This window comes from Tangfeifania diversioriginum, from assembly GCF_900141875.1.
GTDB lineage: Bacteria > Bacteroidota > Bacteroidia > Bacteroidales > Prolixibacteraceae > Tangfeifania > Tangfeifania diversioriginum.
Genome location: NZ_FQZE01000032.1, coordinates 1 through 46432, shown reverse-complemented (window position 1 = coordinate 46432; position 46432 = coordinate 1). Strand labels below are relative to the sequence as shown.

Below are 46432 nucleotides of genomic sequence, written 5' to 3'. Positions count from 1 at the left end.
GACAATGGAATTATTAGTGAATTTTCAACCTGCTAATAACGGAGTTGAACAATGCCTATTAAAAATAAATCGTTAGTTTTTCAGCAAACCCTAATGAGAAGTAAATAGGAAGTACCTGTAAGCCAGTAAGAAAATTATCAAGTACTTTTTTGTTTTTCCTGGGAAATTCGCTGTTTTTAACTCCAAATTTCAGTTCGGCCAGTGTTATTTCTGAAATGTACCTGTCTTCTTCTTTTACAGCGTTGAATTTTGTATTAAGATCGTAAAATCCCCGGATATAGTAAATACAAATATTGGTATCGAAAAGGTATTTTTTCAAAACATTTCGATTTTGCGATCAAATGTTCGGCTATTTCTAATTTCTGTAATTATTTCTTCTGTTTCCTTTGAATCCTCCCAGGCTCCAAAGGCTATTTCCATTTTGTCATTTTTGCTTGAAATTTCACTTTTCAATGATTTTGAAAGTTTTTCAATTAGAGCTAATTTGATTTCCGGGGTTAGATCTTTTAATAACCCATAATAATTGTTTAGTATTTGCGATTCTGCTTTCATTCAACTTTTTGTTTTATCAAAGGTACAAAATTTTGTCCTTAAAAGGCGCTTAGCGGTTTTTTTTGAAAAAATGAAGATTGTATTTTATTGACAGTTAATAAGATGAATAATCTGCCTGGTGCCTTACCCATTAAAAAAGCCGGAAGTAAACTCCCGGCTTTTTATGTCGATTTTTGAAACGTTTTTGGCAGAATGGTAAATCCTGAATGGCAGCCTTAGTTGCTGTACACCTTAAATGGATTCTGTTTCCACAACTTTCGATAACACGTCAGCATAGGGTACCAAAAGGTACTTATTGCCGTCGAAATCGATTTCAGTTCCTGAGAACTTTTTGTAGAGCACTTCGTCACCAGGTGCAATTTCTGCATTTTCGATGTTGCTGATGGCAACAACTGTTGCAACTTCTTGCTTTTCTTGTGCAGAATCAGGAATAATAATTCCTGCAGCAGTCTTCTGTTCTGCGGTTTCTTCTTTCAGTTCCAGCAGAACATTTTGGTTAATTGGCTGTAATTCTTTCATTTTTTCCATTCTTTAATTTAACGTTTAACACTAATTTGAAGTTAACAAATATTTGTTGATGTTGTCTTTAAACATCTTTTTAGTGTCTTCTTTGGTGCGTGCAATTCCTGACATCATTACCGGTTTTCCGTTCTCAGGAATGTATAAAAATGCAGGAATGCTGCTTACTCCAAATACTCCGGCCAGTTCGCGTTCAACTTCTGTATCAACTTTGTAAACGGTGATTTGGTCGGCATATTCAACCGAAATTTCTTCGAGTATGGGCGAGGCAATTTTACACGGCCCGCACCAGTCGGCATAAAAGTCGATAATTGCCGGTTGGTCGCCTTTAAAATTCCATTCCTGTGGTGAGTTTTCGTAATCCCACACTTTTTTCAGAAAAACATCTTTGGTGAGTTTTACAGAACCACCTTCGCTGTCACCCGACTGGGAAACAGTTTTTACCGGAGCTGTTTGCTTTTCCGCTTTTTCGTCGCTGTTGTTATTTGCCTGGCCTGCGCTACAGCTTTGCAACGAAAAAACTGCAATAGCCAGAATGAATCCTAACTTTTTCATAAAATATTGAAATTTAATTTATTCCTAATAATCTGTCAATTCTCGGTTTGTCAAATCCTACAATTATCTCTCCGTTTATATCGGTTTGCGGAACGCCCTGTTGTCCGCTTTTTCGTACCATTTCTTCTGCTGCCTGCTGGTTGGCCGCAACATTTATTTCGCGGAACTGAATCCTGTTTTCCTGCAGGTGGCGTTTTATCGTGTTACACCAGGTGCAGGTGGGAGTGGTGTAAACGGTTACATTTTTACGGGGTTTTTCATCGCCGTTAGTCGAAACAACAAATGCCGCTTTTTCTAAAACAGCATTAAACTGTTCTGGCTGGTGGCAACCTTTTACTGTGTTTTTCAGTTTCCCTTTTTCAAAATGCAGCAAAGTGGGTACACTTGTAATTTTATATTCAGGATGAATATCTCTTACTTTATTTACATCAGCACTGCAAAGAACGTCGTTTTTCCCTTTTTCAAGAACTTTTGCTTCTGCTTTTATAAAGTTCTCCAGCGCACAATCGCTCTGGGACGACCCGTTTTTATATAACAGCAGCCAAACATTTTCGTTCGACTCAATTTCGCTTTTTAATCCGCTAAAGTTAGATATTGTCTTCATTTTTTCAAAATATATAATTATTTATATATGTAAACATGTGTAACAATTGTTGTGCCAATCTGGTTTTCGTTCATTTTGTCACTTTTTCAAAAAAAATAAAATTTTTTGCGATTTCCACGCAACTTCTGAAACTGCTGTTGAATCTTGTAATTGTATTGAAAATAAAAGTTATTGAAAACAAAAAAAGTGAATGTGATGAAGAAGCGAATTTTTGCAATTTTAATTGGATTGACAGTCCTGGTGTCAGGATGCCTCGATGATGACGGGTATTCCCTGAATGATATGTATGCTGGATTTGGAATGGTTGAACAGGTGAGTACAGATCCGGTTGATTACAAAATTAATATGGACAATGGAGATGTGCTCGTTCCTGTAGCATCCGGTTATTCCCGGCCATGGTATTACCAGGGGACAGACGATCCGGAATCGCGATTGAAAACAGGCGACAGGATTTTGCTCAACTACACCATACTCGATGAAGATACAGACGCTGATGGAAATGTGGAGCAATATCTTGTAAAAGTAAATGCCGTGGATAAAGTTTTGCTGAAAGGAATTCTCGATATTACCGAAGAAAACCAGGACAGCATTGGAAACGATCCGCTTATAGTAAAAGAATGCTGGATGACCGACAGCCTTCTGAATTTTGAAATCAGGTACTGGGGCCGTTACGAGGTGCATTACATCAACCTGGTTAAGCAACGGGGTGAGCTTTTAATCGGAACGGGACAACCCATTGAACTTGAGCTGCGCCATAATGACAATGGCGATATTGAAGATATTCCTTACACGGCTTATGTTTCTTTTAACCTTGATTCACTGAAAATCAACGGACTCGATTCAGTGCAGTTCAGGGTAACCAGCACAGATTACGACGGAGAACTGTTTGAATACGATGGCGTTTTCCGTTACGATGAAAACAATTGAATAAGAAGAGTGAGTCCGTAATGCTTAACCTGATTTAATCAGGGGTTAAAAAAGGTGCCGGTAACAGGCACCTTTTTTTAATTACAGCCGCCCAACTTTTGTTAAAATGAATTATCTTGTGTTGATAATACCAATCAAAAGTATGGAGCTTACAATTTTACGGGATATTGTTATCATTTTTGCCCTTTCAACTTTTGTAAACCTCTTGTTTACACGGTTAAAAATTCCCACCGTTGTAGGATACTTGCTTACCGGAATTATTGCGGGGCCTCATCTTTTGGCACTTGTTCATGAACAGCACAATATTGAAATTCTCGCTGAAATTGGTGTTGTTTTTCTGTTGTTTACCATAGGGCTGGAGTTTTCGCTGAAGCACCTTTTGCGTATCCGAAAGATTGTATTTTTTGGCGGATTGATGCAGGTCACACTAACAGCGCTGGTGTTTTATTCATTGTCGTCATTTTTGGATATTGAATGGAAAAGCAGCCTTTTTATCGGTTTTTTGGTTGCACTGAGCAGTTCGGCGCTGGTTCTCAAATTATTGCAGGAACGCTCAGAGCTCACATCTAATTACGGGCGAACAGTTTTGGGAATTTTAATTTTCCAGGATCTACTACTGGTGCCCCTTTTGCTTTTTACCAACCTGATGGGCGATCCAACGGTGGATATTGGCAACGAACTTGGGTTGTTGCTGATAAAAACTACCGGAATAATTTTGTTGGTTTATGTGGGTAACCGCTGGTTATTACCCAAAATTCTTCATTTTATTGCCCTTGCCAAAAACCAGGAGCTGTTCATGATGAGCATTTTTCTCATCTGTTTTGCCATTGCTTTGTTAACTTACCGGCTGGGTATGTCACTTGCATTTGGTGCCTTTTTGGCAGGATTAATGATTTCAGAATCGGAATACAGTCACAATGCTTTTGGAAACCTGTTACCGTTTAAAGATACGTTTACAAGTTTCTTTTTTGTTTCCATTGGCATGCTGCTCAACCTGTCGTTTGTAACCGACAATATTCTACTGGTAGCCGGAAGTGTTTTGCTTGTTATCTTCCTGAAATCAATAATTGCATCAATTACGGGGTTTGTGCTGGGGCACACTTTTCGGGGGATTGTTCTTATTGGGCTCGCACTCAGTCAGGTGGGTGAATTCTCTTTTATTCTGGCCAAGGTGGGGTTTAGCTACAATATTCTTTCAGAATTTTCTTACCAGTTGTTTCTGGCGGTTACTGTGATAACAATGGCGATAACACCTTTTTTAATGGGCGTTTCGCTGCCGGTAGCCAATATGTTTTTAAAGCTGCCACTCCCCGGATTTCTGGTCAACGGGTTGTTTCCGCTAAAAGAAGTTTATATTCCCGATTTTAAAAACCATTTGGTAATAATCGGCAAAGACCCCAGTGCGCTGAAACTTTCCATAATGGCAAAACATTACAATATTAAACATGTTTCGGTGGTTTTCGACCCCACTGTGGCAAAAGAGAAAATGAATGCCGGCGACAATGTGGTTTACGGCGATGCGGTGAATGAACCTATTTTACTGAAAGCGCATGTTGACAAGGCCGAAGAGGTGGTAATTTCTATTGGGGATATTATTCCTTCGATGGCCATTATTGAAAAAGTAAAAAAGCTGAACAGTAATGCTTTTGTTATTGTCCGTGCCAGTCACATCGAAAATGTACAACAGCTTTACGAGCTTGGCGCCGACCAGGTTTTTCCTGAAAAATTTGAGATTGCCATCGACTTTTTCAACCGCGTGTTGATGAAGAAACTTTACCCTCAGAAAGAGATAAACCGGATGCTGGCCCATATTCGAAATATGAACCTGGGGGCATTCAGCGAAAAAGATATGGTGAAGCGGACTTCCATTCTCGACGAACTTCCCAATGTAAATATTTCAGCAATAAAAGTAGAAGAGGGTTCTGTTGCCGAAGGGAAAACATTGGGCGAAAGTGATTTGAGAAGGAAAACAGGAGTAACTTTGCTGGCTGTTAAGAGAGGAGCAGAAGTTATTGAACACCCCACACTGAAAACCAGGTTTTTGAAAGATGATGTTATTTATGTGATGGGAAACCCCGAGCAGGCAAACCTGGCTGGCGAACTGTTTTCATCCTGATTTTTTCAGGGAGTGGTTTTTACCAGCTTGTTCCCAATTTGGCAGTTCAAACATTTTTTTGGTTCACAATAATGGGTTTTTAATTCTATTAAAGCCTGTGTTTCAAAGGCCGAGCGTGGCTGAATACCCAGTACTTCCCAATTTTTTACGATGGAATTTTTTTCGGCAGGCAATTGTTCAAGGAAATCGAGCGCCCGGTTTTTAAGGTGTTCCTGGTTTTGTTTTTCGCCATAAACAAACAGAAAAGGCGCAACAACATTTATTATTAGCGTGTTTATTGACGTTTCGCCCAGTTCCTTAGGCTGGCTGCGAGTGGTGTTTTTGTTGAACCGGTAGTGCGAATCCCAGTAATCTGATGCTTTTACTTCAAATAAATTTTTCAGCCCGGGCAGATTATCCGTTTCAATAATTTTTGAAAAAAGTCCCTGCGATTTTTGTATCAGGTGCGCAAGCTGTGCAATCCGGATAGTGGGGAAGTTTACCGGCCGCAATCGCATGAATTTCCAGAGGTGCGGCTCAACGGTTTTCAGGTTGTATTTTTTGTAGAGAAATGAATATTCATCACGCAGTTTTATGAAATATTCATCGCCAATGAGTTCTTCGTGCAGCAGACCGGATGTGCCGAAAAGCAACGCCTCCAGTTGAAAAAGATTGCTTTTGTGTTTAGCCAGAATTTGCATCGGCACTGCTTTTGCCAGCAATTCAAACGGAACGGCATTCACTTTAAACCCGAACATGCGGGCCAGCATCTGGTAAAAAGTTTCGTTCCAGTTGTTTTTGTTTTCAATAAGGCGTTTTTCAATTTCGCCGGTTTTATTTTCCAGCCGCTCAATCATCAGCCGGTTGAATCCGAGCCTCAGCAAAACCGGATCCACCTGGTGAAATTGCTCCTGGCAGGCAATCCACGATTTGGAGTCGAGCAGTTTCCGGTAATTTCGGGTGAATTGTTCGGGCCAGGTAATTACGAGGGTTGGAATCTGGGTGCCGTTCATCCGGAATGTAGATTTGTCGGCTTCTTCAACCACATGTAAAATTACATTCTCGTAGGCTTTGTTGCTGGAGTGGTTGTGTTTTTCCCAGTCGGAGGCTTTTTTATGGATTTCAATATTTCCAGCCCAAAGTGTGTCATCAATTTTTACCTGGGCATTGAAAAAATCGGGGCCGGCATTGGTGTTTCGGCGGCCGGTTTGTATAATTTCAACTTTTTCACCCGACTGGGTTTTCAACGATTTGTTATGAAAAAGCCGGTTTTCCCAAATGAAATGAATGAATTCTTCCGGAACAGTTTTCGGGGAAATCATGCTATTCAGTTTTTCAATTCAGGAATAAATTTACACATTTTTTGAAAAATATCCCACAAAACAATTCCGGCGCTTACTGAAATATTGAAAGAGTGTTTGGTTCCATGCTGCGGAATTTCAATGGCTCCGTTGCATAAATTCACCACTTTTTGCTGGACTCCTTTAACTTCGTTGCCAAATACCAGTGCCACTTTTTCATTCGGTGCCGGCTCGAAATCGGGTAGCGAAATACTGTTTTCAACCTGTTCTACTGCATAAATTTTATAGCCGTTTTCGTGCAGTTTTTTTAGGGCATCTTCGGTTTTTTCAAAATATTCCCATTCCACCGTTTTTTCGGCATCGAGTGCCGTTTTATGAATTTCTTTGTTGGGCGGGGTTGCGGTAATTCCGCAGAGGTAGATTTTTTCAACCAAAAGGGCGTCGGACGTGCGAAACACCGAACCGATGTTGTTGCAACTGCGAACATTGTCGAGCACAACTACCAGCGGCGTTTTTTGGGTTTGCTTGAATTCGTCGGCTGAAAGCCGGTTGAGTTCGTTTATTTTGAGTTTTCGCATTTTTATCTGGCTTGTTTTTTTAATTTTAAACTTAGCAGTTAAAAACCATACTTTCCTACCAGTTTACCGCAGCACGTTTAAACGGCATAGTCATACAGCGGGCCCCGCCACCACCACGCGCCAGCTCAGAACCGGCAATGGAAACCACGCATTTGTTGTAATCATCCACATTTACTTTTCCATCAATAAAATCAACAGCCTTAATAATTTCGTAACCGTTGTTGTTCAGTTCTTCCAGCGTGTTTACATTTCGTTCGTACCCGATAATTTTGCCAGGGGCAAATGCCAGAAAATTGGCGCCGCTGTGCCATTGCTCGCGTTCCTGCGTCCAGGGATCTTTTTTGCCCCCGCAGGTAATGGGTTTTAAATCAATTCCCAGTTGTTTCAGCGCTTCGGGAATATTGGGCTTTTCACTGATTTTAACCTTCCCGTTGTCAATTCGAATATAAATGGTTTTGTAGCGGCTCAACCCGTAAACCACTGGTTCGTAAACCATGCATTCGTCGGTGTTCAGGTTGGTGAAAACCATGTCGAGGTGAATGAATGATTCGGGTTGGGAGGGAAGCTCCTGAACAATCAGATGGTGGATCCCATTTTTGTGCTGTTTGATATTTTCAATCACAAAATCAATTCCCTGTGTAGTGGTGCGCATACCTGTTCCAATTACATATATGTCGTCGCGGATAACCTGAAAGTCGCCACCTTCAAGTGTGGCTTTGTTGTCGAAAGGAATTCCGTTTTGTGGTTTTAGCGGATTGAGTGTGGTGGTTTCAAAAAGTGGGTGGTAATTAAAAATGGCCTCCGAAATCATGGCTTCGCGCTCGCGAACAGGGTTGGCCATGCGGCCGATGAGCATGTTTCCGTTCATCCCCATGGCCGAGTCGCGGGTGAAAAAAAGATTGTGCAGCGGGCGCATCAGGAATTTTTCGTTGCTCAGGTAATTGGTTAAATTATTTCGCTCAAGCAAAACACCTTCAATTAACAGATTGGCAAGTGTTTCTGAGCTGTTCCGGGCAAGTTTTTCATCCATTCCGGTAACGCATTCATGGTTGCAAATTCTTTGGAGCAGCTCATCCTTTGCTGCGTTGTTATCAAGAATATCTGCCAGCAGTTCTTTTATGGTGAAGACTTTTGAAATTTTTTCCAGAACCTGTGCGAGCTGCGCATATTCCTGCGAGGCAATGGAAAGGTTCAGGATGTCGCTGTAAAGTGCCCGTTCGGCATTTTCCGGTGTCATGTTTTCCACTTCAGAGCCCGGCGGGTGAATAATAACTCCTTCCAGCTTGCCAATTTCTGAATTTATATTCGTTTGCATTCTGTAATTTTATAGTTGTAAAAACGGTTCAAAGATATAAACTTTGCACGTGTAATAATTGAAAACCGATATCTTCGTTAAGATTAAAAATGAAGAATATTTTTAAATATAAAGGTTTCTTAATTGTGGTTTCACTGTTTTTCGGGCTTGTTGTGCAGGCACAGGTCAAAGATACTTCTGATATTATGATGGGAATGATAAAAGACGGTGATACAATTATTCATAAAAATATACAGGAAATCTGGGTAATGCCTGAGCGTGAGTTTGAAAACCGGAGGGATAGGCGACGATACAACAGGCTGGTTAGTAAAGTTAAAAAGGTGCTTCCGTATGCAAAACTTGCCGGCGATATGCTTCAGCAATATGAACCTGTTTACATGGAACTGGAAAGTGAAAGGGAAAAGAAGAAATTAATGAAAGACCTGGAACAGCAGCTGCTCGATCAGTACAAAGACGAAATGAAACGCATGAGTATTTCTGAAGGCAGGATTTTGCTCAAACTAATTGACCGTGAAGCTGATCGCACTTCATATACGCTTATCAAAGAATTCAGGGGCGGGTTCAGTGCTTTTTTCTGGCAGGGAATTGCGCGGCTGTTTGGCAGCGATTTAAAATCGGAGTACGACCCGGAGGGCGAAGACCGCGTTTTGGAAGAGATTGTAACTCTTGTTGAAGTGGGGTATCTTTAAATTTAATATGATGACGGATTTTTTGCGAACATTTGTAGCCGTAAAAGTGGAGCCTTCACCTGTTTTGCAGGAAACAATGAAAGATTTGAAGCAAAAACTTGCCGGCGAACATGTGAAATGGGTTGCCCCAAACAACTTGCACCTGACTCTGAAATTTTTGGGCGATACACTCCCGTCGCAGGTGGATGAAATTGGCGAGGAACTGAATCAGGCAGCTAAAATGTTTTCTGCTTTCACTTTTCGGCTCAACGGGCTGGGGTTTTTCAAGAACCAAGGAATGCCGCGTGTTTTATTTGTACCTGTTAAAGAGGGGGAAATAGTACAACAGCTGGCGGCTGAAATAGATAGTCGGCTGGCAAAGCTTGGGTTTTATGCTGAAAAACGGCCTTTCAAACCTCACCTGACGCTGGCCCGGATAAAATACCTGAATAACAAAAAAGCTTTTTACGAGGCGGTGGAAAAATACCGGAGTGCATTCATGCAAACTGCCGATATTAATGAACTTGTTTTTTACCGAAGCATTTTGAAACCACATGGACCCGAATACAAATCTATTGCAAAAATTGATTTAAATTCATTTTAATGTTGTAACTTTATTGACCGGAGAGTTCGACCACTGGCCTGAGTACCAGAATAGAGGCTGTTAATCTGGGGCATCAAGGCTGGGAAAACATCAGAAACCCGTAATCCCGTTTACGGGAGTGCCTGCCTCCTTGTGGCGGCTCTCCTTTTTTATTTTCGTTAATTGCAGTACATCCGGATAAACGACCCCAAAAAACTGTGAGATTCATGCATTTCCGTATTCGTGAAACATTTTACTTCCCGTTCGCTTTAAAAGCTACCATAAGTGTGTAAATGAGTATTTTAAAGTCGATGTAAAGCGAAATGTTTTTCAGGTACAGCATATCGTAAGGCAGTCGTTCGAGCATTTCTTCCACGTTGGAAGCGTAGCCGTATTTTACCTGGCCCCACGAAGTAATACCCGGCCTGAGTTTATGCAGGTGAGTGTAATGTGGTGCCTGTTTTACAATTTGTTCAATATAGAACTTTCTTTCAGGACGGGGCCCAACCAGCGACATGTCGCCTTTTATCACATTGAAAAACTGCGGGATTTCATCGAGATGTGTTTTGCGCAAAAACCTGCCAATTTTTGTAATGCGTTCGTCATTTTCGCTCGAAAGCGCCGGCCTGCCGTTTTCTGCCCCATGAACCATACTGCGAAGCTTGAGGATTTTAAAAGGCTTGCCAAACCTCCCGACTCTTTCCTGCTTGTAGATTACCGGCCCATTTGAAGTTGTTTTTATAATGGTTGCAAGAGCCAGGAAGACAGGCAAAAAAACAACGATTGCAATCATTGACAGCACAATATCCAGCAAACGTTTGGTTTTTTCCTGCCAGGCAGGCATCAGCCCATTTGATATTTTTATGAGCGGACTACCATAAATTGCGTTTGATTTTACAGTGCCCGAAAGAAAATCGTACAAATCGGGGATCCCCCAGATGGTTACCTGCCGGTTTTCAAGTACGGTTAAAATTCCATTTAATTTTTCGTGTTCACGGGTTTCGGTGGCAATAATTACCTCTTCAATATTGTGCCTTTCAATTATTTCATTTAGCTGATTAATTTTTCCCAATTGAGGCAGGTATTTTCCGAGTATCCTGTCGTCGTTGTTTTTAACTCCCACAAAACCTGTAAAAAGATTCCCGGCCGGGCGTTTTTGGCTCGACATCTCTTTGTACACTTTTTCTGCTTTCTCGTTGCTGCCAATTAAAAGGGTATTGAATCCGATTTTTCGTTTATGAATCCGGTGGATGGTTTGGGTTGTTAAAATCAGCCTGAAAAAATAGGTGAGGGAAAAATGAAGTCCGAAAAGGGTGAAAAAAAGGTTGTAATAATTCTTATAGGAACCAATAAAGTCGTCAAGTATAAGAGCAAAAAAGATGACAATCACCCCGGTTAATGAGGTGAAAAAAGTTTGTCCGAGTTCCAGCAGCCGCGATCGCCTGTAAATGTTATCGTAAAATCCGGTTATGTAATAAAAAAGCAGCCAAAGTACAGGAATTACTGCCAGCCCCATGTAATAACGGTGGGTAAATTCAATGGGAACATCGATACCTAAAAGTTGAGGTTCGATAACTGCTTTTCGGTAAATAAAGAAGGCAGTCCAACTTATTGCTGCAGCAAAAAAATCAAAAATCAAATATTTGGCAACCTGCCACTTTCTGTTCATTACAAGCCGGTTAAGTTCAGTCTGGATTCGTTGCTATTTGCAACTTCGTACATGTAACGCCCCAGCCTGAAAAATATTGCGGCAAAAGTAACTTTTTAGCGGGTTTGAGAAATTGAAAACTGGTCTAATTTCAGGTTGATTTTTTCAACAGCCTGTAATACTGACAAGTAGTCTTCGATGCCGGTCAGGTTCCGGCTTGTGTTGCTAATTCCCTGAGAAAAATTTCCTGTTTCGCTGATGTTTTTAAAAGGGCTTGTATCAATACTGGAATTATTACAGGCGTAATGACGGGTTTTAAAATCAAAAGAAACAACCTGTCCGGCAGTCCATGCCTTAAGTTTAAATTCACTGGCAGCATTTGCACTTCCAAAATTAAGGTTCACTGCAGATGCATCTCCAAATTCGAGCCGTACATTTTTGAATTCTGTTTTATTTTCGGCTGAATGAAAAGAGACAGCCCCGATTTTTTTTGGCAATGTGCCTGTAATGTCTTTAAGCATTAGAAGAAGGGCGATCAGTGGTTGGGAAATTTCAGGTTCGTTATTAAAATAGGAAATATCAATAAAAGCAGGTTTCTTCAGATTGTGGTTTAACCATTGTACTGCTGGCAGGTAATAAAACGGGTTAATAATTTGTATTACTGTTTGGGCTTCCGTGGCAAGGTTGGCAATTTGCCGGCATTTTTCAACAGGTAATCCAGGGTACTCTGCCGCAAAAATGTGTTTCCTTTTTTTTACAATGGTGCTTAGTAAATCAAACGGAAGCAGCGAAAACCGGTTGATTAGCAAGGCATCAGCGCGCTCGATTAATTCTATCCGATTAAACTCCGGGATGGAAAAGTGAAAATTTCCGATGTCGGTATTTGTTCCTGCCGACGATTTGCCGGCAATGTGGATGTCCTTCTGTTTTTCTAGTTTTTTCGCGTAAGGCTCCAGTTGTTTGATGTCTCCTATTAAACCCAGTTTCAGCATTTAACAAATATAGAGTTCAGCGGGCTCCCTTTTTAATAAATATCCATTATTTTATCAACTTTAAATGTTAATATTGTAGAAGAGGGTAGGTGTTTAAATCGGTTTGAAACCCTTATTTTTACAGCATAATTTAGTTGAACATGACAGAGAAGGACGATTTGCGCCATAAAGGGATGCGTAAAAAACTGGCTGACGGGTTGAAAGTGAAAGGAATCCGAAACCCGGATGTGCTGGAGGCCATCCGGAAAGTGCCGCGCCATTTGTTTATGGAAAGTTCATTCATTCATTTTGCCTATAAAGATCAGGCATTCCCGATTGGGGCCGGCCAAACCATTTCACAACCCTACACGGTGGCGTTTCAAACCGAGCTGCTGGAGGTTGAAAAGAATGATAAAGTTCTGGAAGTTGGAACCGGCTCTGGTTACCAGGCAGCTGTATTGCTCGAAATGGGGGCGAAGGTTTTTACCATCGAGCGGCAAAAGGAACTTTTTCTGAAAGTGCAATCGTTTTTGCCGGAAATCGGCTATCACCCTGCCTGCTTTTTTGGCGATGGCTACAAAGGGCTCCCCGGTTTTGCACCTTTCGATAAAATTTTGGTTACTGCCGGGGCTTCGTCAATTCCGCCGGAACTGAAAGAACAGCTCAAAATTGGCGGGCGAATGGTTATTCCCGTTGGGCACGAAAATCATCAGGAAATGTTGGTAGTAGAACGAATTTCAGAAGAGGAATATAAAACAAAAAAACACGGAGGATTTGTATTTGTCCCGTTGTTAAAAGGAACGGTAAATTAATGGTGTATGATTAAAGTTAAAAAGTTTGTTGTAAACCCGTTGCAGGAGAATTCGTATGTAATTTCTGATGAAACCGGGCAATGTATTTTTGTAGATCCGGGTTTCTACTTTGATGTGGAGAAAGAGGAAATTAAAAATTATATATCGGAAAACCGGTTAACCCCGGTCATGATTGCCAACACCCATTGTCATTTCGATCATATAATGGGAGTGGAATTTTTAAGGGAAGAATATTCAATTCCTTTCTACGCCCACGAAGAGGATGCTTTTTGGGTTGAAAAATCCATTGAACAGGCAGAAATGTTCGGGTTTGAAATGAAGCCAGTCAATCCGATTGATTCCTTTTATGCTGATAACAAACCGCTGAAGTTTGGAGATTCTGAATTTAAAATCATCCATGTTCCGGGGCACTCACCAGGGCATGTGGTTTTTTATGCTGAAAACAGTGGCGAATTGATTGCAGGCGACGTACTATTTTATGGCAGCATTGGCCGTACCGACCTTCCGGGGGGCGACTACAACACATTGATTTCAGGAATCAAAAACAAACTTTTCAATCTGCCCGACGAAACCAAAGTGTATTGCGGGCACGGGCCCGAAACAACGCTCGGCTTTGAAAAATCGTCTAATCCGTTTCTAACCTGAGACTAAAAATAATCAGTGTGTTTGAAAAATGATTCATTCAATAGAAAGGAACTGGTTTAAAGTCATTTTTTCCATTCCTGGTAAATTTTATAATTGCAAAATATTCATCCAAAACAATAAAGGATTATGTTTCACGACCGATTTGTTAACCGTCATATAGGCCCGCGCGAGAACGAAATAAAAGAAATGCTCCAAACCGTTGGGGTTTCGTCAATCGATGAGTTGATTGATGAAACTATTCCGGCCGATATCAGGTTAAAAGAACCGCTGAAATTGCAGGAAGGACTGACCGAGCGGCGGTATTTCAGAAGAATTTTAAGCCTGGGAGAAAAAAATAAAGTCTTCAACACTTATATTGGTATGGGGTATTACGATACCATCACTCCTGCAGTAATACTACGTAACGTATTGGAAAATCCGGTGTGGTACACATCGTACACGCCCTATCAGGCTGAAATTTCGCAGGGGCGACTGGAAGCATTGCTGAATTTCCAGACAATGGTTTGTGAACTGACCGCACTGGAAATAGCCAATGCATCGTTGCTCGATGAATCCACCGCAGCTGCCGAGGCCATGATTATGATGTTTAACCAGCGTTCGCGAAAAATGGTAAAAGCCGGCGTGAATACCTTAATGGTTGATGAAAAAACCTGGCCTCAAACCCTCGATGTGTTGCAAACAAGGGCCAATCCGCTGGGCATCGAACTCAGGATTCAGCCCAAAGAATCGTTTGACTTTTCCGATGAGGTATTTGGAGTCATCCTTCAATATCCCAATGCTGACGGGGAGATTCTGGATTATTCAAGCCTAACAGAACAAGCCCACCAAAAAGATATTAAAGTGGCGGTGGCAACCGATTTGCTTTCACTGGCTCTCCTGACTCCTCCGGGCGAGTGGGGTGCCGACATTGTCTTTGGTAATAGTCAGCGTTTTGGTGTCCCAATGGGCTACGGTGGCCCGCATGCCGCATTCTTTGCTGCACGCGAAGTTTTCAAACGTCACATGCCCGGCCGCATTATCGGTGTTACCAAAGACAAACACGGGAATCGCGCCCTTCGTATGGCGCTGCAAACCCGCGAGCAACATATTAAACGCGAAAAAGCAACATCAAATATCTGCACGGCGCAGGCACTTTTGGCTACCATGGCCGGCTTTTTTGGCGTTTATCATGGTCCCGAGGGCATAAAAATGATTGCAGAGCGCATTCATAACATTGCGGCATTTCTGACCACCGAAATTGAAAAACTTGGCTACAAGCAACTCAATAAAAATTATTTCGATACCATCAGGTTTAAACTGCCCAAACATGTGAAACGCGAGGATATTGAGTGGCTATCGCTTGAGCTGGAAATGAATTTCAGGTATTTCGATAACGGCGAAGTGGGAATTAGTATTGATGAAACCACCAATCGGCAGGACATGACCTGGATACTGGAAGTTTTTGCAAAGGCCGCCAACAAAAAATGGCTAACTGTTCATGAATATCCAATAGGATTTACAGTTGAAAATACATTTGCCCGTAAATCGGAATTCATGACACAGGAAGTGTATAATAAATACCGGTCGGAAACCGAAATGGTGCGGTACATAAAAAGGCTCGAACACAAAGATATTTCGCTTACGCATTCAATGATTTCGTTGGGATCGTGTACCATGAAACTGAATGCTGCCACCGAAATGTTGCCGCTAAGCTGGATTGAATTTAACGGGCTGCACCCGTTTGTGCCCAAAAACCAGGCCCTCGGTTATCACGAAATGATGGAAGAGTTGCGACGCGATTTGGCCGAAATAACAGGAATGGCCGATGTGAGCCTGATGCCCAACTCCGGAGCTGCCGGAGAATATACCGGACTGATGGTTATCCGCGAATACCATAAAAACCGGGGAGAAGGTCAGCGGAATGTTGTGTTAATCCCGGCTTCTGCCCACGGCACCAACCCCGCCAGTGGGGTAATGGCCGGCATGAAAGTAGTGGTTGTTGGCTGCGATGAAAACGGGAATATTGATCTGGAACAGCTAAAAAGCAAAGCCTCGGAACACAAAGATTCACTGGCTGCAATAATGATTACTTACCCATCGACACACGGGGTTTTTGAGTCGTCAATAAAAGAGATGTGCCGAATTATTCATGAAAACGGCGGACAAGTTTACCTTGACGGAGCAAATATGAATGCCCAGGTAGGTTTGACAACACCCGGCATAATCGGGGCCGATGTTTGTCATTTAAACCTGCATAAAACTTTTGCAATTCCGCATGGCGGCGGAGGTCCTGGAGTTGGCCCAATCGCCGTGGCCGAACACCTTGTAGAGTTTTTACCTTCACATCCAATTATGAACAACGGGCACATTGGAATTAATGCCGTTGCCGGAGCACCCTGGGGGAGTGCATCGGTGTTGCCAATAACTTACGGGTATATAAAAATGATGGGTGCCGAAGGGCTCAAAAAAGCAACTGCCCTGGCCATTTTAAATGCCAATTACATCGCCAAAAGGCTTGAAAACAATTATGGGGTTTTGTACAAAGGCAAAAATGGCCGTGTAGCCCACGAGCTTATTTTGGAGTGCAGACATTTCAAGAACAGTGCGGGAATTACCGAAGAGGACATTGCCAAACGCCTGATGGATTTCGGTTTTCATGCGCCCACACTTTCGTTCCCGGTTCACGGAACACTTATGGTTGAACCAACCGAGAGCGAATCGAAAGAAGAGATTGACCGGTTTATTGATGCCCTGGATGCCATTTATAACGAAATTAAAGAAATTGAAAACGGAACGGCTGACAAGGAGGATAACGTGTTGAAAAACGCTCCGCACACTGCCGGAACAGTTAGCGCTGATGTCTGGGAGCACAGCTACTCCAGGGAAAAAGCTGCCTGGCCGCGGCCCTGGTTGAAAGAGCACAAATTCTGGGTGCCGGTTGGCCGGGTTGACAATGCCTGGGGCGACAGGAACCTGATTTGTACCTGCGGCTCTCCAAAAGAATATGAGCTTTTTGACGGAGAGTAAATTTTATTGCCAATTTTTTGGTTATGATAGTTTTTCCGAATGCAAAAATTAATATTGGCCTGCATGTGGTAGCCAAACGCCCCGATGGTTACCACAACCTGGAAACGGTTTTTTACCCGGTACAACTTTCTGATGCCCTTGAAATGGCAGAATCGAGGGAAACGAAACTGACCACATCGGGAATTGAGGTGGACGGCCCGCCTGAGAAAAACCTCGTGCTGAAAGCGTGGCAATTGCTCAGTAGGGATTTTGATTTGCCCCCAGTGCACTTTCATCTTCATAAAAATATTCCTTTTGGTGCCGGGCTAGGCGGTGGCTCTGCCGATGCCGCATTCACCCTAAAAATGTTGAATGACTTTTTCTCACTGCAAATTGGCCCGGGAGAACTAAAAAAATATGCATCGACGCTCGGGGCCGACTGCCCGTTTTTTATCGAAAATAAATCTGCTTTTGCTACAGGAATTGGCAATGAGCTTTCTCCGGTTGATATTGACCTTTCTGAATTTCAAGTTGTAATTCTCAAACCCGGTTTTTCAGTAAGTACGCAGGAAGCCTATGGAAATATCGTTCCGGCCCACCCGGAGTTCAACCTGGCTGAGCTGGCTAAATTGCCTGTTGAAAGGTGGAAAGAAACGGTTATCAACGATTTTGAGAAAAGTGTTTTTCCAGCCTACCCTGAAATAAAAAAATGCAGGGAAATCCTTTACCAACAGGGGGCTAATTACGCCTCAATGACCGGAAGCGGCTCGGCTGTTTTTGGGCTCTTTCGGCATTTACCGGCAGATTTCGATAATTTCATACCTCGAGGTATTTATATTTACCGCTAAAATTCGGCATTCGCCGATCTTTCTTCCCCATTAGCTTGTTTTTTATTCTTTTTAACAAAAAGAGATGTAACCTTTGTACCAGTTATTAGTCTATATAACTGAAAACAATTTTTAGAAAACAAGACAGTTAAACAAGAAAAACAGAAAACAATGAAAACACGATTAACACAAATTATTTTAGCAACATTTCTTTTTACAATTATAATTGCAGGAAGTGTTGATGCAAAAGAAACAAGAGTAGTAGTTGTCTCAGGCCTTGAAAACATTGTTGAAACTGATTTGGAGCTGGAAGACTGGATGGTTAATGAAAGCAAGTGGAATGAGTTTGAAACTTATTACGCCACTGAGCTTCAGGAAGAAAGTCTTGAGCTTCAGAGCTGGATGGTAAATGAAAATAATTGGGGACTGAGCAATTTTGAGTATCCGTTAACAGAAACAGAACAAGATTTGATGCTTGAAAACTGGATGACCAACGAAGTATATTGGAACTGAGAAAAGAAGAATAATTTACGCGATTAGTTTAGGTTTAGATTTTTAAAGGCTGTTGGAAACAACAGCCTTTTTTTGGCTTTTTCAGGTTTCTTGTTGTTTAAATTGACTTATATTTAAGCAAAGGAAAAAATGAAGGCAAGAAAAAATTGGATCTCGAAAATAGTCTCACTACTGCTTTTTTTTGTTTTGACCTTTTTTACAGGTTGGGCACAGGATGTTTCCTTTTCGCAGTTTTATGCCAGTCCGCTTTATTTGAACCCGGCTTTTGCGGGTTCGGTAGAAATTCCCCGTTTCACTGTTCAGTACCGAAATCAGTGGCATGCTTTCACAAATGCTTTTAATACATACAATTTAGCGTTCGATTTTCCTGTTGAAAAACTTGGCGGTGGACTGGGGCTCTTTGTACTGAACGATGCCCAGGGCAATAAAATGCTCAATTCCATGCAGGTAAATTTAGCCTATTCCGTTCATGTCAGGCTCAGTGAAAAATTCAGGCTGAATGGCGGAGTTCAGGGCGGTTTGTTCTATAATTCGCTTAAAGTTGGGGAGTTGGTGTTTCCTGATAATATGGCTGAAGGAAGCGGTAGCCATGCAGTGTCAGGTGAACTTCAGTATTTAACCGAACCGGATTACTTATTTCCTGATTTCTCTGCCGGGGTAATGGTTTACAGCGAACGCTTTTTTTACGGTGCCGCCGTGCATCATTTGGCCGAACCTCAGCATAATTTTTCAGGAAGTAATGAAAATTCAGCCAAACTGAACCGAAAATACACTGCTCATTTGGGAGCACGGCTACCTGTTTTTCTTCACGGGCACCGGCAAAAGCTAATTGAACTTTCACCTCATTTGGTAGTGCAAAAGCAAGCGGTTTTCAGTCAGGTTAATTACGGTTTAATGGTAACACGAAACAGTATTTCTGCAGGTTTGTGGTTCAGGCAGAATATTGGAATTCAGTATGATGCTGTAATTCTTCAGGTTGGCTTCTCAAAAAACAGGTGGCAGTTAACTTATAGTTACGATGTTACTGTTTCCGGTTTATGGGGCGATTCAGGCGGTTCAAGTGAAATAACCTTTGCTTTTTTATTGAAAGAGAATAAAAATGTGCATCTGCCTTTCTTTAATTCCGGAGATGAATCATTTTAATCGAAAATAGTACATTTTTACCTGATTAAAAGCACTTGTCCTTTTTTCTGGTGTTCAATTCCCTGAATGTCGAAATAGTTTGCAATCCACACATAATTACCTGCCGGTACAGACTGCCCGTTTTGCTTTTCACCTTTCCACGGATTATCGGGCGAATTGGTTTCGAAAACTAGTTCGCCCCAGCGGTTGTAAATTTTCAGGTGGAACCTTGTTTCGTCAACCCCGGTTTTCAATGGCATGAAAGTCCGGTTTTCTTCTATTGGGCTGTTGGGACGAAAAGCATTGGGGAACTGGTTGGGTGACTGAAGTATGGTTATCTTTTGCGCTGCGGTGTCTGTGCATCCAAATTGCGTTTCAGCAATTAACTGCGAATTATACTCGCCCGGAGCTGAATACGTATGAACAGGGTTGAGTTGGTCGGAACCCGCTCCATCACCAAAATTCCATGAAAAATAATCAGCATTTTCCGAAAGGTTGGTAAACGAAATCCGGGCATTTTCGGTTAATGCCACGGGGTAATCCACTTCAAAGGCGGCTTTGGGTTTAACATGTACGGTAATCCAGTTGGTTTTTATAAGCGTATCGGCACAGCCGGTTTCAGCAGATTGTGCAATTAGCCCCACATCGTATTGCCCCGGTTCATCATAAATGAATTGATTTTGGTTCCCGGCAGGATAGGGTTCTGCATCGGTTATCCAGAAATAATTAAGTTCTGAATTTTGAGGTGTGGCCACAACTTCTGCATAAAATGGCTGACAACCTTCACGCGCTTCAGTAATAAAATCGAAATCGGTTGTTGTGCGTGGGTAAAAACTCATTTCAAACGTGTCGGTTTTTTCGCATCCGTCAATGGTTTGCAGCCGGTAGTAAATTTCATATTCACCCCACTCACTCACCTCCACAACAGCCGAGGTGCGGGTGGTTTTCGGAAAAACCAGCGAGGAGTTAACGGCATTCCAGTTAAAATTGTTCTCGATTTTCCATATTGAATCTTGTGTTCCGGTTAGCGAAACAGTTAGCCGGGCTGATTTTTCTCCGCAGACGAGCTCAGGTCCGGAAAATTCAACTTCAGGAACAGGAAAAACCACCAGTTGCATGGTATCATAACCCGGGCAGTTAAATTCGTCGAATACCGTAACCTGGTATTCTCCGGTTTCGTTTGCCATTATTTTTTGAGAAGTTGACAGCGTATCGCCCGATTCATTCTGCCAAATATAGCGTTCAAAGCTTTCAGTCCCTTCCAGTTCAATGGAATAGGGCTGGCACCCGGTGTCGTCCTCACCCAAATCGATTGTAACTGGCCGGTTAACCAAAACCATTACCGAATCTTCGAGCACACAACCTTCTGTGGTGGTTGTTCTTACTGAATATTTTCCTGCTTCACTAATAGAAATTTTTTGTGTGGTTTCGCCTGTGTTCCACGTGTAAGAATCGAACCAGGGGCCGGCATCCAGCGTACGGGTTTCACCATAGCAAAGCATAATTGTATCGCTTTCAAACCAGGGGCTTTCTCCAATATCCAGTGTCAGGTTTAAGTTTGAACCCGCGCTGTATCCGTACGACTCGATGCCGCCAAAACCGTAAACGTAGGCCAAAAAACCGTCTTCGCCGCCGGTGCTTTCAATTTGGTGTGAACCGTTTGATATTTCAATTTGTGCGTACGAGTAATTACCTTTCGGAAACTCCCGGAACTCATTTTGAACAGATTGGTTGTTAACCCTGATATTTTCCGTTTGGTTGGTTGGCGTAAGTATATTGACAAAATAATTTTTGATGCCTTCGTAAACGAAATCCTCAAATTCAAGGTCGGGTGAATTGTATGCCACAAAATTTGCTTTTTTTAACGACTGGTTGACCGGGCTTAAAATAATCATGAAAGGGTCGCCATAGCCGCCGGTAAATGTACTGTCCACATCTCTCGACTGGCTGTATTGTGCCACCAGCACCGGTTTATCGGCCAGAATCCTTTTCGGGGGGTCGGAATTAAAAAATACAGCTTCCTCAAATTCGCCCCGGTTGAGAGTAAAGGGACTTCTGCCCGAGATTTGAACCGTGGTATTGTTTTGCGCGGCCAGAATACGGTATCGATCCTGTTCGCGCGATTTTAGCGGGACAGCATAATATTCGAGCCCCCAGGAATGAACCGGGGGGATTTGCTCGTATAGATGTTCCCAGCAGCATTTTCCCGAGGGTACTTGTGTGCTTAATGACCCCGAATAAAAGGCGACAGGTTTATCTGCTTCGATGTAGCTGCCTGTCAAATCTCCCTGGCCCGACTGGCTGGTGCCTGCTTCATTTTCGGATTGTAGCTGGTACACTTCTCCTTTATTCAGAATGACAGAAAATGTAGAGTCTCTCGGTTTCAACTGGTCGGTTACTTTCGACGGAGTTATATTAACAGCTGTTGAATCAAATGCGGCAACAACCAGAAATTCGCTGTTGCGGCCGTTTCCTTCTTCAGGGTCGGAAAGGTCGATGCTGGGATAGTAGCACATGGCAAAATATTCTTTACCAAGAGATGGAACAGGATAAATGGCTGCCACATCTGCTGAGTTGAGGCTCCAGTTGAGTGCATACACATTCACCGGTTTTTCCGATGTCAGGTGAATGCCTTTATTTTCAGTGTTTTCCGACCCAATTACTTCCAGTTTATCCCATGGGATTTCGACCTGCATTGAGCTGTTGGCCTGCACCTGGTAGTTGCCGTTTATGGGAATTTCGTCTCGTCCGTAAGTGATTTGAAAAGTAGTTGTTTCGCGGGCGGTAACGGTTACTTCGAGGTAGTGGTCTTCCTGGTAATGACGGCTTTCCATAAATCCAAACCAGAAGTCTGTGCCTTCGGTTGATTTGATGCATGAATTTTCCTGGGCAAATGAACCATACATTGCCAAATTAAAAATGATGCAATACAAAAACAGCGATTTCATTTCTATAAAACTAATCATTTTAAAAATAAAAAACCGCACAAAATGAATTGCACGGTTTTGAATTATTAGCGTAATTCTATTTTTAAACTACTTTAATTTTAGTGGTTTAATTTCAAGCATCAGGTATTTTTTAGGTATTACCTGGTCTTTCTTAATGTGGATTTTTACAATTTGTCCGTCGAAAGGCATCCGTACCTGGTTTTGCATTTTCATTGCTTCGAGCAACAACAGGGTTTCCCCTTCTTTTACTTTTTCTTTCGGTTTCACAAAAATGTCAATAACTGTACCGGGTATAAACGAATAAATGTAGTTAGGATTTGGTGTTTCCCATTTCACCCTGTTTTCGAATTTCCAGGTTAAATTGGTTTGATAAACCGTGCCCTGAACCACTAAACTTTTTAATTCTTTTTTCTCTTTTGTCATGCCAGTAATGTTTTAGTTTAAAATGGAGGAATACCATGCTTCTTCCGGGGCAGGGCAATGCTTTTGTTTTCCGAAACTTTCATCGCGTGCAAAATTCTGCCCCTTGTTTCTTTCGGTTCAATAACCTCGTCAATATATCCCTGGGCTGCTGCAACATAAGGGTTGGCGAATTTTTTCTTGTATTCCTGAATTTTTTCCTGTCGCACCTCTTCAGGGTTTTCCGCTTCCGATATTTCTTTGCGGAAAACAATATTGGCTGCCCCTTCGGGGCCCATTACTGCAATTTCGGCAGTTGGCCATGCAAAAACAAAATCGGCGCGCAGGTGGCGAGAGTTCATTGCAATGTACCCACCACCATAAGCTTTCCGCAAAATAACGGTAACCTTTGGCACAGTGGCTTCACTATAGGCATACAATATTTTTGCTCCGTGGCGGATTACCCCGGCATGTTCCTGGTCAACTCCGGGCAAATATCCCGGCAAGTCTTCGAGTGTGACGATGGGAATGTTAAATGCATCGCAATACCGGATAAAACGACCTGCTTTGTCGGAGCTGTCGGTATCGAGTACGCCGGCCAAAACCATGGGCTGGTTGGCAACAAACCCAACGGTATCACCTTCCATTCGTCCAAATCCAATAACAATGTTCGGGGCAAAGCTTTCCATAATTTCGAAGAATTCAGAACTGTCGGTAACACTTTTTATGATGTCACGAACATCGTACGGAATGCGGGGATCGCCAGGAACAATGTCTTCAATTTTCTTCCCTTTTTTGGGGGGTTTTGGCGGGAAAGGCAATGCTTTTGTTCCGTTATTTCTCGGAATGTAGCTGATTAGTTTTTTTATCTGCTCGAAACATTCCAGTTCGCTGGTTGAGAAGAAATGAGCATTACCTGTAAGTTCGGCATGAACGCGGGCCCCGCCAAGTTCTTCCATTGTGATTTCTTCGCCCAGCACCGATTTTATTACACTTGGTCCGGTAATAAACATTTTTGAGATGTTTTCAACCACAAAAACAAAATCGGTTAGCGCGGGTGAATATACCGCCCCGCCTGCACAGGGACCAAGAATTACCGAAATCTGAGGAATTACACCGGAAGCCAGGGTATTTCGGAAGAAAATTTCACCATATCCGGCAAGTGAATTTACACCTTCCTGAATACGGGCGCCTCCCGAGTCGTTAATTCCAATTAATGGGACACGCATTTTCAGGGCGTGATCCATAATCTTGGTTATTTTCCTGGCGTGCATCATCCCCAGCGAGCCACCGGCTACAGTGAAATCCTGGGCGAAAATACATATCGGCTTGTTGTAAATGGTTCCTGTTCCGATAATCACGCCATCGCCATGTAATATTTTAGATTCCATGCCGAAATCTTTGGCGCTGTGTTCCACAAACAGGTCGTATTCGTGAAAGGAATTTTTATCCAAAAGGGCCAGGATACGTTCACGGGCAGTTAATTTACCCATTTTAGCCTGTTTCTCGATGGCCTTGTCGCCACCGCCTTTTTGAACTTCCCTTTTTCTTTTCCGAAGATCAAGAACGTTACTTCTTAATGACATAAAGTTTGATTTTAAATTTAAAATTCCCTTTTTCAACAGGGCGTTTTCTTTATTAATCGCGACAAAATTATAAATTTTTTCAGTTGGCAGCCTTAATAGCTGTTTTGCATTACGTAAATTACCTGCCAATGATACAATACGAATCGAATTATTATACGTAAAGTTTGAATGATTAAAATTGAAACGTAATTCAACTCGTTGCCGGGAACAGGATAAGTTTATGTATTTATGCAAAAATGGAAATCAATTATCTTGCTGCCCAGCGGAATACGAAGAACGCAATAATACTGTACCCCAGGTTGGGAATCCACACAGCAATGAAAGGGGATGTGTTCCCGCTTATTGCAAAAACTGTAGAAACCTGTAAGAATAAAATATAGGAGAAACTGAGCAGCAATCCCAGTCCAAGGTGTAATCCCAGTCCGCCTTTTATTTTACGTGAAGCAAGCCCGACTCCAATTATTGTAAGAATAAAGGCAGAAAAAGGTCCGGCTAATCGCTTGTGCCTTTCAATTTCCCATTCTACCGTGTTCACTCCTCTCAATTTCATTTTTGAAATTTCTTTTTTCAGTGCCGGGGTAGTGAAATTTTCCATTTCGTTTTTCATCACTTTGTAATCTTCTGGTGTCATGTTAAGTGTTGTATCGAGCCGGTAGCCCTTTTCAAATTCTTCGTGGTCTTCATAAATGGTTCTTTTCCACCAGTTGTTAATAACCCATTTGCCTGTTTCTTCGTCCCATCTAATGTTATCTGCCGTAAGTTTTTCTACCAGTTTGGAATCCTCAAAACGTTCGAGTGTGAACCGGTACCCCACGTAGTTTGCATTAAAACTCTGCATGTAAATAAAAACGCCGGGCTCAATCTGCCTGTGGATATTTCGTTCGCTCGAAATGGTTTGTCTGTTGTTGTCAATATAAAATTGCCGGAATTCATTCATTGTCCGGTTGGCGGGTGGAATTATATAATTCCCTAGCGTAAACGAAAAAGCGGCAAGAATAAATGCAGAAACCATGTAAGGCCGCATTAACCGGCGGTATGAAACCCCGCTACTTAGAATGGCAATAATTTCGGTGTTGTATGCCATTTTCGATGTAAAATATATTACTGCGATAAATGTGAACAGCGGACTAAAAAGATTGGCGAAATAGGGAATAAAGTTCAGGTAATATTCTGAAATAATGGTTGACCAGGGAATATCTTTCGACAAAAATTCGTCAAGATTTTCTGACATGTCGAAAACCACGGCAATGCTAAGTATTAAAGTAATAGCATAAAAAAAAGTTCCCAGAAACTTTTTGGTTATGTATATGTCGATGGTTTTATAAAGTTTCATTACCTCCTACAATCTTTCTTTTAATCGTTCTGTCATTTCTTCTTTCCAGGCCCTGAACCCACCCTCTGCAATTTTTTGACGGGCAGTTTTTACGAGCCATAAATAGAATGCAAGGTTGTGTTGGCTGGCTATTTGTGCCCCGAGCATTTCGTTTGAAATAATCAGGTGCCTTAAATAAGCTTTTGAATATTGATCAACAAAGGAAGTGCCATTTTCATCGACAGGCGAGTGGTCGTTTTGCCATTTTTTATTTCTTATGTTGATGATTCCATCCGATGTAAAAAGCATTCCGTTACGGCCGTTGCGAGTTGGCATAACGCAGTCGAACATATCAACTCCCCTGTCAATACCTTCCAAAATGTTTATTGGAGTGCCCACTCCCATCAGGTACCGCGGTTTGTCTTCAGGGAGGTCGGCCGTGCAAATTTCGGTCATTTCGTACATGGCTTCTTCCGGTTCTCCAACCGACAGGCCTCCGATGGCATAACCGTCGGCATTATGCGATATAACATGAGCAACGGCTTTTTGTCGTAAATCAGCAAAAGTATTTCCCTGAACAATTGGGAAAAGCGTTTGGCTGTATCCGTATTTGGACTGAGTGTTTTCAAATTGGTTAATACAGCGGTCGAGCCAGCGCTGGGTTAGCTCGAGCGATTTTTTTGCATAAGCATAATCGGCATCTCCGGGAGTGCATTCATCAAATGCCATCATGATATCGGCCCCAATTGATCGCTGTATGTCGATTACATTTTCGGGTGTGAAACTATGGTATGATCCGTCGATGTGCGACTGAAACCGGGCACCTTCCTCGGTGAGCTTGCGGATGTCGCCCAGCGAAAAAACCTGGTAACCCCCGCTGTCGGTTAATATCGGACCGTTCCAGCGGTTGAATTTGTGCAGCCCTCCGGCTTTTTCAATTACTTCAATCCCCGGGCGGAGGTAAAGGTGATACGTGTTGCCTAAAATTATTTGTGCTTTTATGTCTTCCTGTAAATCGCGGGAGTGGATTCCTTTTACTGAACCTGCTGTGCCCACAGGCATGAAAATTGGCGTTTCAATAGTACCGTGATCAGTGGTAATAACACCTGCCCTTGCTCTTGAATTGCTTGTTGTTGCTGTAACCTTAAATTTCATAACCTATTTTCAAGATGGCAAATATAGCCATTCTGCACGAATTGAACCTGAATTGGATTGGGTTGAAGGTGTTAATTAATCCTAATTCAAAATTTGAACAAATTGCTGTTATTTTCGAAAGAAATATTTTGAAATTGTACGTAATGTTTCCATTTTTGGCGCGACGTATTTTTACCCTGTTATTTTTTCATAATGGTTGAATCATTGTTAGCTGCTATTGCCCGTTTCCATTTATATGAGTGGGTAGTTATTAGTATATTTTTTGGTATTTATCTGTTGAGGATAATTTATCTTTTTTTATTTACGGGCAGGGTTTTGTTGCTGAAAAAACCTGAACGAATTGGTCATTCCCCCGTTTCATTGCTATTGGCTTTTAGAAATGAAGAGAAAAACCTGGAAAAGAATTTGGCTCCGTTGTTGGCATCAGTCAAACCGGATTCCGAAGTTATTGCCGTTGACGATTTTTCGCAGGATAATTCGCTTTCAGTAGTAGGGATTTTTAAAATAAATTGTAACAATCTGAGAATTTCTTCATTGCCTCAGGAAACCCGTTATTCAGAAAAAATGGCCCGGAATATTGCATTGAAAGCAGCCCGGCATGAATGGGCAATGGTAATTCCACCTGAAATTTCTTCCACAGGAGAAAATTGGGCAGAGGTGGTTTCTTCTTTCAGTGGAAAAGATAAGAATGTTGTAGTGAACTATTCCAATCTTGTTGACACAGGTAAATTTTTTAATCGGCTTTACCGTTCCGAATGTTTCTTTCAGCAGTTAAAAAGTTTCGGTTTTATATTGAACGGCCTGTCGTTTATCAATTTCGAAGAGAATGTTGCCTTCCGTAAATCCAGGTATTTTGAGGCAGGCGGTTTTGGCCCGAAAGTGAAAGAGCCTTTTGCTAACCTGGAGCTGGTAATCAATACATTTATTACTAAAAATAATACGGAAATTAACTTCACTCACTCAACTGCAATAAAAAAGGAGTTGCCGGTAACATGCAGTCATTTCACTGATTTACTGAAAAAAGAAATGCATATACGAAACTATTTACCTTTTGGGAAAAGACTGGTCCTTTTTTTCGAAAAGACTTTAGCACTGGTGTTTCTACCGTTTGCAATTCTATTGCTTTTCCTGTTTGTTGATTTGTGGCCGGTGTTTTCTTTCTTGTTAATTGTTTATTTCGCAGCGTTTTCGTTTATCATAAAAATATCCCTGAAACATTTGAATGAAAGTAAATTATTCTTATCTTCGTTAGTGTATGCTTTAATTATGCCTTACTTGAAATTAGGTTACCAGGGATATTTATATTTACACAGAGGCAACCAAAAATGGAAGAGCAAAAAGTAAATTTGTCAGAAAAGGCACTCCGTGACTACGAACTCGTGCAAAAAGCGCTGGATGGCGACGAGAAAGCGTTCACACGGTTGCTTGGGCGTTACAAAGATGCCATTTATTTTATGTTGCTCAAAATGGTAAATAACCGGAACGATGCGGAAGATCTCACCCTCGAGGCATTTGGTAAAGCGTTCAAAAATATTCATCAGTATTCTCCCACCTATGCGTTTAGCACATGGCTTTTTAAAATTGCATCAAACAACTGTATCGATTTCTTGCGCCGCAAAAAAGGAACTTATGTTACCATAGAAAATAACGAATCCGGCCAAAACAACGAGGCAGTGAGATTGAAATCGAAAGAACCCGATCCCGAGGAAAAACTCATCAGGCAACAAAAAGCCATTTTGCTTCACCGCATTGTAAGAAGGTTGAAACCCCGATACCGGATGCTAGTGGAGCTGCGTTATTTTCGCGAATATTCATACGAAGAAATTGCCAAAGAACTGGGCCTTCCGCTGGGCACCGTTAAAGCCCAGCTTTTCAGGGCGCGCGAAATGTTGTTTAAAATGATTGAAAACACCGAGATGAGCCGTAACGCATGACAAACAAAATGGATATTATTCTGAAGTATTTTCCTGATTTGACGCCGGAACAAATCGAGCTTTTTACACAACTGGAACCACTTTACGCCGACTGGAATTCTAAAATAAATGTGATTTCGCGAAAAGATTTTTCTGAATTTTATGAGCGGCACGTGTTGCACTCGCTGGCCATCGCAAAACTTATTCATTTTACCCCTGGTTCTGAAATTTTGGATGTGGGCACCGGGGGTGGATTTCCCGGAATTCCGCTGGCCATATTTTTTCCACATGTCAATTTTCACCTGGTGGATTCCATCGGTAAAAAAATAAAAGTGGTGAAAGCGGTGGCAGAAAGTCTGGGCCTGGAAAATGTAACGGCCGAGCAAATCCGCGTGGAGCAGCTAAAAACCAAATATAATTTTGTGGTGAGCCGTGCCGTAACGCGCATGCCTGAATTTGTAAGCTGGGTTCGAAAAAATATTTCGCTGAAACAGCAAAATGCCTTACCAAACGGCATCTTGTACCTGAAGGGCGGCGATTTAACCAAAGAGATTAAACCTTTCCGCAAACAGATTTTTATTCAGCATCTTTCTGATTATTTCGAAGAGGAATTTTTTGAAACCAAAATGCTGGTGCACCTGGCACTCTGAAAATTTTGTTTATTCATTCAAATACTCATCCCCAAACGAAACTCCCATTCTCCGTGCTTTTACAATTAGCGGGTGCTCTTCGTCAACTAACCGTAAATTACCGCCTACTTCAGAAAGCGGGATTGTAGTGAGTTCGTTTTTGTTCATGGCTACCATCGTGCCAAAACAACCATCGGCAATGCACTGTGCGGCGTAAGAACCGTACTGTGTGGCCAAAATCCGATCCATTGGAGTTGGGCTGCCACCCCGCTGAACATAACCAAGTACTGTTTCGCGGGTTTCAATTTCGGTATAAGTATGAATGGCTTCACCAATGTGTGCTGCTGCCGATTTTCCTTTCGGGTGGTCAATCCCCTCGGCTACAACCACAATGGAATATGGTTTTTTGTTTTCGTAACGTTTTTCAATTTTTTTGCATACCGACCGGATGTTGTACGGAACTTCCGGAATCAGAATAATATCGCCGCCACCAGCCAAACCTGAGTAGAGTGCCAGCCAGCCGGCGTGGTGCCCCATCACTTCAATAATCATAACCCGCTGGTGCGAGTTGGCTGTGGTGTGCAACCGGTCCACTGCTTCCGTAGCCACCTGTACTGCCGAGTCGAAACCAAAAGTTACATCGGTTCCCCACACATCGTTGTCGATGGTTTTCGGGATGCCGATAACGTTAATTCCTTCCTGTGCCAGCATATTGGCGGTTTTCATGGTTCCGTTTCCGCCAATGCAAACCACGCAGTCGAGCCCAAGTTTTTCGTATGTTTTTTTTATTTTTTTTGGTTTTTCAGGGTTTTTCGTTTTCCCTTTTTTCACCATTTTGTAGGGTTTCTCGCGCGAAGTTCCGAGAATGGTTCCGCCTTCAGTAAGAATACCCGAGAGCTGCGATTCGCTTAACTTTATGTAATCATTCTCAATTAAACCCAGATAGCCGGCGTTAAAACCGTAAACTTCCATTCCGTACTCCACAATAGCCGTTTTGCCAACTCCTCTTATGGCTGCGTTAAGTCCGGGACAATCGCCACCGGCTGTTAAAATGCCAATTTTTTTTGGTTTACTTTCAGATTCCATGGTTTCAAATTAAATTATACTCATGTTTCAAAAGAAATATGATACCGAAATTACGAAAGAAATTTGGAAATTATTAATTTTGTATAGCACAATTAGTGTATATTGTTAATTATTTAAGGGTGAATTATATATTATTTTTCCAGTCACCCTAATAATTTTTTGATGAGCGAGAATTCAATCTATTAATAAACAAATAAAAGAAAATTGAAAATGAAAAATTATTTTTCGTTACTAATGGTAGTTACTTTTTTATTCGCTGTTTCATGCACCGGAGGCCAGAAAAAATCCGATGACAGTTCAGCTGACAGCGAAAAACAGGCGACAGTAGAAGAAGCAGCCGGTCCTAATGAATTAACAGGGGCTGAGCAAGAAGAGGGCTGGATGTTGTTGTTTGATGGTGAAACCAGCGAAGGCTGGCGTGGTGTTAATAAAGATCATTTTCCGGCAGGCTGGGAAGTGGTTGACGGAACTTTGCACTGCAAGGAGTCAGGACAGGGAGAAGCCGGTGCCGAAGATGGTGGCGACATTTTGTACGAACAGAAATTTTCGAATTTTGTATTGAAGTTCGACTGGAAAATTTCTGAAGGTGGTAATTCAGGTGTATTCTATCTTGGCCAGGAAGTTGAAGGTGACCCGATTTGGAAAACGGCTCCCGAATTTCAGGTGCTGGATAACGAAAGACATCCTGATGCCATGCTCGGAGAAAATGGCAACCGTCAATCGGCTTCGTTGTACGACTTGATTCCTGCCGATCCGCAGAACACAAAACCTGCAGGTGAATGGAATTCAGCCGAAATCCTGGTTTACGATGGCACTGTGGTTCACAAACAAAATGGCGAAACTGTGCTGGAATATCACCTTTGGACCGACGACTGGAACGAACTGGTTGCTGATTCAAAGTTTCCTGAATTGAACCCGGATTGGGCCAATGTAGCTAAAGAAGGCTATATTGCACTACAGGATCACGGTGATGCTGTTTGGTATAAAAATATTAAAATCAGGGAATTATAGAATTGTTAATTTTTCTAATTTTTTCATTTCAAAAGGGCATGTTTTTATAGCATGTCCTTTTTTGATCTATTCAGGGTAGTAGCCCGAGTCATTCAGAATCTCCTGGTAATTGGTGTTTGCCATTAATTGTGCCAACGTAACTTCCTCAAATTTATCCATATATTTTCGAACAATTTGCCAGCCAATCCAGATTCCGGCACGTGCAGGCGACTCTGTTGGAAAACCGGTTGTATAGGGCCCGTCGTTGATGTAGCGCAAAATATCCATCCGTTTGTTGGAATAGAGCATCTCGTTTTCTATCAGAAAATTCCACATTTGCGGTTCGTTGCTTTTGCACCATTGTAGTTGTTCTGAAGTATAACCTATTTTCAGCGAATCGTGCATTTCGGGGAGCATGGCATCAACAAAATACATCAGTTTTCCCTGGTGGACAATATTGTCGAGGACTGTTGTGGTTCCGTGTGGATCGTCAAACTCAGTCAGTCCCCACGCATAAGCTACATCCGATACCAATTTCTTTTTATGCATATTTTTTACCTTGTAAAGCGGCACATTGCTTAATTTTTGGTAATAGCTGCAATCACGTCCCAGGTATTTATCAAGGCTGATTCCGATTATTTCTTCCGCTGTAAAAACCGATTGATTAAAGCCCGAAATGGTTGTAAAAATTGTTGGCAGTTCTTTGTCCGGAAAATGATAATGGAAATATTTGAATGCTGTAATTAGCTCCTCCTCTGTTTTTTCAAAGTCTGAAGATTCTTTTTCCACTAAGGTTTTTACATTCACAATCATGGTATCGGTGAGGAATTCGCCCATAATTTCCGGGAAATGTTCCTCTTCAATTCCACCCACACCAATTACTTTCCAGGTGAACAGATCGAAAAACTCCGGATTTTTGTTTCTCAGGGCAGTTAATTCAGCCAGGGTATCTTGCAAGGGCAATTCAAAAAGATCCTGGTCGAAACGCACAACCTCAACCTCGGTCTCTATTCCCGAAATATCCACTTTCAAAGGATTGCGGCTACAGGAGGCAAAGAAGATTACAGATAGCAGGATTATAAAATATGTTTTGTGTTTCATTGTTTTCATTTCAATTCATTACGCTCTTGTACAAAATTTATTGCGAAATTGTCCCAAAAATAAGACATTTGCACATTACACATTTATTTTTAAACTCTTTTTATGAAAGTTACACTGGCTCAGTTAAATTACATAATTGGCGATTTTGAGGGGAACGCCGTCAAAATTATTGAAACCATCGAAAAGGCAAAAAATGCAGGAGCTGATCTTGTTGTTTTTTCTGAATTATCGGTAACGGGTTATTATCCGCACGATTTGCTTGAAAAGAAGGAATTCATCCGAAAAGCCGAAGAAAGAGTAAAACAAATAGCGGCCTCTTGCAACAACATTGCAGCCATTGTGGGCGCCCCCCGTATCAATGAAAACGAAGAGGGGAAAACACTATACAACGCGGCATTCTTTCTAACAGATGGAAAAATCCGGTCGGTGCACAACAAAACATTGCTGCCCACCTACGATATTTTTGATGAATACCGCCATTTTGAGCCGAACCAGGAATTTAACGTGGTGGAATACAAAGGCGAAAAAATTGCCGTAACTATTTGCGAAGATTTGTGGGATGAGCAACCCACCGCCAACGAATTCGGTAAAAATAAACTTTATCGTGTTTCGCCTATGGAAGAATTGGCAAAACTGCGGCCCGACTTTGTAGTCAATATTTCTGCATCGCCTTTTTCGTACAACCAGGAAAGCTGGCGTAAAGATGTGCTGGTGTCTAAAGCGAAAAGGTTCAATACACCCATTTTTTATGTGAACCAAATCGGTGCCCAGACTGAGTTGATTTTTGACGGAGGCTCGGTTTTTATCAATGAACAGGGGGAAATTGTGAAAGAGCTGAAATATTTCGAGGAGGATTTTCTGATTGTGGATACTCAAGAATTGGGAGAACCGGAAGTTCAGCCAAAAGCAGATCATATTGAGAAAATTCATGATGCACTGGTTTTGGGGTTGCGCGATTATTTTCGAAAAATGGGATTCAAACAGGCCACGCTTGGCTTGTCGGGGGGAATCGACTCGGCAGTAACCGCAGTTTTGGCTGTTGAAGCGCTCGGGCCAGAAAATGTGCGCGTGCTGCTCATGCCTTCAAAATATTCGTCGGGGCACAGTGTGGACGATGCCCGACAACTGGCCGAAAACCTGGGAATCCAGTATGACATCATCAAAATTCAAAATGCCGTGGATGAATTCGAAAAAGAACTGGCCCCGCTTTTCGAAGGAACTAATCCGGATGTTACTGAGGAAAATATACAGGCGCGAGCTCGCGGGGTTTTTGTAATGGCCGTCTCCAACAAATTCGGTCACATTCTTTTAAATACCACAAACAAAAGCGAGTGTGCTGTGGGCTACGGAACGCTGTACGGCGATATGAACGGCGGCCTGGCTGTTTTGGGCGATGTGTATAAAACCGACGTGTTTCAAATGGCCCGTTTTATGAATGCCCACGGTGAAATCATTCCTGAAAATACCATTACCAAACCGCCGTCTGCCGAATTGCGCCCCGATCAGAAAGACACCGATTCGCTGCCTGATTATTCGGTTCTTGATGAAATCCTGTTCAGTTTTATTGAGTTGAACCAGTCGCCGCAGGAAATCATTGCCAAAGGGTTTGATGAAAAAGAAGTCAACCGGGTGATTCGTATGGTAAATATAAATGAATACAAACGATTCCAGGCAGCACCCATTTTGCGGGTCAGTTCAAAAGCGTTCGGTTTTGGAAGGAAAATGCCACTGGTAGCGAGGTATTAAATTATTTTCTACATTTACAGTATGTCTGTTATCAATGGAATAAAGGAAGAAACTTTGATACAGCGACTCATTAACGGCGACCAGACGGCCTTTGAATTGCTGTTTCGTTTCTATTATCCGGGGTTGGTAACATTCGCTTCCCAAATAGTGATTGATTCTACAGAGGCCGAAGAAATTGTCCAGGATTTTTTTGTGAAACTATGGTTTGGCCGGAGAAAAATCAAAAATACAGAGTCGCTGAAAAGTTACTTTTTTACCTCGGTTAAAAACCGGGCGCTGAATGTCCTGAAAAAAGAAAAAATCAGCGAAAAAGTGCGGGAAGAACTTCGGGACATGGTTGAATCCGACCGTCTTTACCAACCCGACTTGTTTGTTGAATCAGAGCTGCAATCACGCATCAAATTAGCATTTGAAAAACTACCGCCCCGCATCAACGAAATTTTTACACTAAGCCGGTTCAAAGGCTTTTCCAATGACGAAATTGCAGGAGAACTGAATATTTCCAAACGTACCGTGGAAACCCAAATTTCCAATGCCCTGAAAATTTTAAGGGAAGAGTTGAAAGATTACATGTTTATGTTGCTGTTGTTTTAAGTTTTTTCATTTTTCTTCTACGTGTTTTTCCTTTCCGGATTGTATAATCAGTAAACCAGTCTAAATTTGGTGAATACAACAGAAAAAAATTGAATGAATAAAAATAGGCAACATAAAAAATTCGAACCCAATTTCAAAAATTTAATTGAATACCGGAAAGGATTAACATCCTTCGATAAAAAACTGGAAGCGGCAAAGTTAATTGACCAAACCGCTACGGTGGATGTTGACAAAGCTTATCGCACAGTAAGCAGCAAAATCAACAAGGGAAACAAAACAACCGGCATTTTTACCTCGCTTACCCGCATTGCAGCAGTACTTACCCTGCCATTGCTTGCTTTTACCATCTGGACCCTCTTTTTTCAGGAAACGAATAAAGCGCCTGTTGAAATGGCGCAAAACGAAATTACCTGGCAGAAAATTCAAAGTCCGATGGGGATGCGTTCGCAAGTGGTACTGCCCGATGGTTCCAATTTGTGGCTCAATGCAGGAAGCGAGGTAAAATACAGCATTCCGTTTACCCGCGAAAACCGGGAAGTGGAACTTGCCGGCGAAGCGTTTTTCGATGTGGCCAAAAATGAACAATTGCCTTTTGTGGTAGTGGCCGGAGATACTGAAGTAGAAGTTTTGGGTACACAGTTTAATGTAAACGCATATCCGCAAACAGAGCAAATACAAGTGGCACTGAAAGAAGGGAAAGTAAAATTCCGGTTTGCCGGGGATGAGGGAAAAATGAAGTTTTGCGAACTGAACCCCAATGATTTTATGGAATTTAGCAAAACAGATAAAACTTTTGCCCGTAAAAATACCAATATAGAAAAATATATTGCCTGGCACCAAAATGTAATGATCTTGGACGACACACCGATGACCGAACTGGCCGGGATGCTGGAGCGGTGGTATGGCGTAGAGGTAGTTATTGCCGATGAGGAAATAAAGCGGTATAAGTTTACCACTACTTTCGACAATGAGCCACTGCACCGCGTGCTGGAACTGCTGGAAATCAGTTCTCCCGAAATAAAAATTAACTATACCGTGGGAAAACCCATCGAGGGAACCAAAAAATTTTCCCCTTCAGTTGTAACCATAACCAAAAAATAATTGCCTATGCGAAACGAAACTTAAAAAATCAATTCTTATGAAAAAAGAAGGAAGCGCTGCGAACACTTCCTTCCATCGTTACCCACGGGTTTTGACCCAGGGAAATTTTTAAATCATTCTATAATTTAAAACAGTGTAAAACTATGAAAAAAATTGTAAACCTACTGTGTTTGCTTTTGAAGCAACACCGAAAAAAACTAATTGTTATGCGCAATACGTTTTTGATACTACTCATCAGCGCCTTCCAGGTTTTTGCCACCGGCAGCTATGCGCAAACCAAAACAATCAGTCTGGCGATGAACGATGCCACCATCAGCGAGGTGTTGTCTGCCATTCAAAATCAAAGCGAATTTTATTTTCTGTACAACAGCGAGTTAGTCGATGTAACCAAAAAAGTGGATGTCGAAATCGAAAGAGAAAAGGTAGATGAGATTTTGGCCCGGTTGTTCAGTAAGGAAGAAGTGGACTTTTTAATCAAAGACCGTTACATTGTATTAACTCCTGTTGGCGGAAATGCGGAATTGTTTGCTGACCGGCAGCAACAACCCGCCGTTTCAGGTACAGTTACCGATGTTTCAGGACAGACCTTACCAGGTGTTACTGTTGTAGTGAAAGGAACAACCCAAGGGACAATTACTAATTCCGACGGAGAATATTCCTTAGCCAACATTCCGGAAAATGCTACTTTGCAGTTTTCGTTTGTGGGGATGAAAACCCAAGAGATTGAAGTTGCAAATCAAACAATTATTGATGTAACTATGCAAGTAGATGCTATCGGGATTGAAGAAGTAGTTGCCATCGGATATGGTGTGGTCAAAAAAAGTGATATCACAGGATCTGTTTCTTCAGTAAAAATAGATGAATTGCGAGAAGGTGCAACAACTTCAGTCGACCAACTACTTATAGGGAAAAGTGCAGGTGTAAATGTTGTCGAAAATAGTGGAGAGCCAGGTGGAGGTATATCAATTAATATTAGGGGGGCAAGCTCAATAAATGCAGGTAACAGTCCGCTTTATGTAATCGATGGTTTGCCAATTGATAATTCAAGGGCTGTAAATAACGGATCAATAAATGCTTTTGGAAACAATAGAAGTCCTAGAAGTCCATTGGCTTCAATAAACCCTTCAGATATTGAGTCGATTGAAATATTAAAAGATGCTTCTGCAACTGCTATTTATGGATCGAGAGGTGCCAACGGTGTTATCTTGATTACAACAAAATCAGGAAAAAATGAAAATATGAAAGTCGCTTATCAAGGTTACCTGGGGGTTCAGAACAGAGCAAGGAAACTAGAGCTTTTAAATGCTGAAGATTATAAAAAAGTTATTAACGAAATTATTGCTGAAGGAGGCGACAGTGAAGAATCTTTGGTAGGAGAGATTGCCAATGGAGGAAAGGGAACTGATTGGCAAGATGAACTGAATAATGCAAATGCCATCGTACATGATCACCAACTGGCATTTTCAGGCGGGACAAAAACGACTTCCTACTATATCTCACTAAACTATATGAACCAGGAAGGGATTATGAAGAATACCGACTTTAGTAGGTATGGAGCAAGAATTAACCTAAAATCGGAGCTTTCAGACAAATTCAATATTGGCTTTAATGCTACCGGCACATACACAAAAGACAATTTCATTGCAAACGGTTTTGGAATTAATGAATGGGCAGGTCCTTTGTATGCAGCATATAACTTTGATCCAACATTACCTGTTTTTGACGAAGACGGCAGTTATGCATTATCCCCATTTTTGACAGTGGATAATCCTGTTGCCATTTCAGAAGGAATGAGTTCGGTATCAAATACAAACCGGATCTTGGCTTCAATGTATGGTGAGTATCATTTCACTCCAACCCTTTTTGCAAAACTGAACATTGGTGGTGATTTTGTAAACGAGAGCCGCAAAAGTTTTATTTCCAGTCTGACCAAAGCTGGTAGGAACAATGGAGGAATTGCTTCAAATCAGAATGTAGAAAAAAGTAACTACTTGGTTGAAGGTACCGTTCATTATACCAAATCGTTTGATATTCATGCTATAAGTGCGATGGCAGGCCTAACCTACCAACGTTTTATCACCAATGGTCTTAGCAATCAAGCAAGTGGCTTTCCTAATGAATCTCTGGAAGCAAACAGTCTAGGAATCGGAGACCAATCAACCTTTGATATTAGCAATTACCTAACCGGTAACAGGCTAGCTTCTTATATTGGTCGTATAAACTATTCATTGAATGATAAATATCTGCTGACTGCTACGATAAGGGCAGATGGATCTTCCCGCTTTGGTAAGAACAACAAATTTGGATTTTTCCCATCTACGGCTCTTGCCTGGAAAATATCAAATGAAGAATTTTTGGAAGGAGTGGATTATATCAGCAATTTGAAAGTACGAACAAGCTGGGGCCAGACAGGTAACCAGGAAATTGGAAATTTCCCTTCATTAAGTACTTTCGGATCAGGAGGTACGGCAATTTGGAATGAAAGCCCTGTGACAGGAACTGCCCCGTTGAGAATTCCAAATCCTGATCTAAAGTGGGAAACAACGGAACAAATTAACATTGGTTTAGACTATGGATTATTTAATAGCAGGTTGAGCGGAAGTGTTGATTATTTCAAAAAGAAAACAACTGATATGCTTCTAAACTTGCCAATTCCACAATCAACGGGTTTTAGCAGTATCTTGTCCAACGTTGGTCGTATTGATAATCAAGGATTTGAGCTAACATTGAACACGGTAAATGTAACTTCTAAAGATTTTACCTGGAGAACAGACTTTACATTTACCACTATGAAAAATGAGGTTAAAGATTTGGGAGGAATTCCTGAGATTATTGTTGGGGCAGGATACACTCATGTTACACAGGTAGCAATTATAAAACCAGGATCACCTCTTAATTCATATTATGGATGGGAAGTTGACGGAATATGGCAGGAAGGAGATGATTTTAGCCAGTTTACTGAAGACTACCAACCAGGAGATTTAAAGTATGTAGATCAGGATGGAGATAAGGTAATCACTGATAAAGATAGGGTAGTTTTAGGAACTTCATTTCCCGATTATCAATGGTCGATGGGCAATACTTTCTCCTATAAAGATTTTAGCTTGTTCATGTTTATTGAAGGTGTTGAAGGTGTTGATATGTTGAATGGGAACTTAATCGACAACTATTTTCCAATTAACTTTAGAAGAAACAAGTTTGCTGAGCCTTATTTGAATCGTTGGACACCCGACAATCCAACCAATGAATACCCTTCATTTGTTGATCCATTGAAATTTGGTCGTAGAGTTGCAAATACTCAAACTTTACTTGACGCTTCGTACATAAGACTAAAAACAGTCAGACTCAGTTATAATCTACCTCGAATTAGCAGGAACATTGAATCCGCACAAGTATATGTTACCGGACAGAACCTTTATACGCTAACTGATTACATTGGACTGGATCCAGCTGTGAATCCAAATAATAATCCAAATTTCCGGATGGATTTCAATGTCTATCCATCAGCAAAAATTTTAATATTTGGGATAAAGGTTGATTTTTGATGATATTAACTTAAAAGCAATTTAAAATGAAATTATTATATAAATTTAAAATATCAGTTTTAACGCTGATCGCAATTTTTGTATTGCATGGATGTGAAGACATTTTGGAAGAACCAGTCCAATCACAATTTGCCTCAAGCAATTTATTGAGTACAAAAAATGGATTGGAATCTGTACTCGCAGATGCTTATGCCAGGAATGGTAATATTGCCAGAACCAGAAATATTGTCAAAAGAGAAGAAATGACCGCCGATATTTTGTGGCAAACGGGAGGTGGTGAAAACGGAACTGCAGCTCCTCTAATAGGATTTAGGTGGGATCCCTCAAGTAGACTGGAAGCTTTTTGTTGGATTGAGTATTGGCAGATGATTAGGGATGCTAACATTATTATCGAGAGTATCGAAAATGTTTCTGACTTTGCAAGTGATCAAGATAAAAGTCAGTTATTTGCTGAAGCCAAATTCTTGAGAGTTTGGGCATATTATCAGTTATGGAATCAATACGGTCCGTTACCCATTAGGAAAAGCCAAAGTGATCCACTTGAAATTGCAAGACCAACACAAGAAGAATTTTATACTTTTGTAGAGACCGAGTTATTGGCTGTAATTCCGGATCTTCCAGACCCCGGAGATGAGCCAGCCTATGGTCGTGTACATAGTGGAGGAGCCCAGGCATTACTCTGCAAATGGTACCTCAATACATTGCAATGGCAAAAATGTGCAAATGTTGCCCAGGATATTATTTCAAGCAATGAATTTGAATTGTTCCCAGATTACTACGACCTGTTTGCACTTAAAAATGAACACAACAGCGAGTTTATTTTAGTTAAAGCAAAACTGGCCAACCAAGGAAATAAAAACAACCTTTTAGCGACCACTTTGCCCTGGGGCTACAAGGAAGGCCTTGATGGAGGCCTAGAAGGAGTTGTCAACGAGAAGTGGGCAAACTATGCATCACAGTATCGCTTGTATGATGAATTCTATTACAGTTTTGATGAAAATGATGACAGAAGGAAACGGATTCTTACCAAGTACATTAACACCTCGGGAGACATCGTTAACTTGTTAACGGACTATTCAGATGCTACACGCGCATTAAAATAACCACCGGATCCTGAAGCATCAGGTGACGCACATGGTAACGATGTCCCAATGATCAGGTATGCAGATATTTTACTATCCAGGGCAGAGGCATTAAATCAACTGAATGGTCCAAATTCAGAATCAATAGACTTGATTAACCAAATAAGAAATAGGGCAGGACTGGAAGATATTCAGTTAGCTGATTTTGATACAAGAGAGGCACTTGTAGAGCAAATTTTAAAGGAACGACGATGGGAATTCTGGTATGAAGGTAAAAGAAGAAGAGATCTGATAAGAAATGGGAAGTTCATTGAATATGCCCACAATAGAGGGATTTCCAATGCAACAGAAAATCATCTTTGGTTTCCTATTCCTCAATCGGCAGTTGATGCCAATTCTTTATTAGAACAAAATAAAGGTTATTAGTTCCACATATATACTTAAATGGCAGGCATTATTTTTAGCGATGTCTGCCATTTAATAGTTTAAAATAAATATTCATAAAATGGCAAAACATAAAATATTGTATATCATTTTTTTAATGTTTTTAACATTTTTAGGATGTTCAAAAGCAAAACAGTCTGAACAGCCAAATGTTGTAATCATATTCATTGACGATATGGGGTACGCCGATCCTTCCTGTTTTGGGAATCCGGTTGTCGAAACGCCAAATATAGACGCTTTAGCCGGTGAGGGGCTTAAATTCACCAATTTCTACGTAAACTCACCCATTTGTTCTCCTTCGCGGGTTGCATTAAATACTGGCACCTATCCCATGCGACACAGAATTCATTCCTATATTGCCAGTTCCGAACAGAACAACAATCGAGCAATGGCGGACTATCTGAATCCTGAAGTACCTTTTTTTGCCCACAAATTGAAACAAAATGGTTATGCCACAGGCCATTTTGGCAAATGGCACATGGGAGGAGGCCGTGACCTGGGTGATGTGCCGCACCCCTCGGAATATGGATACGACAAGTCTCTTGTCAGCTTCGAGGGAATCGGAGACCGGGTACTTTTTCCCAATGACAATTTATGCGCACAAAGTGCCAAATTGGGCAGGGGAAATATTATCTGGGCCGAAAAACACCGGTCAACGGAAATTTACGTGGACAGTGCCTTGGCATTTATCGACCGTAACCCCGGAAAGCCCTTCTTTGTAAATCTTTGTCCTAACGACGTGCACGATCCGCATCTTCCGGATTCGGCAATGTGGGAAAATTATAAAGCACATTCAGAAAATCCCTGGGAACAAAAATTTTTCGCTGTCCTCAGGGAACTGGACAACCAGATAGGGAGGTTTATGAGCGGGCTGGAGAACCGGGGATTGCTGGGAAATACCATTGTAGTTTTTACCAGCGACAACGGTCCTACCGACTGGCCGCACTATTACAACAGGCAAAGGTATCCGGCCGGTTATAAGGGCGAACTCTATCCGCCGGGGTTTGCAGGTGAATTTTACGGACGTAAATGGAGCCTGTATGAAGGCGGAATCAGGATGCCTTTCATTATTCGGTGGAAAGGACATACACCGGTGGCAGTGACCGATTCCACCACGGTGCTGGCTGCGATGGATTTATTTCCTTCGTTGTGCTCCCTGTTGGGAATTAAGTATCCTGAAAACCTGGACGGAACGGACAAAAGTGAAGCCTTGCTTGGAACCCCCGTCAAAGTCACTCAGCCATTGATGTGGGAGTATGCCAGCAATCCGGGCGGTTCAATACAACCGGGAAACAAAGCATTTCGTTCGCCCAACCTAGCCATCCGCCAGGGTGACTGGAAACTGCTAATAAATGCCGATTCAACAGATATAAAACTGTTTAACCTGAAAAAAGACCCGGGAGAAAAATTGAATCTGGCTGCTCAAAATACCGAACTCGCCGGGGTAATGGCCGGGAAAGTTCTGGCCTGGCGCCGGTCCATGCCGGTAGATATGCCGGGAAATACCGGAGAATAGTCTGATACTTTAATCAAGTCAATGATGAAAAAAATTTTTGTAATACTATTTTTAATGTGGACTGCTTTTCCGGTTTTATCTGCGGAGAACTCTGCCACCTCCCGACCCAACATCTTATTTATTATGGCCGATGATTGCACCTACAGCGAAATCGGTTGTTTTGGCGGACAAAATGCCAAAACCCCGAATATTGACAAATTAGCCGATGAAGGATTGATTTTTAACCGGGCTTATGTGAGCATGGCGATGTGTGTCCCTGCCCGTCATGAATTATACACAGGGCTGTACCCGATGGAAAGCGGTTGCGCCTGGAATCATGGCAGGTCAAAACCCGGTACAAAAAGTATTTTTCATTACCTCACCGACCTGGGATACAGGGTAGGTATATCAGGTAAAAAACATGCTTCTCCCAAAGAAGTATTTCCATATATAAATGTGCCTGGATTTGAAGAAAATTGTGTGTTGGCCAATGAAGAAAAAGAAGATATTACAGGGATAAAAAGATTTATGGAAGAGAAAAACGACGAACCCTTTTGTTTATTTGTCTGCTCTACGAGTCCACATGCCCCTTGGACATTGGGAGATGCATCAGCGTATCCGCCGGCTGAATTGAAGTTGCCGGCCCACCTGGGCGATACTCCCGAAGTAAGGGAAGCTTACTCGCGTTACCTCGCCGAAGTTACTTATTTTGACCGCCAGGTGGGCGAGGTGCTTAAAACCCTGGAAGAGACAGGTAATGCAAACAACACAGTGGTCATGCTGTCCACAGAACAGGGATGGCAGTTTAGCGGGGGCAAATGGACAAACTGGGATTTGGGTGTCCATACCGGACTGATTGCAAAATGGCCCGGGAAAATAAAACCGGGTTCCGAAACCGGGGCGCTGGTTCAGTTTGCTGATATTACACCTACTTTTGTCGATGTTGCCGGAGGGGAAGAAGTTCCGGCGGTTTCAGGAAAGAGTTTTCTGGATGTCCTGCTGGGCAAAAACGAGAAACACAGAAAATATGTTTACTGTATGCATAATAATGTGCCGGAGGGAAAACCATATCCGATAAGAGCAGTAATAAGCAGTGAATATCATTATATAAGCAATTTATTGCCCGATAGTATATATTTTGAAAAACATCTCGAAGCAGGGGCCCATGGAGAAGTATGGTGGGAACGCTGGAAAGAGAAAGCGAATACCAGCACCCGTGAAAAATACCTAGTAGAACGTTTTTACCACCGCCCTGCCGAAGAATTTTATGCAGTGGAGACCGATAAAGAGCAGTTTGATAACCTTGCCGGTAACCCAATATTTGAGCGTGAACTGGAGAAACACCAGAATGCATTAGATGCCTGGATGAAAACACAAAATGACCCGGGAGTTCCGGTCGATACAGAAAGTGAGTATGAAAAACGATACTGGGAAAATTGAGATTAATTATTTATAAGTCAATTATATATTTTATATGTTATGAAAAAGGATTTTTTATTTTTTATCATTATTGGCATATATGCCATGAATTTGAATGCACAACCATGGCAACCTGCCGGCAACAAGATTAAAACCCAATGGGCCGAAGAAGTCAATCCGGCGAATCCCCTGCCCGAATACCCGCGTCCGCAAATGGAACGAGCCCAATGGTTAAACCTCAACGGTCTGTGGGGTTATGCGATTTTGGAACGCGGAGGAAATATACCTGCTACTTTAGAAGGAAAAATTTTGGTTCCGTTTGCTATTGAATCCAGTTTGTCTGGTGTGCAAAAAAGAGTAGGCGAAAACAAGGAACTTTGGTATGAACGAACTTTTACAGTCCCCTCTGAATGGAAAAACAAAGATGTAGTGCTGAATTTTGGTGCCGTTGACTGGAAAGCAGATGTTTGGGTGAACAACATCAAAGTTGGCACACATAAAGGAGGCTACACCCCTTTCAGTTTTAATATTACCCCTTTCCTTTCCAAAAGCAGCGAACAAAAACTTATGGTAAAAGTATGGGACCCGACTGACAAGGGGTTTCAGCCTCGCGGTAAACAGGTGGAAGATCCACGGTCAATCTGGTACACTCCGGTTACCGGTATCTGGCAAACGGTTTGGATTGAGCCGGTTGAAAAAGCATACATCACCCACCTGAAAACGGTTACGAATATCGACGGCGAAAACATTACGGTTAAAGCTGCAACTGAAGGAACTTCTTTAACAGATATTATCGAGGTGAAAGTTCTGGAAAACGGAAATGTGGTAAGTACGGGCAAAGCCGCCGCCGGGCAGGAAGTCCTGGTTTCGGTACCCGATGCGAAACTCTGGAGCCCCGAATCGCCGTTTTTGTACGATATGAAAGTTACTGTTTTGCGCGACGGAAAGCCTGTTGATAAAGTGAAAAGTTATTTTGGGATGCGTAAGATTTCCACTGCACGCGATAAAAACGGGATTGTGAGAATGCAACTCAATAACAAGGATTATTTCCATTTTGGCCCGCTCGACCAGGGATGGTGGCCCGATGGCCTCTATACGGCACCAACCGACGAGGCACTGTTATATGACATCAAAAAAACAAAAGATTTCGGTTTCAACATGATTCGCAAGCACGTGAAAGTGGAACCGGCACGCTGGTATTACCACTGCGACCGCGAAGGTATCCTGGTGTGGCAGGATATGCCAAACGGAGACGCCCACCCTGAATGGCAACGCAGAAATTATTTTGATGGAAAAGAACTGGAACGCAGCGCTGAATCAGAAGAAAACTTCCGCCGGGAATGGAAAGAAGTAATGGATTTAACTTACTCGAATCCCAGTGTTGTGGTCTGGGTTCCGTTTAACGAAAGGTGGGGCCAGTTTAAAACCGAAGAAATTGTAGAGTGGACCAAAAACTACGATCCGTCGCGCCTGATTAATCCTGCAAGTGGCGGTAATCACTATGATGTGGGTGATATGATTGATATGCACAATTATCCTGATCCTGTTATGGGGCTTTTCGATTCAAAAAGAGTAAATGTCCTTGGAGAGTACGGCGGTATTGGATTGGTGCTGGAACACCATTTTTGGGAAAAAGACCGGAACTGGGGCTATGTACAATGCAAAAATTCAGAAGAAGCGACGAAGGTTTATATTGAATATGCTGAGAAATTGAAAAAACTTATTCCTTTTGGCTATTCGGGGGCAGTTTATACACAAACAACCGATGTGGAAATCGAGGTAAATGGTTTGTTGACTTATGACCGCAAAGTGATTAAATTAAATGAAGAAAAAATAAGAAAGATAAATCAGGAAGTTTGTAATTCTTTAAATGATTAGTAATCGGCAATATTTTTATATACAGATAATGGAATTTCTGTATATTTAAAGAAATTCCTTTCTTCTTGTGCGCCTTGCATGGTAGCAGATTTGGTAGTGAGAGTCCACTATGGGGGTTTGTTGTCGCTAAACATTAGCTGAAGGCAAGGGTGACTATCGCGAGGTGGAATCTGAAGGAAGCCGAAAGCAAACCTCTGCCCGAGGAATACGAATTGCATCAGGCATAACCGGTGGAATGAGATTGCAAGACAGATCGAAGTCCAACGGCTATACGGATCCCGCTCCCGCGCGGTGTGCCGTGAGTAAAGGCAAGCGTTCTTTACATCGCTGCAAATAAGATGCCTGCCTGCCTGCAAAGGCAGGGAGGAACCGACCACAGGCAGGTCATGATTGGTTGACCCTCCGGAGTCTCTCTGCAGGGAGCGGCTCCAAACAACTTTCCTAATGCATGTTGAGCAATCGGCATGTGTGAAGCGAGGAAAGAAAAGGTTTCGAGTTGAAGGAATCATGTGTGGATAAAAGAGATGAGCGAAAGTTCACCCTGTGAAATTTAGGTTTTATTTCACAGGGTAAACCTACCAATGAAGCATCGGGAAAGCGGTACAATATGACAATATAGTCCTAATTGTTTGGATTTAGCACCAACAAAATAGTGCAATTTGCATGGGATTAATCCTGGTCAAAATAAATTAACTTAGGGTTTGCTGAAAAACTAACGATTTATTTTTAATAGGCATTGTTCAACTCCGTTATTAGCAGGTTGAAAATTCACTAATAATTCCATTGTCT

Annotated in this window: 39 protein-coding genes and 1 pseudogene; 23 read left to right on the top strand and 17 right to left on the bottom strand. The window is 41.9% G+C overall.

Annotation, left to right across the window (positions count from 1 at the left end; translation table 11 throughout):
• Positions 1-58 precede the first annotated feature (58 nt).
• The 5 genes from BUC07_RS17040 to BUC07_RS17020 all read right to left on the bottom strand — a co-directional run bounded on the left by BUC07_RS17040 (position 59) and on the right by BUC07_RS17020 (position 2230).
• Positions 59-319 (bottom strand): PIN domain-containing protein, encoded by a 261-nt coding sequence (locus BUC07_RS17040; protein WP_073172447.1) that lies wholly within the window; start codon positions 317-319, stop codon positions 59-61.
• A complete protein-coding gene (locus tag BUC07_RS17035) occupies positions 316-552 on the bottom strand; it encodes a hypothetical protein (protein ID WP_073172444.1) in 237 nt (78 codons plus the stop codon). Before BUC07_RS17035 ends, BUC07_RS17040 begins: the two co-directional genes overlap by 4 nt.
• Before the next feature lie 231 nt (positions 553-783).
• Positions 784-1071 carry a GroES family chaperonin gene (locus tag BUC07_RS17030; RefSeq protein ID WP_073172470.1) on the bottom strand — a complete coding sequence of 96 codons (288 nt, stop codon included), beginning with the start codon at positions 1069-1071 and terminating at the stop codon, positions 784-786.
• Between the two features lie 30 nt (positions 1072-1101).
• Positions 1102-1626, bottom strand: coding sequence for a thioredoxin family protein (locus BUC07_RS17025; protein WP_073172441.1), 525 nt, complete (start codon positions 1624-1626; stop codon positions 1102-1104).
• 13 nt (positions 1627-1639) lie between these two features.
• A complete protein-coding gene (locus BUC07_RS17020; RefSeq protein WP_073172437.1) occupies positions 1640-2230 on the bottom strand; it encodes a thioredoxin family protein in 591 nt (196 codons plus the stop codon).
• A 195-nt stretch (positions 2231-2425) separates the two neighbouring features.
• On the opposite strand from BUC07_RS17020, the gene BUC07_RS17015 reads away from it, so the two are divergent.
• Positions 2426-3157, top strand: a complete 732-nt coding sequence (locus BUC07_RS17015; protein WP_139279624.1) for a NigD1/NigD2 family lipoprotein — start codon at positions 2426-2428, stop codon at positions 3155-3157.
• Positions 3158-3299: 142 nt separating this feature from the next.
• Positions 3300-5273 (top strand): monovalent cation:proton antiporter family protein, encoded by a 1974-nt coding sequence (locus BUC07_RS17010; protein WP_073172467.1) that lies wholly within the window; start codon positions 3300-3302, stop codon positions 5271-5273.
• Positions 5274-5278: 5 nt separating this feature from the next.
• Here the strand turns inward: BUC07_RS17010 and BUC07_RS17005 are convergent, their stop codons facing one another.
• The 3 genes from BUC07_RS17005 to BUC07_RS16995 are packed head-to-tail and all read right to left on the bottom strand — an operon-like array spanning position 5279 to position 8446.
• Positions 5279-6574: a DUF2851 family protein gene (locus BUC07_RS17005; protein WP_073172431.1), complete on the bottom strand. Its 1296-nt coding sequence runs from the start codon at positions 6572-6574 to the stop codon at positions 5279-5281.
• Positions 6575-6579: 5 nt separating this feature from the next.
• Entirely contained in the window at positions 6580-7131 is a 552-nt protein-coding gene (locus tag BUC07_RS17000; protein WP_073172428.1) for an RNA methyltransferase, read from the bottom strand.
• A 55-nt stretch (positions 7132-7186) separates the two neighbouring features.
• Positions 7187-8446 carry an arginine deiminase gene (locus BUC07_RS16995; protein WP_073172425.1) on the bottom strand — a complete coding sequence of 420 codons (1260 nt, stop codon included), beginning with the start codon at positions 8444-8446 and terminating at the stop codon, positions 7187-7189.
• 89 nt (positions 8447-8535) lie between these two features.
• Here BUC07_RS16995 and BUC07_RS16990 point away from each other — a divergent pair, with 89 nt between their 5' ends.
• Both BUC07_RS16990 and thpR read left to right on the top strand, forming a co-directional pair.
• On the top strand, positions 8536-9135 hold the full coding sequence (locus BUC07_RS16990) for a DUF4294 domain-containing protein (protein WP_073172422.1): 600 nt from the start codon (positions 8536-8538) through the stop codon (positions 9133-9135).
• 7 nt (positions 9136-9142) lie between these two features.
• A complete protein-coding gene (thpR, locus tag BUC07_RS16985; protein ID WP_073172419.1) occupies positions 9143-9718 on the top strand; it encodes an RNA 2',3'-cyclic phosphodiesterase in 576 nt (191 codons plus the stop codon).
• Between the two features lie 232 nt (positions 9719-9950).
• Here the strand turns inward: thpR and BUC07_RS16980 are convergent, their stop codons facing one another.
• Positions 9951-11366: a sugar transferase gene (locus tag BUC07_RS16980; RefSeq protein ID WP_073172416.1), complete on the bottom strand. Its 1416-nt coding sequence runs from the start codon at positions 11364-11366 to the stop codon at positions 9951-9953.
• A gap of 95 nt (positions 11367-11461) precedes the next feature.
• Positions 11462-12337, bottom strand: a complete 876-nt coding sequence (locus tag BUC07_RS16975) for a hypothetical protein (RefSeq protein WP_073172412.1) — start codon at positions 12335-12337, stop codon at positions 11462-11464.
• 140 nt (positions 12338-12477) lie between these two features.
• Here BUC07_RS16975 and BUC07_RS16970 point away from each other — a divergent pair, with 140 nt between their 5' ends.
• The 6 genes from BUC07_RS16970 (at position 12478) to BUC07_RS16945 (ending at position 19241) form a co-directional block, all read left to right on the top strand.
• Positions 12478-13128, top strand: coding sequence for a protein-L-isoaspartate(D-aspartate) O-methyltransferase (locus tag BUC07_RS16970; RefSeq protein ID WP_073172409.1), 651 nt, complete (start codon positions 12478-12480; stop codon positions 13126-13128).
• Between the two features lie 6 nt (positions 13129-13134).
• Positions 13135-13773 carry an MBL fold metallo-hydrolase gene (locus BUC07_RS16965; protein ID WP_073172406.1) on the top strand — a complete coding sequence of 213 codons (639 nt, stop codon included), beginning with the start codon at positions 13135-13137 and terminating at the stop codon, positions 13771-13773.
• Between the two features lie 126 nt (positions 13774-13899).
• Positions 13900-16779, top strand: a complete 2880-nt coding sequence (gene gcvP, locus BUC07_RS16960; RefSeq protein ID WP_073172403.1) for an aminomethyl-transferring glycine dehydrogenase — start codon at positions 13900-13902, stop codon at positions 16777-16779.
• A gap of 23 nt (positions 16780-16802) precedes the next feature.
• Positions 16803-17606 carry a 4-(cytidine 5'-diphospho)-2-C-methyl-D-erythritol kinase gene (gene ispE, locus BUC07_RS16955; RefSeq protein WP_217652722.1) on the top strand — a complete coding sequence of 268 codons (804 nt, stop codon included), beginning with the start codon at positions 16803-16805 and terminating at the stop codon, positions 17604-17606.
• A gap of 150 nt (positions 17607-17756) precedes the next feature.
• Positions 17757-18098: a hypothetical protein gene (locus tag BUC07_RS16950; RefSeq protein ID WP_073172400.1), complete on the top strand. Its 342-nt coding sequence runs from the start codon at positions 17757-17759 to the stop codon at positions 18096-18098.
• 129 nt (positions 18099-18227) lie between these two features.
• Complete coding sequence (locus BUC07_RS16945; protein ID WP_073172397.1) at positions 18228-19241, top strand: PorP/SprF family type IX secretion system membrane protein; 1014 nt, start codon at positions 18228-18230, stop codon at positions 19239-19241.
• Positions 19242-19258: 17 nt separating this feature from the next.
• Here the strand turns inward: BUC07_RS16945 and BUC07_RS16940 are convergent, their stop codons facing one another.
• The 5 genes from BUC07_RS16940 to tgt form a co-directional block, all read right to left on the bottom strand.
• Positions 19259-22186: a PKD domain-containing protein gene (locus BUC07_RS16940; protein WP_083578321.1), complete on the bottom strand. Its 2928-nt coding sequence runs from the start codon at positions 22184-22186 to the stop codon at positions 19259-19261.
• 69 nt (positions 22187-22255) lie between these two features.
• Positions 22256-22591, bottom strand: coding sequence for a biotin/lipoyl-containing protein (locus BUC07_RS16935; RefSeq protein WP_073172391.1), 336 nt, complete (start codon positions 22589-22591; stop codon positions 22256-22258).
• Between the two features lie 17 nt (positions 22592-22608).
• Positions 22609-24153 carry an acyl-CoA carboxylase subunit beta gene (locus BUC07_RS16930; protein WP_073172464.1) on the bottom strand — a complete coding sequence of 515 codons (1545 nt, stop codon included), beginning with the start codon at positions 24151-24153 and terminating at the stop codon, positions 22609-22611.
• A gap of 247 nt (positions 24154-24400) precedes the next feature.
• A complete protein-coding gene (locus BUC07_RS16925) occupies positions 24401-25486 on the bottom strand; it encodes an LptF/LptG family permease (RefSeq protein WP_073172387.1) in 1086 nt (361 codons plus the stop codon).
• Between the two features lie 6 nt (positions 25487-25492).
• The gene (gene tgt / locus BUC07_RS16920) at positions 25493-26620 is read right to left on the bottom strand and encodes a tRNA guanosine(34) transglycosylase Tgt (RefSeq protein WP_073172384.1); all 1128 of its coding nucleotides are present in this window, start codon (positions 26618-26620) and stop codon (positions 25493-25495) included.
• Positions 26621-26812: 192 nt separating this feature from the next.
• Between tgt and BUC07_RS16910 the strand changes: the two genes are divergently transcribed.
• Genes BUC07_RS16910 through rsmG form a run of 3 tightly spaced genes read left to right on the top strand, consistent with a single transcriptional unit; the run spans position 26813 to position 29183 of the window.
• Positions 26813-27964: a glycosyltransferase family 2 protein gene (locus BUC07_RS16910; RefSeq protein WP_073172378.1), complete on the top strand. Its 1152-nt coding sequence runs from the start codon at positions 26813-26815 to the stop codon at positions 27962-27964.
• Positions 27946-28554: an RNA polymerase sigma factor gene (locus BUC07_RS16905; RefSeq protein ID WP_073172374.1), complete on the top strand. Its 609-nt coding sequence runs from the start codon at positions 27946-27948 to the stop codon at positions 28552-28554. The genes BUC07_RS16910 and BUC07_RS16905 overlap by 19 nt, the downstream gene beginning before the upstream one ends.
• 8 nt (positions 28555-28562) lie before the next feature.
• Complete coding sequence (rsmG, locus tag BUC07_RS16900) at positions 28563-29183, top strand: 16S rRNA (guanine(527)-N(7))-methyltransferase RsmG (RefSeq protein ID WP_073172460.1); 621 nt, start codon at positions 28563-28565, stop codon at positions 29181-29183.
• Positions 29184-29192: 9 nt separating this feature from the next.
• Here the strand turns inward: rsmG and BUC07_RS16895 are convergent, their stop codons facing one another.
• On the bottom strand, positions 29193-30248 hold the full coding sequence (locus BUC07_RS16895) for a 6-phosphofructokinase (RefSeq protein ID WP_073172371.1): 1056 nt from the start codon (positions 30246-30248) through the stop codon (positions 29193-29195).
• A gap of 210 nt (positions 30249-30458) precedes the next feature.
• Between BUC07_RS16895 and BUC07_RS16890 the strand changes: the two genes are divergently transcribed.
• Positions 30459-31259 (top strand): 3-keto-disaccharide hydrolase, encoded by an 801-nt coding sequence (locus tag BUC07_RS16890; RefSeq protein WP_073172368.1) that lies wholly within the window; start codon positions 30459-30461, stop codon positions 31257-31259.
• 66 nt (positions 31260-31325) lie between these two features.
• Here the strand turns inward: BUC07_RS16890 and gldB are convergent, their stop codons facing one another.
• On the bottom strand, positions 31326-32339 hold the full coding sequence (gene gldB / locus BUC07_RS16885; RefSeq protein ID WP_139279623.1) for a gliding motility lipoprotein GldB: 1014 nt from the start codon (positions 32337-32339) through the stop codon (positions 31326-31328).
• Positions 32340-32441: 102 nt separating this feature from the next.
• Between gldB and BUC07_RS16880 the strand changes: the two genes are divergently transcribed.
• The 9 genes and pseudogenes from BUC07_RS16880 to BUC07_RS16845 all read left to right on the top strand — a co-directional run bounded on the left by BUC07_RS16880 (position 32442) and on the right by BUC07_RS16845 (position 45643).
• A complete protein-coding gene (locus BUC07_RS16880; RefSeq protein WP_073172362.1) occupies positions 32442-34085 on the top strand; it encodes an NAD+ synthase in 1644 nt (547 codons plus the stop codon).
• A 21-nt stretch (positions 34086-34106) separates the two neighbouring features.
• Positions 34107-34679 carry an RNA polymerase sigma-70 factor gene (locus BUC07_RS16875; protein ID WP_083578320.1) on the top strand — a complete coding sequence of 191 codons (573 nt, stop codon included), beginning with the start codon at positions 34107-34109 and terminating at the stop codon, positions 34677-34679.
• 93 nt (positions 34680-34772) lie between these two features.
• Entirely contained in the window at positions 34773-35780 is a 1008-nt protein-coding gene (locus tag BUC07_RS16870; RefSeq protein WP_073172359.1) for a FecR family protein, read from the top strand.
• A 143-nt stretch (positions 35781-35923) separates the two neighbouring features.
• On the top strand, positions 35924-39325 hold the full coding sequence (locus BUC07_RS16865) for a TonB-dependent receptor (RefSeq protein WP_083578319.1): 3402 nt from the start codon (positions 35924-35926) through the stop codon (positions 39323-39325).
• A gap of 26 nt (positions 39326-39351) precedes the next feature.
• Positions 39352-40428 carry a RagB/SusD family nutrient uptake outer membrane protein gene (locus BUC07_RS16860; RefSeq protein WP_083578318.1) on the top strand — a complete coding sequence of 359 codons (1077 nt, stop codon included), beginning with the start codon at positions 39352-39354 and terminating at the stop codon, positions 40426-40428.
• Positions 40429-40458: 30 nt separating this feature from the next.
• Positions 40459-40833 (top strand): annotated as a pseudogene (locus BUC07_RS20590) (RagB/SusD family nutrient uptake outer membrane protein); the annotation flags it as partial.
• Positions 40834-40912: 79 nt separating this feature from the next.
• A complete protein-coding gene (locus BUC07_RS16855; protein ID WP_073172356.1) occupies positions 40913-42367 on the top strand; it encodes a sulfatase family protein in 1455 nt (484 codons plus the stop codon).
• A gap of 21 nt (positions 42368-42388) precedes the next feature.
• Positions 42389-43786, top strand: coding sequence for a sulfatase family protein (locus BUC07_RS16850; protein ID WP_139279622.1), 1398 nt, complete (start codon positions 42389-42391; stop codon positions 43784-43786).
• 39 nt (positions 43787-43825) lie between these two features.
• A complete protein-coding gene (locus BUC07_RS16845; protein ID WP_073172353.1) occupies positions 43826-45643 on the top strand; it encodes a glycoside hydrolase family 2 protein in 1818 nt (605 codons plus the stop codon).
• Positions 45644-46432 lie beyond the last annotated feature (789 nt).

Coding starts and splice junctions, on each gene's coding strand:
- BUC07_RS16970 (WP_073172409.1), top strand. CDS start 12,478: ATGACAGAGAAGGACGATTTGCGCCATAAAGGGATGCGTAAAAAACTG.
- BUC07_RS17030 (WP_073172470.1), bottom strand. CDS start 1,071: ATGAAAGAATTACAGCCAATTAACCAAAATGTTCTGCTGGAACTGAAA.
- BUC07_RS17000 (WP_073172428.1), bottom strand. CDS start 7,131: ATGCGAAAACTCAAAATAAACGAACTCAACCGGCTTTCAGCCGACGAA.
- BUC07_RS17020 (WP_073172437.1), bottom strand. CDS start 2,230: ATGAAGACAATATCTAACTTTAGCGGATTAAAAAGCGAAATTGAGTCG.
- BUC07_RS16870 (WP_073172359.1), top strand. CDS start 34,773: ATGAATAAAAATAGGCAACATAAAAAATTCGAACCCAATTTCAAAAAT.
- BUC07_RS16855 (WP_073172356.1), top strand. CDS start 40,913: ATGGCAAAACATAAAATATTGTATATCATTTTTTTAATGTTTTTAACA.
- BUC07_RS17035 (WP_073172444.1), bottom strand. CDS start 552: ATGAAAGCAGAATCGCAAATACTAAACAATTATTATGGGTTATTAAAA.
- BUC07_RS16945 (WP_073172397.1), top strand. CDS start 18,228: ATGAAGGCAAGAAAAAATTGGATCTCGAAAATAGTCTCACTACTGCTT.
- BUC07_RS16845 (WP_073172353.1), top strand. CDS start 43,826: ATGAAAAAGGATTTTTTATTTTTTATCATTATTGGCATATATGCCATG.
- BUC07_RS16925 (WP_073172387.1), bottom strand. CDS start 25,486: ATGAAACTTTATAAAACCATCGACATATACATAACCAAAAAGTTTCTG.
- thpR (WP_073172419.1), top strand. CDS start 9,143: ATGATGACGGATTTTTTGCGAACATTTGTAGCCGTAAAAGTGGAGCCT.
- BUC07_RS16905 (WP_073172374.1), top strand. CDS start 27,946: ATGGAAGAGCAAAAAGTAAATTTGTCAGAAAAGGCACTCCGTGACTAC.
- BUC07_RS17025 (WP_073172441.1), bottom strand. CDS start 1,626: ATGAAAAAGTTAGGATTCATTCTGGCTATTGCAGTTTTTTCGTTGCAA.
- BUC07_RS16860 (WP_083578318.1), top strand. CDS start 39,352: ATGAAATTATTATATAAATTTAAAATATCAGTTTTAACGCTGATCGCA.
- BUC07_RS16865 (WP_083578319.1), top strand. CDS start 35,924: ATGAAAAAAATTGTAAACCTACTGTGTTTGCTTTTGAAGCAACACCGA.
- BUC07_RS17015 (WP_139279624.1), top strand. CDS start 2,426: ATGAAGAAGCGAATTTTTGCAATTTTAATTGGATTGACAGTCCTGGTG.
- BUC07_RS16880 (WP_073172362.1), top strand. CDS start 32,442: ATGAAAGTTACACTGGCTCAGTTAAATTACATAATTGGCGATTTTGAG.
- tgt (WP_073172384.1), bottom strand. CDS start 26,620: ATGAAATTTAAGGTTACAGCAACAACAAGCAATTCAAGAGCAAGGGCA.
- ispE (WP_217652722.1), top strand. CDS start 16,803: ATGATAGTTTTTCCGAATGCAAAAATTAATATTGGCCTGCATGTGGTA.
- BUC07_RS16935 (WP_073172391.1), bottom strand. CDS start 22,591: ATGACAAAAGAGAAAAAAGAATTAAAAAGTTTAGTGGTTCAGGGCACG.
- BUC07_RS16875 (WP_083578320.1), top strand. CDS start 34,107: ATGTCTGTTATCAATGGAATAAAGGAAGAAACTTTGATACAGCGACTC.
- BUC07_RS16940 (WP_083578321.1), bottom strand. CDS start 22,186: ATGATTAGTTTTATAGAAATGAAATCGCTGTTTTTGTATTGCATCATT.
- gldB (WP_139279623.1), bottom strand. CDS start 32,339: ATGAAACACAAAACATATTTTATAATCCTGCTATCTGTAATCTTCTTT.
- BUC07_RS17010 (WP_073172467.1), top strand. CDS start 3,300: ATGGAGCTTACAATTTTACGGGATATTGTTATCATTTTTGCCCTTTCA.
- BUC07_RS16995 (WP_073172425.1), bottom strand. CDS start 8,446: ATGCAAACGAATATAAATTCAGAAATTGGCAAGCTGGAAGGAGTTATT.
- rsmG (WP_073172460.1), top strand. CDS start 28,563: ATGGATATTATTCTGAAGTATTTTCCTGATTTGACGCCGGAACAAATC.
- BUC07_RS16990 (WP_073172422.1), top strand. CDS start 8,536: ATGAAGAATATTTTTAAATATAAAGGTTTCTTAATTGTGGTTTCACTG.
- BUC07_RS16910 (WP_073172378.1), top strand. CDS start 26,813: ATGGTTGAATCATTGTTAGCTGCTATTGCCCGTTTCCATTTATATGAG.
- BUC07_RS16980 (WP_073172416.1), bottom strand. CDS start 11,366: ATGAACAGAAAGTGGCAGGTTGCCAAATATTTGATTTTTGATTTTTTT.
- BUC07_RS16965 (WP_073172406.1), top strand. CDS start 13,135: ATGATTAAAGTTAAAAAGTTTGTTGTAAACCCGTTGCAGGAGAATTCG.
- BUC07_RS16850 (WP_139279622.1), top strand. CDS start 42,389: ATGATGAAAAAAATTTTTGTAATACTATTTTTAATGTGGACTGCTTTT.
- BUC07_RS16950 (WP_073172400.1), top strand. CDS start 17,757: ATGAAAACACGATTAACACAAATTATTTTAGCAACATTTCTTTTTACA.
- BUC07_RS16890 (WP_073172368.1), top strand. CDS start 30,459: ATGAAAAATTATTTTTCGTTACTAATGGTAGTTACTTTTTTATTCGCT.
- BUC07_RS16930 (WP_073172464.1), bottom strand. CDS start 24,153: ATGTCATTAAGAAGTAACGTTCTTGATCTTCGGAAAAGAAAAAGGGAA.
- gcvP (WP_073172403.1), top strand. CDS start 13,900: ATGTTTCACGACCGATTTGTTAACCGTCATATAGGCCCGCGCGAGAAC.
- BUC07_RS17005 (WP_073172431.1), bottom strand. CDS start 6,574: ATGATTTCCCCGAAAACTGTTCCGGAAGAATTCATTCATTTCATTTGG.
- BUC07_RS16975 (WP_073172412.1), bottom strand. CDS start 12,337: ATGCTGAAACTGGGTTTAATAGGAGACATCAAACAACTGGAGCCTTAC.
- BUC07_RS16895 (WP_073172371.1), bottom strand. CDS start 30,248: ATGGAATCTGAAAGTAAACCAAAAAAAATTGGCATTTTAACAGCCGGT.